This window comes from Rhodovulum sp. P5, from assembly GCF_002079305.1.
In the GTDB taxonomy this organism is placed as follows: Bacteria; Pseudomonadota; Alphaproteobacteria; order Rhodobacterales; family Rhodobacteraceae; genus Rhodovulum.
Genome location: NZ_CP015040.1, coordinates 1 through 57,333 on the forward strand (window position 1 = coordinate 1; position 57,333 = coordinate 57,333).

47 protein-coding genes, 5 pseudogenes and 1 riboswitch (1 of these 53 only partly in view) are annotated in these 57,333 nt (G+C 65.4%); of the genes and pseudogenes, 16 read left to right on the forward strand and 36 right to left on the reverse strand.

Features of this window, described 5'->3' with window-relative positions; genetic code table 11:
* Positions 1-162: 162 nt before the first annotated feature.
* The 4 genes and pseudogenes from RGUI_RS22570 to RGUI_RS22580 all read right to left on the reverse strand — a co-directional run.
* Positions 163-279, reverse strand: a complete 117-nt coding sequence (locus RGUI_RS22570; protein WP_371587469.1) for a TOBE domain-containing protein — start codon at positions 277-279, stop codon at positions 163-165.
* A 160-nt stretch (positions 280-439) separates the two neighbouring features.
* Positions 440-1,285: pseudogene (locus RGUI_RS22575) on the reverse strand (molybdenum-dependent transcriptional regulator); the annotation flags it as partial.
* Between the two features lie 182 nt (positions 1,286-1,467).
* A complete protein-coding gene (locus tag RGUI_RS19690) occupies positions 1,468-1,863 on the reverse strand; it encodes a TetR/AcrR family transcriptional regulator C-terminal domain-containing protein (RefSeq protein ID WP_253799361.1) in 396 nt (131 codons plus the stop codon).
* A 95-nt stretch (positions 1,864-1,958) separates the two neighbouring features.
* Positions 1,959-2,075: pseudogene (locus RGUI_RS22580) on the reverse strand (TetR family transcriptional regulator); the annotation flags it as partial.
* 91 nt (positions 2,076-2,166) lie between these two features.
* Between RGUI_RS22580 and RGUI_RS19695 the strand changes: the two are divergent.
* Positions 2,167-2,640, forward strand: a complete 474-nt coding sequence (locus tag RGUI_RS19695; RefSeq protein WP_081536187.1) for a (2Fe-2S)-binding protein — start codon at positions 2,167-2,169, stop codon at positions 2,638-2,640.
* Positions 2,637-4,745: a molybdopterin cofactor-binding domain-containing protein gene (locus RGUI_RS19700; RefSeq protein WP_156883110.1), complete on the forward strand. Its 2,109-nt coding sequence runs from the start codon at positions 2,637-2,639 to the stop codon at positions 4,743-4,745. Before RGUI_RS19695 ends, RGUI_RS19700 begins: the two co-directional genes overlap by 4 nt.
* A 54-nt stretch (positions 4,746-4,799) precedes the next feature.
* Here the strand turns inward: RGUI_RS19700 and RGUI_RS19705 are convergent, their stop codons facing one another.
* The 5 genes from RGUI_RS19705 to cobO form a co-directional block, all read right to left on the reverse strand.
* Positions 4,800-5,687: a hypothetical protein gene (locus RGUI_RS19705; protein ID WP_081536189.1), complete on the reverse strand. Its 888-nt coding sequence runs from the start codon at positions 5,685-5,687 to the stop codon at positions 4,800-4,802.
* Between the two features lie 87 nt (positions 5,688-5,774).
* Complete coding sequence (locus RGUI_RS19710; RefSeq protein ID WP_081536190.1) at positions 5,775-6,935, reverse strand: lipase family protein; 1,161 nt, start codon at positions 6,933-6,935, stop codon at positions 5,775-5,777.
* A 31-nt stretch (positions 6,936-6,966) separates the two neighbouring features.
* A complete protein-coding gene (locus tag RGUI_RS19715; RefSeq protein ID WP_081536191.1) occupies positions 6,967-7,431 on the reverse strand; it encodes a DUF6795 domain-containing protein in 465 nt (154 codons plus the stop codon).
* Between the two features lie 111 nt (positions 7,432-7,542).
* Positions 7,543-8,553 (reverse strand): hypothetical protein, encoded by a 1,011-nt coding sequence (locus tag RGUI_RS19720; RefSeq protein WP_081536284.1) that lies wholly within the window; start codon positions 8,551-8,553, stop codon positions 7,543-7,545.
* A gap of 253 nt (positions 8,554-8,806) precedes the next feature.
* On the reverse strand, positions 8,807-9,430 hold the full coding sequence (gene cobO / locus RGUI_RS19725; protein ID WP_081536192.1) for a cob(I)yrinic acid a,c-diamide adenosyltransferase: 624 nt from the start codon (positions 9,428-9,430) through the stop codon (positions 8,807-8,809).
* Positions 9,431-9,556: 126 nt separating this feature from the next.
* Positions 9,557-9,765, forward strand: a riboswitch (cobalamin riboswitch).
* 130 nt (positions 9,766-9,895) lie between these two features.
* On the opposite strand from cobO, the gene RGUI_RS19730 reads away from it, so the two are divergent.
* The 10 genes and pseudogenes from RGUI_RS19730 to RGUI_RS19775 all read left to right on the forward strand — a co-directional run bounded on the left by RGUI_RS19730 (position 9,896) and on the right by RGUI_RS19775 (position 19,234).
* Positions 9,896-10,690 carry a DUF4198 domain-containing protein gene (locus RGUI_RS19730; RefSeq protein WP_081536193.1) on the forward strand — a complete coding sequence of 265 codons (795 nt, stop codon included), beginning with the start codon at positions 9,896-9,898 and terminating at the stop codon, positions 10,688-10,690.
* A gap of 11 nt (positions 10,691-10,701) precedes the next feature.
* Positions 10,702-11,319 (forward strand): cobalt transporter CbiM, encoded by a 618-nt coding sequence (cbiM, locus tag RGUI_RS19735; RefSeq protein ID WP_081536194.1) that lies wholly within the window; start codon positions 10,702-10,704, stop codon positions 11,317-11,319.
* Complete coding sequence (locus tag RGUI_RS19740; protein WP_081536195.1) at positions 11,316-11,945, forward strand: cobalt ABC transporter permease; 630 nt, start codon at positions 11,316-11,318, stop codon at positions 11,943-11,945. The genes cbiM and RGUI_RS19740 overlap by 4 nt, the downstream gene beginning before the upstream one ends.
* The gene (cbiQ, locus tag RGUI_RS19745; RefSeq protein WP_081536196.1) at positions 11,945-12,739 is read left to right on the forward strand and encodes a cobalt ECF transporter T component CbiQ; all 795 of its coding nucleotides are present in this window, start codon (positions 11,945-11,947) and stop codon (positions 12,737-12,739) included. The genes RGUI_RS19740 and cbiQ overlap by 1 nt, the downstream gene beginning before the upstream one ends.
* Positions 12,726-13,420, forward strand: a pseudogene (locus RGUI_RS19750) (energy-coupling factor ABC transporter ATP-binding protein). The gene cbiQ and the pseudogene RGUI_RS19750 overlap by 14 nt, the downstream one beginning before the upstream one ends.
* Positions 13,417-13,800 carry a DUF1636 domain-containing protein gene (locus tag RGUI_RS19755; RefSeq protein ID WP_081536197.1) on the forward strand — a complete coding sequence of 128 codons (384 nt, stop codon included), beginning with the start codon at positions 13,417-13,419 and terminating at the stop codon, positions 13,798-13,800. Before RGUI_RS19750 ends, RGUI_RS19755 begins: the two are co-directional and overlap by 4 nt.
* Positions 13,793-14,845, forward strand: a complete 1,053-nt coding sequence (gene cobW, locus RGUI_RS19760) for a cobalamin biosynthesis protein CobW (protein ID WP_081536198.1) — start codon at positions 13,793-13,795, stop codon at positions 14,843-14,845. The genes RGUI_RS19755 and cobW overlap by 8 nt, the downstream gene beginning before the upstream one ends.
* A gap of 15 nt (positions 14,846-14,860) precedes the next feature.
* Positions 14,861-18,175: a cobaltochelatase subunit CobN gene (cobN, locus tag RGUI_RS19765; protein ID WP_081536199.1), complete on the forward strand. Its 3,315-nt coding sequence runs from the start codon at positions 14,861-14,863 to the stop codon at positions 18,173-18,175.
* Between the two features lie 349 nt (positions 18,176-18,524).
* Positions 18,525-18,743 (forward strand): hypothetical protein, encoded by a 219-nt coding sequence (locus tag RGUI_RS19770; protein ID WP_081536200.1) that lies wholly within the window; start codon positions 18,525-18,527, stop codon positions 18,741-18,743.
* Positions 18,740-19,234, forward strand: coding sequence for a hypothetical protein (locus tag RGUI_RS19775; RefSeq protein ID WP_081536201.1), 495 nt, complete (start codon positions 18,740-18,742; stop codon positions 19,232-19,234). The genes RGUI_RS19770 and RGUI_RS19775 overlap by 4 nt, the downstream gene beginning before the upstream one ends.
* Here the strand turns inward: RGUI_RS19775 and RGUI_RS19780 are convergent.
* The 3 genes from RGUI_RS19780 to RGUI_RS19795 form a co-directional block, all read right to left on the reverse strand.
* Entirely contained in the window at positions 19,229-19,789 is a 561-nt protein-coding gene (locus tag RGUI_RS19780) for a recombinase family protein (protein WP_081536202.1), read from the reverse strand. The two genes, RGUI_RS19775 and RGUI_RS19780, sit on opposite strands and share 6 nt — an antisense overlap.
* 112 nt (positions 19,790-19,901) lie before the next feature.
* Positions 19,902-22,832 (reverse strand): Tn3 family transposase, encoded by a 2,931-nt coding sequence (locus RGUI_RS19785; protein WP_081536203.1) that lies wholly within the window; start codon positions 22,830-22,832, stop codon positions 19,902-19,904.
* Positions 22,833-23,202: 370 nt separating this feature from the next.
* Complete coding sequence (locus RGUI_RS19795; protein WP_081536205.1) at positions 23,203-24,087, reverse strand: LysR family transcriptional regulator; 885 nt, start codon at positions 24,085-24,087, stop codon at positions 23,203-23,205.
* A gap of 209 nt (positions 24,088-24,296) precedes the next feature.
* Between RGUI_RS19795 and RGUI_RS19800 the strand changes: the two genes are divergently transcribed.
* The 3 genes from RGUI_RS19800 (at position 24,297) to RGUI_RS19810 (ending at position 28,504) form a co-directional block, all read left to right on the forward strand.
* Entirely contained in the window at positions 24,297-25,250 is a 954-nt protein-coding gene (locus RGUI_RS19800) for an aldo/keto reductase (RefSeq protein WP_081536206.1), read from the forward strand.
* 126 nt (positions 25,251-25,376) lie between these two features.
* Entirely contained in the window at positions 25,377-26,555 is a 1,179-nt protein-coding gene (locus RGUI_RS19805; protein WP_081536207.1) for an efflux RND transporter periplasmic adaptor subunit, read from the forward strand.
* Positions 26,552-28,504 (forward strand): MacB family efflux pump subunit, encoded by a 1,953-nt coding sequence (locus RGUI_RS19810; RefSeq protein ID WP_156883112.1) that lies wholly within the window; start codon positions 26,552-26,554, stop codon positions 28,502-28,504. Before RGUI_RS19805 ends, RGUI_RS19810 begins: the two co-directional genes overlap by 4 nt.
* Positions 28,505-28,549: 45 nt before the next feature.
* Here RGUI_RS19810 and RGUI_RS19815 read toward each other — a convergent pair whose 3' ends face one another.
* The 24 genes and pseudogenes from RGUI_RS19815 to RGUI_RS19930 form a co-directional block, all read right to left on the reverse strand.
* On the reverse strand, positions 28,550-29,053 hold the full coding sequence (locus tag RGUI_RS19815; protein WP_081536209.1) for an acetone carboxylase subunit gamma: 504 nt from the start codon (positions 29,051-29,053) through the stop codon (positions 28,550-28,552).
* A 59-nt stretch (positions 29,054-29,112) separates the two neighbouring features.
* Positions 29,113-31,422: a hydantoinase B/oxoprolinase family protein gene (locus RGUI_RS19820; RefSeq protein ID WP_081536210.1), complete on the reverse strand. Its 2,310-nt coding sequence runs from the start codon at positions 31,420-31,422 to the stop codon at positions 29,113-29,115.
* Positions 31,423-31,436: 14 nt separating this feature from the next.
* The gene (locus tag RGUI_RS19825) at positions 31,437-33,590 is read right to left on the reverse strand and encodes a hydantoinase/oxoprolinase family protein (protein ID WP_081536211.1); all 2,154 of its coding nucleotides are present in this window, start codon (positions 33,588-33,590) and stop codon (positions 31,437-31,439) included.
* Between the two features lie 125 nt (positions 33,591-33,715).
* The gene (locus RGUI_RS19830; protein WP_253799343.1) at positions 33,716-35,299 is read right to left on the reverse strand and encodes a sigma-54-dependent Fis family transcriptional regulator; all 1,584 of its coding nucleotides are present in this window, start codon (positions 35,297-35,299) and stop codon (positions 33,716-33,718) included.
* A 451-nt stretch (positions 35,300-35,750) separates the two neighbouring features.
* Positions 35,751-36,140 carry a DUF934 domain-containing protein gene (locus RGUI_RS19835; protein ID WP_081536212.1) on the reverse strand — a complete coding sequence of 130 codons (390 nt, stop codon included), beginning with the start codon at positions 36,138-36,140 and terminating at the stop codon, positions 35,751-35,753.
* Positions 36,137-36,871, reverse strand: a complete 735-nt coding sequence (locus RGUI_RS19840) for a phosphoadenylyl-sulfate reductase (RefSeq protein WP_081536213.1) — start codon at positions 36,869-36,871, stop codon at positions 36,137-36,139. Before RGUI_RS19840 ends, RGUI_RS19835 begins: the two co-directional genes overlap by 4 nt.
* A complete protein-coding gene (locus RGUI_RS19845) occupies positions 36,861-38,510 on the reverse strand; it encodes a nitrite/sulfite reductase (RefSeq protein ID WP_081536214.1) in 1,650 nt (549 codons plus the stop codon). The genes RGUI_RS19840 and RGUI_RS19845 overlap by 11 nt, the downstream gene beginning before the upstream one ends.
* A gap of 22 nt (positions 38,511-38,532) precedes the next feature.
* Positions 38,533-38,847 (reverse strand): DUF2849 domain-containing protein, encoded by a 315-nt coding sequence (locus RGUI_RS19850; protein ID WP_081536215.1) that lies wholly within the window; start codon positions 38,845-38,847, stop codon positions 38,533-38,535.
* On the reverse strand, positions 38,847-40,238 hold the full coding sequence (gene cysG, locus RGUI_RS19855) for a siroheme synthase CysG (RefSeq protein ID WP_081536216.1): 1,392 nt from the start codon (positions 40,236-40,238) through the stop codon (positions 38,847-38,849). Before cysG ends, RGUI_RS19850 begins: the two co-directional genes overlap by 1 nt.
* Before the next feature lie 344 nt (positions 40,239-40,582).
* The gene (locus RGUI_RS19860; protein WP_081536217.1) at positions 40,583-40,972 is read right to left on the reverse strand and encodes a type II toxin-antitoxin system VapC family toxin; all 390 of its coding nucleotides are present in this window, start codon (positions 40,970-40,972) and stop codon (positions 40,583-40,585) included.
* Positions 40,969-41,199 (reverse strand): type II toxin-antitoxin system Phd/YefM family antitoxin, encoded by a 231-nt coding sequence (locus RGUI_RS19865; RefSeq protein ID WP_081536218.1) that lies wholly within the window; start codon positions 41,197-41,199, stop codon positions 40,969-40,971. The genes RGUI_RS19860 and RGUI_RS19865 overlap by 4 nt, the downstream gene beginning before the upstream one ends.
* A 132-nt stretch (positions 41,200-41,331) precedes the next feature.
* The gene (locus tag RGUI_RS19870; protein ID WP_081536219.1) at positions 41,332-42,240 is read right to left on the reverse strand and encodes a pirin family protein; all 909 of its coding nucleotides are present in this window, start codon (positions 42,238-42,240) and stop codon (positions 41,332-41,334) included.
* A 235-nt stretch (positions 42,241-42,475) separates the two neighbouring features.
* A pseudogene (locus tag RGUI_RS19875) lies at positions 42,476-43,908 on the reverse strand (aldehyde dehydrogenase family protein).
* Between the two features lie 89 nt (positions 43,909-43,997).
* Positions 43,998-44,537 (reverse strand): hypothetical protein, encoded by a 540-nt coding sequence (locus RGUI_RS22270; protein WP_253799346.1) that lies wholly within the window; start codon positions 44,535-44,537, stop codon positions 43,998-44,000.
* 44 nt (positions 44,538-44,581) lie between these two features.
* Positions 44,582-46,228 (reverse strand): hypothetical protein, encoded by a 1,647-nt coding sequence (locus RGUI_RS19885; RefSeq protein WP_253799348.1) that lies wholly within the window; start codon positions 46,226-46,228, stop codon positions 44,582-44,584.
* Positions 46,221-46,487: a hypothetical protein gene (locus tag RGUI_RS19890; protein ID WP_081536220.1), complete on the reverse strand. Its 267-nt coding sequence runs from the start codon at positions 46,485-46,487 to the stop codon at positions 46,221-46,223. Before RGUI_RS19890 ends, RGUI_RS19885 begins: the two co-directional genes overlap by 8 nt.
* Positions 46,488-46,556: 69 nt before the next feature.
* The gene (locus tag RGUI_RS19895) at positions 46,557-47,978 is read right to left on the reverse strand and encodes an aminotransferase (protein WP_081536221.1); all 1,422 of its coding nucleotides are present in this window, start codon (positions 47,976-47,978) and stop codon (positions 46,557-46,559) included.
* A gap of 811 nt (positions 47,979-48,789) precedes the next feature.
* Entirely contained in the window at positions 48,790-49,641 is an 852-nt protein-coding gene (gene nadC, locus RGUI_RS19900; protein WP_081536222.1) for a carboxylating nicotinate-nucleotide diphosphorylase, read from the reverse strand.
* Positions 49,638-51,217, reverse strand: a pseudogene (locus RGUI_RS19905) (L-aspartate oxidase). The gene nadC and the pseudogene RGUI_RS19905 overlap by 4 nt, the downstream one beginning before the upstream one ends.
* Positions 51,214-52,257: a quinolinate synthase NadA gene (nadA, locus tag RGUI_RS19910; protein WP_081536223.1), complete on the reverse strand. Its 1,044-nt coding sequence runs from the start codon at positions 52,255-52,257 to the stop codon at positions 51,214-51,216. The pseudogene RGUI_RS19905 and the gene nadA overlap by 4 nt, the downstream one beginning before the upstream one ends.
* 218 nt (positions 52,258-52,475) lie before the next feature.
* Positions 52,476-52,862: a type II toxin-antitoxin system VapC family toxin gene (locus RGUI_RS19915; RefSeq protein ID WP_081536224.1), complete on the reverse strand. Its 387-nt coding sequence runs from the start codon at positions 52,860-52,862 to the stop codon at positions 52,476-52,478.
* On the reverse strand, positions 52,859-53,104 hold the full coding sequence (locus RGUI_RS19920; protein WP_081536225.1) for a type II toxin-antitoxin system Phd/YefM family antitoxin: 246 nt from the start codon (positions 53,102-53,104) through the stop codon (positions 52,859-52,861). Before RGUI_RS19920 ends, RGUI_RS19915 begins: the two co-directional genes overlap by 4 nt.
* A gap of 401 nt (positions 53,105-53,505) precedes the next feature.
* The gene (locus RGUI_RS19925) at positions 53,506-54,504 is read right to left on the reverse strand and encodes a ParB/RepB/Spo0J family partition protein (RefSeq protein WP_081536226.1); all 999 of its coding nucleotides are present in this window, start codon (positions 54,502-54,504) and stop codon (positions 53,506-53,508) included.
* Positions 54,501-55,703 (reverse strand): AAA family ATPase, encoded by a 1,203-nt coding sequence (locus tag RGUI_RS19930; RefSeq protein WP_081536227.1) that lies wholly within the window; start codon positions 55,701-55,703, stop codon positions 54,501-54,503. The genes RGUI_RS19925 and RGUI_RS19930 overlap by 4 nt, the downstream gene beginning before the upstream one ends.
* A 637-nt stretch (positions 55,704-56,340) precedes the next feature.
* On the opposite strand from RGUI_RS19930, the gene RGUI_RS19935 reads away from it, so the two are divergent.
* Positions 56,341-57,333, forward strand: the 5' portion of a protein-coding gene (locus RGUI_RS19935) for a replication initiation protein (protein WP_081536228.1). It continues 39 nt past the right edge of the window; the window shows 993 of its 1,032 coding nt (coding positions 1-993); its start codon is at positions 56,341-56,343; the stop codon falls past the right edge of the window.

Consider the following 57,333-nt stretch of genomic DNA (forward strand, 5'->3'; position numbering starts at 1 on the left):
CGGGAACCTTTCTGAATTTTATTTTACGACAAGGGGTTAGGCGGCGATCCTTGATGAGCACGCGGATTGACGCGACGGTCGCCGGTTCTGGTGGGGCGGTCAAGCCGACACCGGCCCCTGCGGCGATGTCGCGCCGCAGCCGTTCGCGTGCCGGACACGGGATCAGGGCAGCGCGAGGATGACGTGGCTCGACTTGATCAGCGCCGTCGCCGCGTCGCCCGGTTGCAGGTTCAGCGTCTCCGCGCTGTCGCGGGTGATCGTGGCGGCGGCTCTCCCCAAGGTCGAGGACGATCTCGCTGTTCACAGGCCCGTCGGTGCGGGCGCTCACAGTGCCCGAAAGCCGGTTCCTGACCGATAGCGGCCCAATCTCGGTGCCACCGGCAAGGATCACGAAGCTCGACTTGACCAGCGCAAAGACCTCCACCCCCGGCGCCAGCCCCATCTCGGCCGCGCTTCTGCCGGTGATGACCGAGGCAAGGCTTTGCCCGCCGCCGATATCCATCACCACTTCGGCGCTGACCGTGCTTTCCTTTACCGAGGTCACGGTGGCGCGATACGCATTGCGGGCCGAGGTCTTCATCATCAGGCTCCACAGCAGATCATTGGGGTCAAGGTCGATCCGGGCATCGAGCGCCGCCACCACCCGCGCCAGACCGTCCTGGATGACGGCGTAGGCTGCGATGACGTTCTCGCCCGCGGGCGTCAGTTGTGCACCGCCCCCCGCCCGCCCGCCGGGCGCGGCGGTCACCAGCGGGGTGGCAAAGACGTTGTTCATCGCCTGCACGCCGTCCCAGGCCGCCTTGTAGGACAGACCCACCTCCCGCGCCGCGGCCGAGATCGATCCGGTACGCCCGACCGCGGCAAGCAGAGCCACACGGTCCGCCCCCATCCGGGCCCCGGTGCGTTCCAGCGTCAGGGCGCTGCGCAGGTTCTCTGTCATCCTCGCTCGTCCTTCTTGCCGACGCACCCGAACGTCATAGCCCGAAGGGCGCCGCCCTGCCACTGTTGCGTGCGGCCGCCCCTCACCCGATGCAGGGCGTCGTGCCCGAGGACCACGGCGCATCGCACCAGACGCGCGGGCAGGCGGGAGTGGCGCCGGCATGGCCCGGCACAGGGTGACCCGACCGGGCATCGGCCAGAGGACACAGAAACGCGCTTGCCGCAGTCGGCAAAGCGGCGCCTTGGCGGGCGGCATCGTCTTGCCGGTGCGTGGTCCGCAGGGGCTCGTCATGTGAGGGAGAGCGGGAAGCCGGTCTTTGATGCGGAACCCGTCGCCCGGCACCATCGGAGTGCAGACGTCGTGCGGATTGCAATGGCGTGGCTTTGCGCGATGTCGTCGGCATGGCAGTCTCCCTTCGTTGACAGGGGAAAATCCCTCTGCCGTGAAGGTATCCTGCCAGATCGGTGCTGATGGCCGGCTGACCCCTCGCGTCAGCGCACCATCAGCTTCGCCCCGGACCTGCCGCGTTATGGGTGAACCCCGATATCCGCGCCTGTCTCGATGATCGCATGAAAGATCCGGACGGCCCGTTCGGACCGGGCCTTGCAGTCCCCCAGATCCGGCGCGGGCAAGGTGCCGATCACGCGGCGAAGCTGTTGATCGCCCACCAGCAGGTCGATGAACAGCGCCGCAAGGGCCTCTGGCTGACCGGCATCGGGATAGATGCGGCACAGCAGATCGGTCAGCAGGGGCAAGACGCTCTCCCGCCCCGCGGCCGCAATCGCGCGGCCGGTCTCGCCCCCCATATCGGCGGCGGCCACACGGTTGAGCGCCACGGCGCGGTCCGACAGGATGTCGTGCAGCAGCACCGTTCCGAACTCAACAAGCGCGGCTTCCGGCGCCTCCGCCTCCAGCGCCGACAAAGCCGGTCCCGCGCGGCCTCGGCAGTGCTTGCCACCATGGCGCGAAACAATCCAAGCTTGTCGCCATACCAGGCGTAAAGTGTCTCGTTGAGCGCTTTTGCGCGCTTGGCGATGGCCAGCATCGAGGCACCGGAAAAGCCACGCTCAACCAGGACCTCGTAGGCGGCCTTTTCGATCCGCAAGCGGCGGGCGGCTTTCCGGTCGTCGGTCATCGGCACAATCTCCCTTGACCGGAGCCGTACGCATCATTACGGATTGCCGCAACCGTACACATCATTACGGTTTTTGATTCCGGATTGTGCCATGCGCTACACCCTGAACCTGAATGGCAAGGACACCGCGGTAGAGGCGGACGACCCGGATATGCCGCTGGTCTTCGTCCTGCGCGATCTGCTTGGGCTTCGCGGCACGAAATACACCTGCCTCGAAGGGGCCTGCGGGGCGTGCACGGTTCACATTTACGGGGTCGCGGTACGCGCCTGCCAGATCCCGGTCAGCGATTGCGAGGGCGCGGCCATTGTCACCATCGAAGGGCTCTCGACCGCGGGGGATCACCCGGTGCAGCAGGCATGGCTGGAAGAGCGCGTTCCGCAATGCGGCTGGTGCCAGCCGGGGCAGATCATGCAGGCCGCCGCGCTGATCGCCGAAGACCCCGCGCCCAGCGAAGAGGACATTGCCACCGGGATGAGCGGCAACCTGTGCCGGTGCGGCACCGCGCCCCGCATCCTCAAGGCCGTGGCCCGCGCCGCGGAAATCACGCGGCGAGACGCGCAATGAGCCGTCGGACAAGGCTCAGCCGCCGCCTGTTCCTTGCCTCTGCCGGGGGAATGACCGTGGCCGTCGGGCTCGGGGCGGGCCGGGCGCTCTGGCCGACACCGGGGCCGCGGGCAGGCCAGGCCGTGAATGCCTGGGCGGCACTTCTGGACGACGGCCGGGTCGCCTTCGCTTGCCCGGCACAGGATCTCGGGCAGGGCGCGCCGCTGGCGCTCTCCATGATCCTTGCCGCCGAAATCGGCGCCGACCCGGGCCTTGTGGCCGTTCAGGCCGCACCGCGCGACGCGGGCACCTATGGGAACCCCGATTTCGACGGGCGCATGGTGACCGCCGACAGCAAGACCACGCGCGGCTACTGGCCGCTTCTGCGCCTTGCCGGGGCCGAGATGCGGGCGGCGCTGATCGCCACGGCCGCCCGGATGCAAGGCTGGGCAGAGGCCGACTGTAGCACGGCCGAACATTCCGTCGCGCATCGCCCAAGCGGCGCACGGGTGAGCTTTGCCGAGATCGCCGCGAACGGGCGCCTGCGGATGCCGGGCACCCCCGGCCTGCGCCCCGGGGTCGAGCTGACGCCACTGGGCACCAGCCCCGACGATCCCCGCATGCGCGCCATCGTGACGGGGCAAAAGCGCTTCGGCACCGACCGGCGCGCCACGGATGCATCGGTCGCCGTGCTGGCACGCAGTCAGCATCTGGACGGTCTGCCCCTCACCGTGGACGACACCGCCGCCCGCGCCGTTCCGGGGGTTGAGGCGGTCGTGATCCTCGACGACGCCGTGGCCGTGGTCGCGCGCCACACCTGGGCGGCGCTCAAAGGGCGGGAGGCACTGGTGGTCCGCTGGTCGGACCCAGGCGGTTTCGACTCCGAAACGGAGGCCGAAACGCTCCGCGCCGCGCTCGACGATGACAGCCAAAAGTGCGTGACCCTGCGCGCAACCGGGGTGGCCACAGGGGCCCCGACCCTGACCGCGCGTTTCCACGCGCCGATGCTCAAACACCTTGTCCCAGAACCGTTGAACGCGCAGGCGCGGGGCAAGGATTACGGTCTGGGCGTGACGGTCGAAAGCGCGACCCAATCGCTCGACCTCGACATGCGGTTCGCGGCGCAGACATGGAAAACCGCGCCCTTCATGGTCGAGACCATCGCGCACCCCGCGGGCGGCGCCTATGGCCGGCGGGTTCTCAACGACGTGGTGCGCGACGCCTGCGCCGTGACGAAATCGCTGGGCCGCCCGGTGCAGGTGATCCGCCCGCTGGTCGATGAACTGCAACGCGGGCAGGTGCGGCCCGCCGCCGCGCAGCGCGTCGCGGCCTGGCTGGCCCCCGATGGCACCCTTTCCGGCTGGTCCCACGATTTCGCCTCTGACGGGCCGCTGGCCGCCCAGCTCCCCGCCTCGCTCAAGGGCGCCAATGGCGATGAGGACAACACCGCCACCGACGGGGCCTATCACCCCTACCGTGTGCCCGCCGACCGCATCCGCTGGACCCGCGTCGCAACCCAACCGGTGCCCGGCTTCCTGCGCGGGGTTTCGGCCGGGTACACCGTCTGGGCGGTCGAGACCATGATGGAGCGGCTTGCCCGCACCGCGGGGCAGGATCCGCTGGCCTTCCGCCTGGCCCATATCGACGACCCGCGCCTTGCCACCGTCGCCCGGCGCGCCGCGACGATGGCCGGCTGGGGCGCCCCCGACCGGGCGCTCGGGCTTGGCGTGATGTCCTTCCGCGGCTCGCACGTCGCCTGCGTGGCAGAGGTGCGGGACAACCGCGTCGCCGGCCTGTGGCTCGCGGCCGATGTCGGCCGCATCATTCACCGCGACAACGTGGTCGCGCAGATCATGGGCGGCATGGTCTGGGGCCTGTCCATGGCGTTGGTGGAGGGGCTGGACTTTGCCAATGGGGCCGCCCGCGCGGAAAGCATCTGGGATTACCCCGTGATCGGGGCTGACGCGCTCCCACCCCTCGACATCGCGCTGATCGAACCCGACCCCGAGGCCGCCCCCTGCGGAGTGGGTGAGATCGGCGTGCCCACCGTCATCCCGGCCGTGTGCAACGCCTTCGAATGCGCCACCGGTCGGGTCTTTGACCGCCTGCCGCTTGAGGTGTCCTGAAATCGTCCCGCACGCCGGTTGATGTCCTTGGCCGCAGGCCCACCGGCACGGTTATCATTGCCGGGACAAAAGCGTGACGCCGCCGGGGTCAACCCGAAATGTCAGGGTGCACGCACCCGCACCGCCCGGACGACCACAGGCGTTGCCATGCACCTTTACGCTCAGCAGGCCAGGCGTCGGCACGTCGAACCCGTACATCGTACCGGCGTATATTTGGCGATACCCGCCGCCCGGAACGCCCAGATAGATCTCCTGAGAACAGCCGCCGCTGCCGCAATACATGGACAGCATGCGCGAACACTGCGCCGCGCCGAAATCAATGGCCAGATCGAGGGGGTCGACCCCGTCGATATCGACCTGCCGGGCAAGCGCACCCTGGATTGCGACGGTTTCCCCCATAACGGCACAGTCGCGCTGCACCTTTGCAAGCGCCGCGCTGGCTGGGTCGGCCACGGGGGCGGGCGGCGGCTTTGGACAGACGGACAGCGCATGCGCGATGGCCCGCGACGATCCCCTAAGCGACCCTTCGATGGGCATCGCGTCGGACCCTTCCTGAAACATCAGGGAAAACCGGTTGCCCCGGCGCATCGGTCCAAGAACGATCTCCATGTTCTCTTGGGCGAAATCCACGAAGAACAGGTTGCCGATGTCGTCCTGCTGCTGAACTTCGATTTGCGCGATGGTCTGCCCGTCGACCGACAGCATCGCCGTCCGCAACCCGTTCAGCGCCAGCGAGTCGGACAGGACATAAAACCCCATCGACCGCCCGGGGCTGCATCCGAGGATGAGACAATAGCTTCCGCCCCACGGGTGGTCGCCGCACAAGGTGGCGCCGTTATAGCCCGCCAACGGACCGGAGCCGGTCATCGGCACCCACATCTGCGCGACGGCCGGGGCGCCATTCAGAACGGCCGCTACAAGCAGGATGAAAAGTCGTTTCATGATGCCTTGCCCCCCAAATACATGGAAAGCGTAAGGCCCGGACCGGCCCGGATCAAGCATGCCGACCGGTCTATGGCCCGGGGCGCGTCACAGGAAACGGGTCAGCGCCAGACTGGCCATGTTCGCCAGCGCCCCAAGGAAACGGTCGATCAGATACCGGATCACGGCCTTTCCGATATCCGCCCCAATGGTCAGCGCGAGTCCGAGAAAGCTGGCGATGGTGCGCAGCAGGCGCGCGACCGTCTCGCCAAAGCGCTGGCCGAGGTCGAGGCCGTATTGCAGAAGCGCTGCAAGCCGGTCGACCAGGGTCAGCGGCCCCATGAAGGCAAGCTGGCCAACCCCGACGATGGCGTTGATCAACGCGGATATCGCATTGTTCAACGCCCAGGCGCAAAGCGCCGAGAAGGGCTTTGTCCGGGCGGTTTCGGCGATGTCGAGCCAGTAGTCGGCCGTGAACATCTCCCAGTTGCTGACGCGGGTCGGCCAGTGGCCGGCTTCTGTCAGGCGGGCCTTGTAGTTGTCCACCATGCTGTGCGCCCCGCCATTGATGATGGAAAACCCGTCGATCAGCCGGTCGTCGCAATCGTTGAGATGGGCAAAGGGAAAGATCGGGATCATCGGCACCGGGTCGCAGCGCGAATACACGCGGCGGATGTTGTCGGCCCCAAGTTTCGTCGTCAGGGCCGCATTCGACAAGGTGGTCACCGTGCGCGGCGCACCAAACGTGTAAAGACGCACATCGGGCACACCGGCTGCCTTGTAATGCGCGGCGAAAAGCGTGGCCAGCGCGCCGCCAAGCGAATGGCCGAGCACATGAAGGCTCGTGACCCGGCCGACCTTCTTCATCGCCTCTTCGACATCGGGAAGGATGCTCTCATAGACCTTGGTAAAGCCCATATGGCTGACCAGACCGGCCGGGCCGGGCGACAGGCCCATGGTGGCATTGCTCAGCCAATCCCGGCCGCTGTCGAACCGGGTGCCGCGAAAGACAAGGATATGGTCCTTGACCCCGGCGCCCTCGCGCTGAAGCATCACGCCGAACGCGCTGGTCTCGCGAAACAGCGCCGGGCCGGATTTCCCCGAGAGCAGGCCCGCGGCCCCGCCATCGGACCGACCCACGATGGAGACCCCTGCCCCACCGAGGTTCATCTGCCGTTCCAGTTCGGCAATCGAGATTCCGCCCGGCTGGTTCCGGAGGTAGACAGTGTCTGCCAGATGCGAGGCGACTGGGGCCGAGAGCAATGGCATGGGGAAACCTCCGGGCTGTTGGTCGGACCTGTCAGTCGAGGATGCGGCAGGTACTGCTGAGGATCGGGCCGGGGCCGGGCTCCGGATCGGTGTCCGCGCGGCAGACCAGATTGATCGGCCGTCCGTCCAGTTCCGAATTGGGCCCAAAGCTCCGCTTGCTCATACGCAGGAACATCTTCGGCGTGCCGGTCATGTCATGGGTGAACTGCTGATCGATCAGCGGCGTCCCCGGGTTCAGCCCGCCGAACAGAGAGCGTTGTTCGACTGACCCGAAGGCAAACCGCCCATCGTCATCCGTGGTGGTGCTGTCGCTGCCCGTTTTGGAACTGGTTTGCCAGGTGCGTGTGATCGTGACGCCGGCCGCGGGGCGTCCCGATCCGTCGACCAGTTGCCCGCTCATCGCGGAGGCGTAGATGAGGGTCTTGCCCATGGCCATTCCTGCGCCTCCGATCAACAGCAGCCCCGCGATCGCACCAAGAACGCTTCGACGGAGCATGACGCCTCCAGCAAGTTGCGAAATCTGTCCTGAGCGGAGCTTAGGCACTCGCCCTTAAGGCGACAAGCCCTTTCCAAAAAACCGCTTAAGAATGGGCCGTCGCCTTCCGTGTCATCCCCCCTTGCAGACCGGCAACTCCTGCGGCGGCCGTTTCGGCAGGGACTGGCGCCAGTCGTTGATGATCGGCTGAAGCGTTCGCTTGGGCCAGAACTTCGGGGTTCCGATCGTCTCCAGACAGGCCGTGTTCCAGTAAAGCCCGGCCCGGGACGGAGAGGTTCCCGTCTTGACGGCCCGCGCCACGGCGTCGATGTCGTCGGCCTCGGGGTAGATATAAAGCGTCGTCGGGCGCCCCTCGACCAGCGAAAGGATATCCTCCGACACCGACTGTGACCATGTGGTGCAGCCGTTGCTGCGGCCGCTGGTATAGTTGATAAGCGTTCCAAAGGGCACATAGCCGTCATCGTCGGCATGGGGGCTGCCCGGGTTGCTGAAGCGGCACTGCCACTTCACGAACACCGCCGGATGCCCGCCGATGGCCCTCTCCCGCGCATTTCGTGTGTCGCCCTCCCCATCATAAAGCAGGAAGGTCCGGTAGAACGGACGCCTCGCCCCCGACTGCTGGATATAGCCCTTGAACGAGGTCCGCGTTTCCGCCGTCAGATAGGCCCCGCCCGCGGTCAGCTTGGACCCTTCCGCATTACTGAAATGCCGGGCGCATTGCCGCCCGTTCGAAAAATCCGCCCGCTGCAGTTTGCGCCCGTTTCCATAGCCCGACGACACCGCCCGGAACGATTTGGACCCTTCACAGATGATGTAGAACCGCCGCCCCACCGCGCCATCGCGCGCCGCGCTCGGGCGCGTTGCATCCATGGCAAGATAACAGGGATTGGTGACCGCGCCGTCGCTTCGTTTCTGCTGATAAAGCGCGCGGGCCCGATGTAGCACGACCGGGGCGATCTGCCCTTCGCCCGTCCCCACATGGGCCCGCAGCCAGGTCGGAATATCGACGGCTTGCGCACGCCCTGCGGTTGGCAGCGACACGGACAAGGCAGCACCCAGCAGCGCAGCCGCGACAAGACGTAAGGGAATAAAAGACACTGAGAGCTTCTCCGGCCAGACCATCCACGGCACAACCATAGCACAGCTTGACGATCTGATCCCGGCGGGTGTTCCATATGGCGAGATTGACGATCAGGCGGAGACCTAAGGCGGGGTAATCCCCTCGCGGGGCTTTCAACCCGTGACGGCCTTCACGATCAACAGACGGCCATCAGGACGTCGGCAAAGTCTTCATTAACCAAAGCCAGGCACCGGCGTCGGGCAAACGCCCTTTTCCCCTCATCGCATGTGGGCAGGAAGACCAGCGTTGCACCTGTCAGAATTCCACGCCCGGCTGACCCTTGATGCCGGCACGGAAGGGGTGCTTGACCAACGTCATTTCGGTCACCAGATCGGCGGCCTCGATCAACGGATCAGGCGCATTGCGCCCGGTCAGTACCACATGGGTCAGGGGCGGCTTCTCGGCCGTGAGAAAGGTCAGCACATCCGCCACATCGAGATAGCCATAGCGAAGCGCGATGTTGATTTCATCCAGCAGGACCATGCGGATCGCCGGGTCGCGGATCAGGTCCCGCGCCTTGCGCCAGCCGTTTTCCGCCGCGGCGATGTCGCGGGCCTTGTCCTGCGTTTCCCAGGTAAAGCCCTCGCCCATGGCGTGGAACTGGCACAGATCGCCGAAATTTTCCGTCAGCAGACGCCGCTCGCCGGTATCCCATTTGCCTTTCACGAACTGGACCACGGCACAGGGCATGCCATGGGCAATTGACCGCAGGATCATCCCGAAACCGGCAGACGATTTACCCTTCCCGGCCCCGGTATGGACAAGGATCAACCCCTTCTCGGCAATCTTGTCCTCAAGCGCGCGGTCCTTCGCCGCCTTGCGCTTGGCCATCTTGGCGGCGTGGCGGGCGGTTTCGTCCGTAGTCGGCGTCTCTGGCATGATCGCTCCCTTGTTTTTGGCGGCGCTCACCATACGGCGCGCGATTGCCGCGTCAAACGCACGCCATAAGGGAGCGGCAAGCCCGATGCGCGCTTTTGACGATTGACAGACGCCCGGTCGGTCTGGGATGACGAGCGTGTGATCGGTGTTCCAACCCCACTTGGGGGCGGAACTGAAAAGGGAACGCGGTGCGCCCGATTGGGCAAATCCGCGGCTGCCCCCGCAACTGTAAGCGGCGAGCAAGGCTGATGATGCCACTGGGGCCGACGCCCCGGGAAGGCCAGCCAAGCCCAGACCCGCGAGCCAGGAGACCTGCCGTTCGCCCGCGCCCCAGTTGCGCGGCTTCCACCGGACGCCGGGGTGCGCGTCTGGCCCGGATCGGCCGGTCTGGCCTGTTCGTGCCTCTCCCCGTTCGTCCTTTCCGACCGTGGCCCACGGGCCGCCACTGCTGAAAGGAACCGACAGATGATCTTTCACGGCAACATGCTGAGTGCCGCGCTGGCGCTGACGCTCGCGCCCGTCGCGGGCAATGCCCATTTCCAGTTGAGCTATACCGAACAGACGATGATCGAGCGTCCCGGCGATGTCCCGGTCAAGCTGATCTTCTGGCACCCGTTCGAGAACGGCCATGTCATGGATATGGGCGAACCGCTGGAATTCTACATGGTTCACCGGGGTGAAAAGACCGACCTGAAAGACAGCCTGACCCGGACGGTGTTCAAGGGCATGGGGAATGAGGGGGTGGCCTGGGACGCGATGGTGCCGGTAAAACGTTCCGGCGACTATGTTCTGGTGACGGTCCCCGCCCCCTATTACGAAGGGTCGGAGGATATCTATATCCAGCAGATCACCAAGGCCTATCTGAACCGAAACCAGATGCCCACCGACTGGTCCGACCCGCAGGGTCTGAAGACCGAGATCGTGCCCAAGGTGAAGCCCTATAACGTCATGGTCGGTTCCACCTTTACGGGCCGCGTGCTGTCGGACGGCCAGCCCGTTGCTGGCGCCGAGATCGAGATCGAATACATGGCCGCCGAACCCGACATGGCGACGAACAGCCCGAAGCCGCCAAAGGCCGGGCCGATGCCCGGCGGCGCGGTGATCGCGATTTCCGATGACAACGGCTATTTCACCTTCGGCGTTCCCAAGGCGGGCTATTGGGGGTTTGCCGCGCTCGGCGTGGGACCCGACACCGAATACGACGGCAAGGAGCTTTCCCAGGACGCGGTGATCTGGATCCGCGCCTACGACGTCGAATAGGACGCGCGCACATGCATATCGTGGATGGGGCGCTCGCCAATGAGGTCGTGATCGGCGGGGCCGTCCTGGCTGCCGGCGGCATCGCGCTTGGGCTGCGGCAGTTGCCGCTGGAACGGATTCCGGCGGCGGGGATCTTGTCCGCCAGCTTTTTCGTGGCCTCGCTGATCCATGTGCCGATCGGCCCGTCCTCGGTGCATCTGATCCTGAACGGTCTGGCCGGGATTGTTCTTGGCTGGGCCGCCTTTCCCGCGCTCTTCGTGGGGCTGCTCTTGCAGGCCGTGTTCTTCGGCTTTGGCGGGCTGACGGTTCTGGGGGTGAACACGTTCAACATCGCGATGCCCGCGGTGATCGTTCATGTCCTGTGTCGCCGGGGCATCCTGCGGTGCGGGCCTGCCACCGCTGCGCTTTGGGCCGGGATCGGGGGGGCTTTGGCGATTGCGCTGACCACCGGCTGCGTGGCGCTGGCGCTGATGCTCTCGGGCGATGCGTTCATTCCGGCGACCAAGCTCGTGTTCCTCGCCCATCTCCCCGTGATGGGGATCGAGGGGCTTTTGACCGCGGCGGCGGTGTCGCTTGCCGTGCGGGTCAAACCCGAACTTTTCACCACGCTGAAAGGGGCCCCCGCATGATCCGCGCCGCTTTTCTGGGGCTCTCGCTCATCCTGGCTCCGCTTCCTGCGCTGGCCCACAAGGTCGTGGCCTCCGTCTTCCCGTCGGGTCAGGTGATCGAGGGCGAGGTCGGTTTCTCCAATGGCGACATGGCCGTTGACACGGTTGTGGAGGTGATCGGCGAGGATGGCACCAAGCTGGGCGAGGTCGTCACCGACGGCGACGGGTTCTTCACCTGGCGACCCACCGGGCCGGGGCCGCTGCTGTTCCGGGCCGATCTGGGGGCGGGTCATGTGGCCGAAGTCGTGATGCCGGCCGAGGAGGTGGCGCAGGTGTTGGGACAGGCCTTGGCAGCGGTCACCAATCCCGGCCCGCCAGCGGGGGCAAGCCTGGTCGACGACAGCATCGCGCCGACGGCCGAGGCGCCCGGCACGACCGCAGCCCCCCAGTCCGGTCTCAGCGATACCGACAAAGCCGCCATCGCCGCCATCGTTCGGGATGAGATGCGCCCGCTCCGCCGCGAGATCGCCGCCTATAAGGAGCATCACGATCTGCAGACCATCCTTGGCGGGATCGGGTATATCTTCGGCCTGTTCGGTTTGGGGTTCTACCTTGCCGCGCAGCGCCGGATCGCGGGCAAAGGCTGATGGGCCATATCCTGGCATCCGAGCGCAAAACGCTTCCCGGCGGCAGACGGGGCGATCCGGGCGGTGTGCTGTCCGGCATCGACCCGCGGGCGCGGATCCTTGGGGCCTGTGCCTTTGCCGTCATAACCGTCGGCTGCGGCTGGCTGCCCGTTCTGCTGGCGGCCTGTGCGATGGCCGGCGCACTGATGATGCTGTCACGCCTGCCCGTGCGGCCCACCCTTCGGCGGATGGCGGCAATGGACGGGGTCATCCTGTTCGTCCTCGTGATGCTTCCCTTCACCGTGCCAGGGGATCCGATCCTGACGCTATGGGGGCTGTCTGCCAGTTGGCAGGGCCTGACCCTGGCGGTCGAGATCCTGCTGACCGCCAATGCCGTGGTTCTGGCGCTGATGGCACTGGTCGGCACGATGGAGCCTGTGACGCTGGGCCATGCCCTCCACCGTCTGCGCGCGCCCAAGGCGCTGGTGCATCTGCTGCTCTTCACCATCCGCTATATCGAGGTGCTGCGCGCGGAATATCTGCGCCTGCGGCAGGCGATGCAGGTGCGTGGGTTTCGCCCGCGCACAGACCGGCACAGCTATCGCAGCATGGGCTATCTGGTGGGCATGATGCTGGTGCGCGCACTGGAACGCGCTGAACGGGTCTTGGGCGCGATGAAATGCCGGGGGTTTTCGGGGCGGATCCCGCTGTTGGACGGCCTTGCCTTTGGCCCCCGCGATGCCGTCTTCGCCGCGGTGCTGGGCGCGGCCTTGATCGCGCTGACAGTGGCCGAGATCACCCATGCCGCTGTTTGATCTGACCGATATCCATGTTGCCTATCCCGGCCAGCCGCCGGTGCTGCGGGGGGCGAACCTGACACTTGCCCCCGGCGAAAAGCTGGCCATCGCCGGCCCCAACGGCGCGGGCAAATCCACGCTGCTGCACCTCATGGTCGGGCTGATCCGGCCTGCGGCCGGCCAGATCACCGCCTTTGGACGAATCTGCCGGGCGGAGGCCGATTTCCGCCCCGTCCGCCGCCGGGCGGGCCTCGTCTTTCAGGATCCCGATGATCAGCTTTTCTGCCCCACCGTGGCCGAGGATGTCGCCTTTGGCCCGTTGAACCTTGGCCACAGCCGGGCCGAGGCCGAGGCGATTGTGGATGCGGTGCTTGGCCAACTGCACCTGGCCCATCTGCGCAACCGGATCACCCACCGCCTGTCGGGGGCGAAAAACGGCTGGTAACGCTGGCCACGGTTCTGGCGATGAACCCCGAGGTGCTGCTGCTGGACGAACCGACCAATGCGCTGGACGAGGAAAACGAGGCCCGGCTGATCGCGATCCTGCAAAACCTGCCGCAGGCGATGATCCTGGTCAGCCATGATTCCAGTGTTCGCAACCGGATTGCCACCCGCACCCTGCGGCTGACAGCCGGCCGGCTGGAACCCGGGGAAGATCCACAAACACAACCAAGACAAACGGGAACCGAATACCAATGACATCACCTGCTGACGACGACGTGGAACTTCTGATCTGTGCAAGCTGCCAGGTCGATCCGGACGATGACGACGATGGCCCGCGCCCCGGCGCCCTTTTGGCCGAGGGGCTGGAGGCGAACCTACCCGAGGGCGTTCGCCTGACCCGGGTCGACTGCCTGTCGAACTGCAAACGCGGCTGCACCGTCGAGCTGCGCGGGCCGGGCCGCTGGACCTATGTCTATGGCAATCTCGACCCCGAAACGCATCTGGACACGCTGCGCGAAGGCGTCGCGCGTTATCGCGGCGCCGCGGACGGGATCATCCCCTGGCGCGACCGCCCCGACCATTTCCGCAAGAACTGTATTGTCCGCATCCCGCCGCAAGAGGGTTCCCATGGCTGATCTTGAAAAACTCCCCGTCACCGTCATCACCGGCTTTCTGGGGGCGGGCAAGACGACGCTGATCCGCCACCTGATGCAGAACCCCGGCGGCAAGCGGCTGGCGGTGCTGGTCAATGAATTCGGCGATGTCGGTGTGGATGGCGAGATCCTGAAATCCTGTGCGATCCCCGATTGCCCGGCCGAAAACATCCTGGAACTGGCCAATGGCTGTCTGTGCTGCACCGTGGCCGATGAGTTCATCCCGACCATCGAGTCGCTTTTGGCGATGGAACCGCGGCCCGACCATATCCTGATCGAGACCAGCGGCCTTGCCCTGCCCAAGCCGCTGCTCAAGGCGTTTGACTGGCCCGACATCCGGTCAAAGATCACGGTGGACGGGGTGATCGCGCTCGCCGATGCGGAGGCCGTGGCGACGGGCCGCTTTGCCCCCAATGTCGCGGCGGTCGACGCCCAGCGGGCCGCCGATGACAGCCTCGATCATGAAACGCCCCTGTCAGAGGTGTTCGAGGACCAGATTTCCTGCGCCGACATCGTAGTGTTGACCAAGCCCGACCTTGCCGGACCCGATGGCGTGGCCAAGGCCCGCGCGGTGATCGCGGCAGAGGCGCCGAGGCCCTTGCCCATCGTCGAGGTGGCCGAGGGCGTGGTTGATCCGCGCATCCTGATCGGGCTGGAGGCCGCCGCCGAAGACGATATGGACGCGCGCCCCAGCCATCACGACACGGCCCATGACCACGATCACGACGATTTCGAAAGCGTTGTGGTCGACCTGCCCGAGATCGCCAGCCCCGAGATCCTCGTGAACCGGATCGAGGCGCTGGCCCGCGACCGCGACATCCTGCGGATCAAGGGCCATGTCGCCGTGGCGGGCAAACCGATGCGCCTGCTGGTGCAGGCGGTGGGCGCGCGCGTCCGGCATCAATACGACCGCCCGTGGACGGCAGAAGAAGCCCGGCAGGGCCGGCTTGTGGTGATCGCCGAACACGACCGGATCGACGGGAACGCCATCCGCGCCGCGCTGACCGATCTGGCCGTCCCGGCGTAAGGGGGCCGTCCCGCGATGCATGTCGTCTTTCGCGAAAGTCACGGGCTGGAGGAAACCGAAACGCCCACCGATCTGGGGCAAAGCCCCGCCGACCTAGTGGTGCTGTCCTTTTCCGACAGCGATCTGGGGGCCTTCGCGGCGGGCTGGCATCGCGGGGGCGGACCGGCGGGCGAGATGCCAGGCCTCAGGCTCGCCAATCTTGCCACGCTGAAACATCCGCTGTCCGTCGATACCTATGTCGAACAGACGCTGTCGGGGGCCAAGGGTATCCTGATCCGTCTGATCGGCGGGCGGGCCTATTGGGACTACGGGCTGCAACAGGTGCAGATACTGGCCGAGGCAAAGGGCATCGCGCTGGCCGTCCTGCCGGCCGATGGCCGCCCGGATCCGCGGCTGGACGCGATCTCGAACCTGCCCGGGGCAACGTTGCGGCGGCTGACGTCGCTCTGCGACGCCGGGGGCGAGGTCGCAGCGCAGGCGGCGTTGGCACAGATGGCGCTGGCCTCGGGGCTTTATGGCCCGCCCGTGCACGGCGCCAAGGTGGTGCCGCAGGTCGGCGGCTGGACACCCGAGGACGGTCTATGCTGCCCGCTGGCCCCGCGTCTGGGCAACCGCCCCCTGATTGCCCTGACCTTCTACCGCGCCCATCTGACAGCCGCCGATCTGGCCCCCATCCGGGCGCTCTTTGACGCCCTGCGGGACCGTGGCTTTGACGTGATCGGACTGTTCGCCCCCTCGCTGAAACTGCCCGACGCCGCGGGTTGGCTGGCCCGGCAACTGGCCCGGTTGAAACCGGCCGCGGTGGTCAATGCGACCTCCTTTTCCGGCAAGGCGGCGGGGGGTCCCTCCCCGCTTGATGCCGCGGGGGTGCCGGTCTTTCAACTCGCACTTGCCGCCTCTACCCGCGCGGCATGGGCAGAGGCCGAACGCGGGCTGTCCCCGGCGGATTTGGCCATGCATGTGGTTCTGCCCGAGGTTGACGGGCGCATCTTCGCGGGCGTTGCGTCCTTCAAGGAACCGACGGGGCGCGATCCCGAACTGGAATATGCGCGCCTTGTGCACAGGCCCGACCCCGCGCGCATCGCCGCCATCGCCGACCGGGTCGCGGCCTGGGTGCGGCTGGGACAGCGCCCGCCCGATCAACGCCGCCCGGCGTTGATCCTGTCGACCTATCCGGGCAAGGACTGGAACATGGCCCATGCGGTGGGGCTGGATGCACTGGCCTCGGCCGAAGCGATCCTGTCCGATCTGGCAGGGGCTGGCCATGCGATTGCCCCCGGCACCCCCCTGACAGAGGCCTTGGCGATCCCATCGCTCGCTTGGCCGGTTGCCGACTACGAAACCGCGCTGGCCACCCTGCCCCCGACCCTGCGCAACGATCTGGGCGCCGTCTGGGGTGCACCTGACACCGATCCCGCGGTTCGGGACGGGTCGTTTCACTTTGCCGCCACGCACCGGGGGAATGCGCTGGTCGCGCTGCAACCCGAACGGGGCGATTCCGGGCGGCGCGAGGACGACTATCACGATCTCTCCCGCACGCCGCGGCATGCCTATGTCGCCTTTTACCTGTGGCTGCGGCACGCGTTGGGGACCGACGCGCTGATCCATATCGGCGCCCACGGCACGCTGGAATGGCTGCCGGGCAAGGCGGTGGCGCTGTCGAATGCCTGCTGGCCCGAGGCGTTGATCGGCGATCTGCCGGTGATCTATCCGTTCATCGTCAACGATCCCGGCGAGGCAGCACAGGCCAAGCGGCGGATCGGGGCGGTCACGCTGGGCCATCTGCCACCACCGATGCGGACCAGCGGAACACCCGAACGGCTGACCCGGCTGGAGAGCCTGCTGGACGAGTTTTCCAATGCCGACGGGCTGGACCCCAAACGCCGGGACCGCCTGAAAACCGATATCCGAACCGAGGCGCAGGCGTTGGGGGTGGAGGATGATCTCGGCCTCGACGCTGCAAGCTGCCCGGCAGAGGCGATCACCCGGATCGACCGCTTCGTCTGCGATGTGAAAGACAGCCAGTTTGGCGACGGGCTGCATGTCTGGGGCCGCGCGACGGGCGACCAGACCGGGATTGACACCGCCGGATGCGCCGCGGCCGAACGCGCCGCCCTGATCGACGCGCTGAACGGGCGGCGGATCGCGCCGGGGCCGGCGGGCTCGCCCTATCGCGGGCGGCGCGACGTGTTGCCAACAGGCCGGAACCTGTTTGCCGTCGATCCCCGCGCGGTACCGACCCGATCCGCCCATGCCCAGGGTGTGCGGCTGGCTGGGGAACTGGTGCGGCGGCACCTGCAGGATCACGGCGACTGGCCGCAAGGGCTGGTGGTCGATCTGTGGGGGTCGGCGACGATGCGCACGGCGGGCGAAGAATTCGCCATGGCGCTGCATCTGCTGGGCGTCAAACCGGTCTGGGATACCGGGTCCGAACGTGTCTCGGGCATCGAGGTCTTGCCGATTGCCGATCTGGACCGGCCGCGGATCGATGTGACCTTGCGCGTCTCGGGCCTGTTTCGCGATGTCTTCCCGACCTTGTCTGCCTTGTTTCAACAAGCGGTCCGCGCGCTGGCGCTCCGGGATGAAGCACCGGACTGGAACCCCTATGCCGGAAAGGCGCCCGGCGCGCGTGTCTTTGGCCCGGCACCGGGCCGCTATGGGCTGGCCCTGGGCGGCGCGGTCGAGGACTATACCGACGAGGCCCGCCGCGCCGCGGGCGAAGCCTGGCTTGCCGCCAGCGCCTGGGCGCTGGACGGGGCCGAAATCGCCCGCGATCCGGGGGCCTTGGCCGAACGTGTGGCGGCCGCCGACAGCTTTGTGCATCTGCAGGACCTGACCGAAACCGACCTGCTGATGGCGATGGACTATGCCGGGCACGAGGCCGGCTTTGCCGCGGCCCGGGGGCTGACCGGCGGGGCGGCTGCGCTTTACCATCTGGACAACACCGACCCCACCCGCCCCCGCGTCCGCGACCTGAAGGAAGAGATCGCCCGCGTGGTGCGCGCCCGCGCCGCCAACCCCGCCTGGGTCGACGGCATGCGCCGGCACGGATTCCGCGGCGCCGCCGAAATCGCGGCGACGCTCGACCATCTGGCCGCCTTCGCGCATCTGGCCGGGGTCGTCGAGGCGCATCTCTTCGACCTCTATTACGACGCCACGCTTGGCCGCGACGACGTCACCGACTGGATGCAGGATGCCAACCCCAGGGCTTTGGCCGCGCTGCACGACCGTTTCGCCGCATTGCGCGCGGCCGGGTTGTGGCGAACGCGGCGCAACACCATCGCGGCCGAGATGGCGTTGCACACCGATCCCGAAGGTCCGCAGAGGTGACACAAGGAAAATGGACAGCACCGCCAAGCGCCAGCAGTGCGAGCGCCTTATGCGGACGGCACCGTCTTGGGCCATGACGATCCGCCGCGGCCCGCTTGATGCACGGAGGGCGCAATGTTCCTGCATCAGACGATCTCCTGTTGGGGCTTCTCCCCATGGTCGTTCGCTAACCGCGAAAGATTTCCGCTTGCAAAGGCTGAGTATTTTTGTCAGCTTATACGCAACAGCCAGACGCAGCCGCGCCCAGCCGATCACCGACAACAGGCTTTCGGAGGGGCCCGCGGGGGCCGGGCTGGCACCGTCAGGCGGACCGCCGCCCCTCCGGAAACGAGAGAGGACGACGAAGCCCATGTTCACCTTGCGCAATCTTGACGCCGCCGATGCACCCGTCCGCCCCTTTGAGTCCTGCCTGAATCCCGAACGCCGCACGCGGCTGGAAACCTGCGCGAAGGACTGGCCCTGCATCACCGGGCCGGCGCAAGAGGTCGCCACCAAACGGATCGCGGCCGACCCCAGGCATCTCGTCTTTTCCACCCCCCTGCCCCAGGTGCAGGAGCACCGGGCATGAGCGGGCGCGACTGCGAACGAAGCCTGGAACCGGGCGATGTACCGGTCTCAAACGCGGGCTTCGACACGTTGGAACATGCCGCGCTGACGGTGGCGCGCTATTACTTTCAAAGCTTTGCCTTTCCGAAAAGCGAAGGGTGGGTCAAAGGCTTTGCACTGGCCGAACACAATTTTCATCCCCGCGCCGTACCCGCCAAGGCATCAGAGGTCGCCGTGGCAATCCTCGCAGCGGTGCAAGAGATGCGGGCGGCGCGCAAGTCGGGGTTCCGGTTCTCCAACCCCGACTGTGCAGGATGCGCGCGGGTGCTCTGCGGACCGGAGCGTCATTTCATGGAAGTGCTGACCGCCCTTCGTCGCGGTTCGCGAAGTCATGCACACACTGCCGCGCTGTTGCTGTGCGAGGGCAACCCGACGCAACCCTTCCTGCGGGCGATGGAAGACCTGGTTGGCCCTGTACGCACGAAGGGGGTCAAAAACGGCAAGATTTCATGAAAGTGGTGTTGACCGCTTGATGCGGTCGATTGTTGCGACGCCGACGTTGAAATGGCGCGCAATGGCGCGGATGGACTGTCCCTCCTGAAGCATTGATCTGACTTGATCTTGCTGGTGGGTTGTGAGTTTGAACTTTCGTCCGAATTTCACGCCGCGTTTCTTGGCTGATACCCGGCCTTCTTCGGTTCGTTCATTGATGAGGTTCCTCTCCAATTCGGAAAGTCCAGCAAAAACAGTGAGTAAGAACTTTCCCATAGAGCTCGTGGTGTCGGCCCAGGGTTCGCGAAGTGATCTGAACGATGCCTCTGCGGCCTCTATCTTCTTGGTAATGACAAAGAGATCATGGGTGGATCGGGCAAGGCGATCCAGGCTTGTGACAAGCAGCGTATCGTCTGGCTGCAGTGTGCTGAGCATCTTTTCAAGTTGAGGGCGACGACGGTCAAACCCGGTCAGCTTCTCTTGGAATATCCTGTCACATCCCTCTGCCTGGAGGTGCTCGATCTGGCTTTCCAGGTTCTGTCCGATCGTGGAAACCCGCGCGTAGCCGATCAGCATGGTTTTGCACCTGTTTTTCGGCCTCCAATACGGAACGGAATTACGGATTCTGTAAGGTTTTGTTTTTGCGACCGGAAAAATTCGTTCCGGAATTTATAAGTTTCGGAACGCCTCATGCCGCCACCGACATGTCGTTCAGGGGCAGGCGACTGTTCATATCTAGATCAAATACCCCGTATGGGTTGATGTGACTGTGTGGCAGCGGGTTCAGCGCCGCCATGTCGCGGTCCGTCATTTTCTGGCGCCAGGCTTGATCGGCGAGAATGTCCTGAATCATGAGCGTGTTCACGTAGACCATGGCTCCTTGCAACAGATGCAGCGACAACACCGAGATTTCCTGATCGTCGCGACGGTTGGAGACCAGTTCATTGCCGTTGCCATAGAAGATGAAATTGTTCACGCCGTTCCAGCGCTCGATCACGTTAAGCCCGGAATTGATCTCTCGGCGCAGATCCTTGTCACTGAGATACTTGCACAGGAATAGTGTCTTGGCGGCTTTACCCAGTTCAAGGAGCGCGGCGAAGACGGGATGGCTTTGGCCCCGAATAAACCGGCGCAGGATTGCTTCAGGCTCGGCTGTTCGCTGTTTCAGGGCGACCGCAAGCTTGATCATCTCATCGTAATGCTGGGCGATCAGGTCCCAGTTGATTGGTTTGGGTGCAAACAACGGGTCGAGGTTTTTGTAGGTTTTCTCTACCTTGGGAACTGCGCGCACCAGCTTTTGCCGCGCTATTGCTTTGAACCGTGGCATGAGATCAAATCCCAGCAAATAACAGAAGGCGAAACCGACGACACTCTGGCCGTGGGTGTCAACAAACTGGCGATCAATCTCCAGTTCGGTGCCGTGATGCAAGACACCCTCAATCATCGACGCGACCTCTGACGAAGAGACCTGTTTGAGTTGCGAATGAATACAGGTCGCCTTTGCATCAACATGCCAGTAGATCATGACGCCGCGCCCGCCATAGCGCTGATGCCACTCGGTCATCAGGTTTTGATCCCAGGATGCAAGTTGTGTGGAATCCGACGCGCAACTGCTGCTGCTTTCGCCCCAGATATCTGCAAGACGTGCACGGTTCGTGGCATCGGCAATGGCACGGGTTGCGGCGCGGAGTGCATTTTTGTGAATGAAGCGCTGCCGAATGTAGAGCAGTTCCTTGTACGTCACATTATGCGGTCCGGCCGCGATAGCTTTGAGCCCGATATTGGTGCCGATTCCATAGAGCGCCAGCAGAAGCCTTCGGGAAACCTCACCCTCCGGCAGGGTTTGTCGCGCGGCCGCAGTTGGAAAGGACTTGGTAAACTCAAGCCGTAGATCAACCTCCTTCAGGACATCCAACAAACTGGTCATAGGCCAGCGACGCGCCATTTCCTCTTTCAGCGCTTCCAGCATCGTAGGGTCGTCCTGAGCTTTTAACGGCTTGAGTGAAATCCAGGATTTGCCGCGCCTCAATCTGAGGGTCACGTCCTTATTGGTGGGCAAGCTTCGGTCAAATTGGTCCAGGGCAGCGCTAAGATCGAATTTGAGACGTTGGACAAAGTGATCGGCCTCGACTGGCTGCCCGAGTTCCTGGAAATACCGCTCTTTTCTATCGTCGAAGTCCTGCGGCAAGTCCTGATCCGGATCGCAGTACCGACGGGCCCCCTCGATCCAGAGCTCCTTGGTGCGCAGACGTTCCCGCAAACTTTGAAGAACACAGATCTCATAGTTGAGGCGATTGATGCGGTTCTTCCCACCGGGCCTAGCCTCGATTACGATGTCGCGCCACTTGGGTCTGACGACACCCTCCAATGGCACCTGATCAAGGGAAAAATACTGTGGTTTCTTGCCCGCATCCTCTATCAAAATGGCAATGGCGTCCAAAAGCGGGTGCCATGCCTGATTGTTTGACCGGAAGGTGAGTGTCTTGAGGATCACCGGCAGAATGCGCCGATAGTGCTGCGCGTAGGATCGGCGGACCTTGCGGTGTACGCGGTATGAAAACGACGGGTTCTCCGCATGATACTCAGCGGCCAGGTCGCTGATGGTCTTTTGGCCGACGGCCGGGAATATCACATCCCTGACACGACCATCGGGATCGGCATTGGCCGCAATCGCCATCTTGAACAACAGTGCCGTTTTGCCTTCGACCTTGCGATATTCGGCCACAAGCTCCTTGATGACCTTGGTTTCTGCGCGCGCCGATATCTTGTGTGTGATGCTGATCAGAAGATCGCCAAGTTCATCAGTCAATTCAGCTTCACGGGGAACAAGGAAGCAGAAAAGCAACGCATAACGCGTCTCATCAGGATGCCGCCGCATGTCCCATGCGTCTTCCGAACCAGCGCGTAGGCGAAACCGCTCAACAATATCGGGATGCACATCCTCCAGGATGCTACGGTCGAGGCCAACTGCACGGACAGCTTCCAGACGCTCTACCGTTTTGAGCACATTCTCAACGCTGGCAGCCCCAGAACTGCGCGCAACCTCGGCAAATGGTGAAAAGCCGCCCTCCGTCTCAAGCAACGCGTCAAGGCGGGCACGCTGATCATCGGCAAGGCGCTCCGAAATACGTGCAAACACAATACGCTCGAACCGGCGTTCCGCCCGGGCCAGCAAATTCGCCTCGGCTTTAGCCTTGGGACGGATCATTCGATTGGACAGGAACCGCTCTGTAATCACCGCGTCCAACGTTGCTTGGTTGGGTGCGGTTGGCAAAACGATCTCGATCAGCCAATCCAAGAAAAGCGCGCGGGCTTCCTTGTCAAAAAGTGCGATATCGAGAAACGACATAACCTGACGCCGATAAAAGCGATCGGTCCTCTTCGGAACAATGGCAAGCCCATCATCATCGGCGGCGGCGATCTGCGAAGCCAAAAACTTAAGAACCTGCGGAGAGACCAAATCCAACGATTTGGGAAATCGGGCGTGAAGCTGGAAATATTTGAGATAGTAACAAAGCGTCAGACGGCGCGACTCAGAAGTGCCTTTCAACAACCCCAGCTCAGAAGCGCTCAAAACCCAATGCGCCCGTAACTCTTCATCAGACCAAATCTGTTGCATACATATTCCAATTCTTCTAATTATCGGAATATACTTACGGAACACTCCTACTTGTCAACAGACAAAACCAACCCCTAAAATCTTGCCGTTTTTGACCCCCTTCGTGCGTACAGGGCCTGGTTCAGAAAATGGGCGCAAGAACGCCCCTCCCCATGCGCCCGATCAGCGAAGTCGCATTCTCGGGGCCGGCGCGGCCCTGACGCAATCCCCCCACCGGACGCAAACGGGTGGGCTCGCCATCGCCTGCCGTGCGACCGGGGGCGTCGGTGGGGGTGATCAGGCGCCCCCGGCGCAAGTCGGGGGCGCCCATGTCGTTCTCCGTCCACTCGGTTCGGTGCTCTCCCGAAACCGGAGCCCCGCGGCGCCGCGTTCACCGCATCAGGTTCCGCGCCAGGAAATCGGTGAAGGCCCTGACACGCCGGGAGTCGTACTGGCGCGGTGGTGAGACGGCATAAAGATTGGTGGGTTCCGTCGTGAAATCCTCCAGCGCGGTCGCAAGGCGGCCCTGCCGGATATCCTCGGCAATGTCGAAGCTGGACTTCTGAACCACCCCCGCGCCCGCGATGGCCCACTGCCTCAGCGCCTCGCCATCGTTCACCTGCCGGTCCCCGCTGACCCTGACGCGCAGCCGCTCGTCCCCCTTGCGGAAAACCCAGGAGGCATGGCGCTCTCCGGGTTCCCCAAGCAACAGACAGTTGTGGCGGGCCAGATCCCCGGGATGCTCTGGCTTGCCGTGCCTGTCCCAATAGCCGGGCGCCGCGCAGACATTCTTGTGCCCCCGCAGCAAAAGCCTTGCCTTCAGGTCGGAATCGCCAAGCGGCCCTGTCCGTATGGCAAGGTCGAAGCCCCCCGCGACAAGATCGACAATCCTGTCGCCAAGGAACAGCTCGACCGTCAGCCGGGGATGGTCCCGCATGAACGCGTCAACCAGCGGCGCAATCCGCTGGCGGCCCAGATCGTTCGTGCTGGTGATGCGGATATTGCCCGACAAGGCCCCCTGATCGGCCAGCCCGGTCATCACCTCGTCCACATCCGACAGGATTCGGCGGCATTCCTGCAGGAACTTCTGCCCTTCCTCGGTCAGCGACAGCTTTCGCGTCGTTCGCACGACAAGCTGGGCGCCCAGCTCCTCCTCCAGTTGCTGCAAGCCATAGGTGACCGTCGACGGCGCAACCCCCCAGTCACGCGCAACCGAAGACAGCGTGCCGCCATCCGCAATGGCCACGAACAGCCGCATCGTCTTAAATGCATCCATTCTTCGAACCAGTCGAACAGTTTTTGCGATTTCATATCAATTATCTTCCCTGGGGTGAAGCTTATCTGAGCCACAAGACACGAACGGCCGGCCCTTCGGCCCCAAGCGGGCGCTGCCTGCCCCACCGATGGCTGCCCGAAACAGGCGACATCCGGCACCCGCGCGACAGGTGCCCGTCCCGCAAACCGACACAGCAGAAGGAACACCCAATGCAACGCAAGACCCTCGGCACCACAGGCTTCGAAATCGCCCCAATCGTCTTTGGCGGCAACGTCCTTGGGTGGACCACGGACGAAGCGCAGAGTTTCCGGGTTCTCGATGCCTTCATCGATCATGGCTTCGACACCATCGACACGGCCGATGTCTATTCTGCCTGGGCCGACGGCCATTCCGGCGGCGAGTCCGAGACCGTTCTGGGCAAGTGGTTTGCCGCCCGTCCGGGGATGCGCGACAAGGTGAAACTCTTCACCAAGGTCGGCTCTGACATGGGCGGCCCGGGGGAAAAGGGCCTTTCGAAAGGCTGGATTTCCCAAGCTGTCGAGAAATCCCGTGAGCGCCTTCAAGTCGAGACGATCGACCTCTACTTCTCGCACTGGCCCGATCCGGATGTGGACCATGCCGAGACGCTGGTCGCCTATGACACGCAGCTGAAAGCCGGCAAGATCCGCGCCATCGGGGCGTCGAACTACGATGCCGGTCTGCTTGCCGCGGCATTGGAGACGGCGGAAAACGAAGGTCTGCCTGCCTATCAGGTCGTACAGCCGGAATACAATCTTTACGACCGCGCCGCCTTCGAAGGGCCGCTACAGGACCTGTGCCTGAAAAACGACATCGGCGTGGTGACCTATTTCTCGCTGGCCGCGGGGTTCCTGTCGGGCAAGTACCGCAGCGGCGCGGATCTCTCCGGCCGCAAGCGCGCCGGGATGGTCGAGAAATACATGACCGAGCGCGGCATGCGGCTGCTCGATGCGCTGGAAGACATCGCCTCCGCCCATGCTGCGAAACCGGCCGAGGTGTCGCTTGCGTGGCTCATGGCACAGAAGGGCGTGACCGCCCCGATTGCCTCCGCCACGAGCGTCGCGCAGGTGGAAAGCTTCGCCAGGGCCGCAGACCTCAACCTGTCCGCCGAAGACCTCGCGCGTCTCACGGCGGCGGGGGCCTGATCGCTCCGGAGTGGGCGCCCCCGGCGGGCCGGATGGCGCCGCATCTTGCGCCCGCCCCACCCCGCGACGGAAGTGCCGGCGGCCAGCGTATATACCCCCGTACCCTGTTTTTCCCGGTGAAACCCCATGACATTCAAATCGCTGGCGCGCCTTTCGATCCTCTTTGCCCTCATTGCCCTGGGCCTTTGGGGCTGGAACCTGCAACATCGCGACGGAACCGCCGAGCCGGTGACCGCTCCAGTCGTCCGCGGGCGTGTGGCAGAGACGGTTCTGGCCTCGGGCGTGATCGAGGCCAAGCAACTTGTCAGCGTCGGCGCGCGGGTCTCTGGCCAGATCGAAACGCTGGCGGTGTCGCTGGGCGATGACGTCGCCCAGGGCGACCTGATCGCACAGATCGACTCTCAGGATCAGCAGAACGACGTTTTGCAGGCCGAGGCCGACCTGGCCAATATCGCGGCGCAGATTGCCGCCAAGCAGGCGAGCCTGCGCAAGGCCGAACTGATCGCGGAGAGACAGAAGAAACTGCACGAACAGACCTATGTCTCAGAGGAAGAGGTCGAGGCCGCGATTGCCGATGTGCTGGTCTACAAGGCGGATCTGGACGCCCTTGAAGCACAGAAATCCCGCGCCGAGGTGACGGTTTCGACCGCGAAGATCGCCCTTGCCCGCACCCGGATCACCGCGCCGGTTTCCGGCACAGTGGTCGCCATCGTGGTCGATGAGGGGCAGACGGTGAATGCCACGCAGACCGCGCCGACACTGGTAAAGCTCGCCAATCTCGACAGCATGGTGGTCAAGGCGGAAATATCCGAGGCCGATGTCGTCCATGTTCACCCCGGACAGGAGGTGCGTTTCACCATCCTTGGCGAACCGGAGTCCCCGTTTCGGGCCGTCGTGCGTTATGTCGAACCGGCGCCCTCGGAGATTGAGACGAGCGACACGATCTCGACCGACGAGGCGATCTATTACAACGGGCTGATCGATGTCGAAAACCCCGGCCACAAGCTGCGGATCGGCATGACCGCAGAGGTTTCGGTCGTGCTCGACCGGGCCGAGAACGTGCTGACCGTTCCCGCCTCGGCGCTGCAACGGCAGGCGGACGGCAGCGTCGCGGTGAAGCTTTTCGATCCGGCCACCGGGGCGCAGTCCGTGCGCCGCGTCGAGGTGGGGCTTAACGACAAGGTCACGGCCGAGATCCGCGCCGGGCTTGCCGAAGGCGACCGGGTCGTCACCGGCGCCCGCACGGCCGCGCCAGACCCGTCGACTTCGCGCCAGATGCCGCCACCGCCGCCGATGGGGTTCTGAGGATGGACGCCCCCCTGATATCCGCACAGAACATCACCCGCAGCTTTCAGGCCGGCGACGAGACCATCACCGTTCTGAAGGATGTCTCCATCGAGATCGCACGGGGCGAGATGGTGGCGATCATCGGCACCTCCGGCTCTGGCAAGACGACGCTGATGAACATCCTCGGCTGTCTCGACCGGCCCACAAGCGGCCGCTACCGCTTTGCCGGGCAGGACACGGGCGCATTGGACCCGGACGCTCTGGCCCGTCTCCGGCGCGATCATTTCGGTTTCATCTTTCAGCGCTACCAGCTTTTGCCCGATCTCGACGCGGTGGAAAATGTCGAGGTGCCGGCGATCTATGCCGGCGAACCGCGCGACCCCCGGCGCCTGCGGGCAACCGATCTGCTGACCCGGCTGGGGCTGGGCACGCGGCTCGACCATCGCCCCGGCGCGTTGTCGGGCGGGCAGCAGCAGCGTGTTTCGGTCGCCCGTGCCCTGATGAACGGGGGCGAGGTGATCCTGGCCGATGAGCCCACCGGCGCGCTCGACAGCAAGAGCGGCGCCGAACTGATGGACCTGCTGCTTGAGTTGAACCGACAAGGCCATACGGTCGTGATGGTCACCCACGACCCCGCCGTCGCCCGCCATGCCCGGCGCATCATCGAAATCTCCGACGGGCAGATCGTGTCCGACACCCGCACCGGGGACAGCGCCGCCGCGGCGGAGCGCGTGGCGGGCCCCACCCCCGGCCGCCCGAAATTCGGCGCCACCGCCCGGCGTCTGGGGGAGGCGTTCGACATGTCGGTCAAGGCGCTTCTTGCCCATCGCCTGCGCAGCCTTCTGACCATGCTGGGCATCATCATCGGCATTGCCTCCGTCGTGTTGGTGGTGGCGCTTGGCACCGGCAGTCAGGAAAAGGTGCTGGAAAATATCAGCTCTCTCGGCACCAGCACCATCACCGTGCGGTCGGGCAGCGGCTTTGGCGCCCGGGATGCCCAGCGGATCGAGACGCTGGTGCCCGCCGATGCCGATGCGCTGGCGCTCTCGGACTTCGCGGCGAGCGTTTCGCCGGCCGTGTCGAACACCCGGCAGGTCGTCTATCGCAACGTGGAGGCAGAGGCCGCGATCAAGGGCGTCAGCGGCGACTACTTTCGCGTTCACGCCTATGTCACCGTCACGGGCAGCGCCTTTGACGAGGCCGACGTCGCGGGCCTCAACCAGGTCGCGGTGATCGACGAGGACACGCGCGACACCTTTTTCGAGGACGGGACCGACCCGATTGGCCAGGTGCTTCTTCTGGGGCATGTGCCGGTCAGGGTCATCGGCATCGTCAGGTCCACCGGCGCCACCTTCGGCCCGTCATCGCTGAATGTCTGGGTGCCCTATACCACCGCCATGGCGCGGGTCTCCGGGCAGGATCATCTGGACAGCATCGCGGTGCGCGTCCCCGAAGGTTATGACATGGACAGGGCGCAGCAGGAGATTCAGGCGTTGATGCTGGACCGGCACGGCACCGCGGATTTCTTCCTCGCCAACAGCGACACGATCCGCGAGACGATCACCACCACGACCCGAACGCTCACCGCGCTGGTGGCGATGATCGCCGTGATCTCGCTGATCGTGGGCGGGATCGGGGTGATGAACATCATGCTGGTGTCCGTCACCGAACGAACGCGCGAGATCGGGGTGCGCGTGGCAATCGGGGCACGGCGGGCCGATATCGTCAGCCAGTTCCTGATCGAGGCGGTGCTGGTCTGTATCGTCGGCGGCACATTGGGCATCGTCGGCGCGGTCGCGGGGGGGCAGGTCGTCGGGCTGATCTACGATGAAGTCCGGCTCAGCTTTTCGGGCACGGCCATCATCGTGGCCTTTCTGTCCTCGACGATCATCGGCATCACCTTCGGCTTTCTGCCGGCCCGGGCCGCCGCGCGGCTCGACCCGGTGGTCGCGCTCAGCCGGGAATAGCGGGGTAAGACGCTGCGGCCGATCCCTCGGCCGCAGCACTTGCGATCAGGCCGCCCGCGCCGGGATTTCCAGCCCCAGCCATTCGGTATAGAAGGCGTCGATATCCGGCTCGAAATCATGGATCACCGGATACCAGGGCGTCGGCGCCTCGACATCCAGCAGGTCGCCCGAGAGCGGGCAGTAATATTCGCGGATCACCTGCCACTCGGTCGAGGGCGCCATAAGGCGGGGATAGATCTCCTCCATCTCCTCGGGCGTCTCGCGCACCCGCATCACGGCGTGCAGCTTCCAGTTCTCGCGCCAGTCGCAGAATTCATGGCCCGCATGGGATTTCACGACCCATTTGTGGTCGTCCTTGCGCTGCACGATGTAAAGCTTCGGCCCCAGCGGCAGGATGATCTTGTCCTCCCACGGCACCTGTTCCTGCAACACCTCCAGATACATCACGAAGCGTTCGGCGTCCTTGGGGGTTGCCAGCATCGTGTGCAGCGTGTCGCGGTCGATCTTGCCATCGACCAGGTCCTTGATCTTTGCCTTTGTGTAAGCCATCGGTTTTTCCTCCGGAAAAATTGGGCGGGCGCCGCGCCGGGCACGGCACCCGCGGGGCATCATTCCTCGACGAACTGGACGGTCTTGACGTCCGGCAGTTCGGACAGGTCCATGGAATAGTCGCGCCCGTAGGACGGGATCGGCAGGTCGGCCTCCATCAACTGCCAGTCGATGGGCAGGTCCCAGAACTTGCGGAAGCCTTCCTCCCATTTCGGACCGAGTTTGAAGGAGGCCGCGTACATCTGCTGCACCTGCACGCCGGCCTCTTTCTTGAGGATCCGCTCGCGTTCGCCGGCCATCCAGTCCTTGGTGGGCACGGCCTTGGCCAGGCGGTCCTTCCGAATCTCGGCGCGGCGTGCCGTCGTCGCGTCCGCATCGGCGGTGAACAGACCATCCGCGCCCTTCGCCAGCACCACGCCATAGACGCTGTCCGCAAACCGTTCGACGAGGTAGCCGCCGTTGACATCCGCGGCCACGGCCTCTGGGTCGCGGTCCAGCGGGTCGCCGAAACCGGGGCCGCCGCGCATGTAGTTGAGGTAGAGGTCATAGTCCTCGAACATCGCCTCGGTGGTGATCGCCTGCTTGTCGCGCTTGATCCGGGCGCCGTCCAGCATGCCGTCCCAGGTGGGATTGCCGGGATCGGTATCGCCGCCATGGGGGATGTCCCCACCCTTGGCGATGATCTCCTTCAGGCCGGTCTCATGCGCCTCGAACCGATAGCCGGAGGCCGCCGGATAGCCACCCATCAGCCCCCAGTCGGAACTGATATGGCCATTGCCCATGAAGAACATGGTCCAGTCCTTGGCGTTCCAGACCATGCGCAGGCTTTCGAACCCGCAGCCACCGCGATACTTGCCCGCGCCGCCCGACGATGCCTTGATCTGGCGCCCCAGATAGACCAGCGGCTCGGCCAGTTCCCAGATTTCCATGTCGCCCATGTCGCCTTCGGGGTTCCAGATGGCGGCCGCGTGGCTGATGCCGTCGCCGATGGCACTGGCGCCGACCCCGTTGGCCGCACATTCGAACGAGTTGACGGCGTGGATCTCGTCATACTGGTTGAAGCCGCCACCCTGCAGCCAGTTGGAGGTATTGGCATTGCCCGCGTTCACCTCTTCCAGATACCCCCGCCCGAAATAGCTGCGCGACAGGCCGCGCCACAGCGCCGTCCAGGACGACACCAGGAAGTGCCAGCTATAGGCAAAGGCCACGCGCCGGTCGTCGGGGTTCATCCATGTGCCCTTGGGCAGGCGGAACTCGGTGCCATAGGCCGCACCGTCATTGATCATCTCGGTCGGGATCAGGGTCTGGGTCATCATCACCCAGATGCCAGAAGTGAAGCTGACCGAATGGGCGTTGTAGGTGTGCCAGCCCCACCGGCTCGACCCCTCGAAATCGAGCCGCCATGTCCCGTCCTTGCGGATCGTCATTTCCGACGGCGTGTGCATGATCGTGTCGACCTTGGCAAAGTCCGACGGCACCCGCACGTCCTCGTGGCTATAGGGCACGTCGACGAAGCCCACCTGACGGTACTTGCCGGGAATGGTCATCGCCTTGATCCGGTTTTGCAGCCCGATCCGGCCATGTTCCACCGCCTCGTAGGAGAATTTCCAATAGGCCTCGATCCCCTCTTCGGCGATCACCTCCTCGACCAGCTTGCGGATCATGTGGCAGCCCGCGATCCGGGTGCGTTCGTCCAGCATCCAGTAGCGGGTGGTCCGCACCGAGCGCTGGCTTTCATGCAGCCAGTCGCGGAACAGCGTGTCGTTCTCACCCACCTTGCGGCAGGTCACCGAATAACCGTCGCCAAACCGCTGCACCTGCCCCGTGGTCATCGAGCCCGGGCCAACCGCCCCGGTGTCGATCACGTGGGTCACGCCGCCGACCCAGCCGATCAACTCGCCCTCGTGAAAGATCGGCACGATGGTGTGGATGTCGCAGGGATGGACGTTGCCGATCAGGCTGTCATTGTTGCAGAAGATATCCTTGTCCTTGATGCCGGGGTTACTCTCCCAGTCGTTCTCGATCATGTATTTGATCGCGGCCCCCATGGTGCCGACATGGATGATGATCCCGGTCGAGGTCAGGATGCTGTCGCCCGCCGCGTTATAAAGGGTAAAGCACAGCTCCCCTTCCTGCTCCACGATGGGTGAGGCCGCGATCTTCTTGGCGGTTTCGCGGGCATCGACGACGCCGGCGCGCAGCCGCGAGAACAGCTTGTTATACATGATGGGGTCGCTGTCGCGCAGCTCCATCTTCTTCAACCCGGCATAGTGGCCGGTCTGTTTGGTGGCCTCCATGATGCCGTCGCGGTGCTGTTTCAGCGTATCGCCGCCACGGACGATGCCCTTGAAATTCGTTGGCGCGTTCATGTGCGTTTCCTCCCTCACACTTCTTTCAGGTGGAACAGGCGGTGCCCGTCCAGCCAGGTTTCGAACCCGTCAGGCACGACAAAGGTCGTCGCGTCGGATTCGATGATCGCGGGGCCCGTGATGCGGTTGCCGGGCAACAGCTTTTCCATCTGGTAAAGCTGGGCATCGACCCACCGCTTCTTGCGATAGAACTGCCGCGTGCCAAGGCGCGCATCGGCGGGCGGGGCCGCGTCGCCTTCGGCTTCCTTGGGGATGTTGGGTTTCGGGATCGGGACGGTTCCGCGCATGATCGCGCCAGTCACCGAATAGCCAAGCTCGGGCGAGCGAGCAGAGGCCGCATAGACCCGGCCATAGGTGTCGTTGAACGCCTCGACCAGCTTGTCCCAGTCGGCCGCCGTCCTGGCCGCCTGAATCGGGCTTTCGATCTCCAGATCGTTCAACTGGCCCCGGTACTGCATCCGGAAACCGGGCTGAAGCTGCACCTGATCGCGGGAATAGCCGTTCAGCTCGAATTCTTCGAGAACCCGTTCGGTCAGTTCGTGCCACGCGTCGTTCAGCGTCTTCGCCTCATGGGCCTTCAGGTCGTCCGATCCATCCTCGGCGATGTTCAGGTCCAGCGACTTGTCATAGCGGTATTCGAAATCCGCCGCCGCGCAGCCGAAGGCAGAGAAGCCCGCGGCCCAGGCCGGCACGATCACGTCCTCAAAGCCCAGCCCCTCGGTATAGCCATAGGTGTGCACGGGCCCCGCCCCGCCATAGCTGAAGCAGGTGAAGGAGGACGGCGAATACCCCTTGCCCGAAATCATCGAGCGCAGGTAGTCGCGCAGGTCGCTGTCGAGCAGTTCGATCACCCCGGCGGCCGCGTCCTCGACCGTCAGCCCTAGCGGGTCGGCGATCTGTTCCTTCATCGCGTCCCAGGCGCGCTGGCGGTCCAGCTTGACCTGCCCGCCAAGGAAATTGTCGGGGTTGAGGTAACCGAGGATGACGTGGCAGTCGGAAATCGTCACCGTCTCGATCCCGCTGTCGGCCCAGCAGACGCCCACGCGGTAACCGGCACTGTCCGGTCCCAGCTTGATCGCCTTGGTATAGGGGTCGAGCCGGATGAAGCTGCCGGCGCCTGCCCCGACCGAGTCCATCGCGACCAGCGGCAGCGACAGCACCAGCCGCGCCATGTCGGGGTCGTTGCGGATCGTCAGCTCGTTCTGGGTGATGAGCGCCACGTCAAAGGAGGTGCCGCCGATATCGGAACAGGCGATGTTCTTGTAGCCCAGCACCTCGCCCAGATACTTGGCGCCGATCACACCGCCAATGGGGCCCGACACGATCGTCCGCGCCAGTTCCTTGGCCTTCCACGAGATCGTGCCACCATGGGTCGCCATCACCCGGAAATCGAATTTCGATCCGTTGTCCTTGAACGCGCCCGAGATCTTTTTCAGCGTCTGGCGCGAGGGTTCGGCGGCATAGGCCTCAAGGATCGTGGTGTTGGTGCGGTGGGTTTCCTTGCGCACCGGGTAATAGTCGGTCGAGGCGAAAACCGGGATCTCCTTACCCGCCTTTTCCAGTTCCTCGGCCACGATGTCACGCACCCGGCGTTCGTGACCGGGGTTCTTGTAGCTGTGCAGAAGCGAGATCACGATCCCTTCGACATCTTCGGCGATCAGGTCTTGTGCCGCCTGCCGCGCCGTGTCCTCGCGCAGGGGGATGACCACGTCGCCGAACATGTCGACCCGCTCCATCACACCGCGGGTCAGGTGGCGCGAAACCAGCGGTTCGTCGTAGTAATGGGTGTTCAGGTGAATGCGGTCCTCATAGGCGAAGCCCAGATAGGCCTGGATCGCGCGGCCCATGCGGTGGAAATCCTCCATCCCCGCATTGACGATCAGCCCGCATTTCAGCCCCTTGCGCTGGACCACGCGGTTCAGCATCGCGGTGCCGGAATAGACGCCCGTCTGGATCGAGGACAGCGCCTCCTCAAGGCTCAGCCCCCAGTGCTGCAACCCCTCGCGGCTGGATTCAATCAGGCCAAGCGCCTCGTTCTGCGGCGTCGATTGCGCCTTGCCGACCACGAAATCCCCGTCGGCATCGACGAAGAACGTGTCCGTCATGGTTCCGCCCGCGTCGATGCCAAGCACCTGCACGGATCGGGTGTTTTCCCTGTCCAGTGGCATGGATGTTCCTCCCTCTCTGTCAGCCGCCCCGGAACGGGCGCGGCATGAGGGAAGGCTAGACGGGGCGTTCTGTCCGGGGCTGTCCGATTATCGTCCGGCCCGACGGACATGCCGCGGACGCGCGATCAGGGCTTTCGCACCCGCGGCACACCATAGCTGTCAAGCTTGAGGTAAAGGGTAGACCGGGCGATGCCCAGCCGCCGCGCCGCCTTGGTCAGATTGCCGTTCTCGGCCTCGATCGCGCCAAGGATTTCAAGCCGTTCCTTGTCGCGCAGGGTCTCTTCTCCGCCGCCACGCGGGCTCTGGCGGAATTCGGGCGGCAGGGTCCGTTCGTCGATCAGCCCCGTGGGCGACAGCGCGTCCAGCGCGGCAATCAGGTTGGTCATCTCCAGCAGGTTGCCCGGCCAGGCATAGGACGTCATCGCCGCCATCGCGCCAGAGGTGAATTTCAACTCCCGCCCCTGCCCCTCGGCCGCATGGCGCAGCACAAGTTCCCTCAGCAGCGGCGCGATCTCGTCGGGCCGGTCCCGCAGGGGCTGGATTTCCAGCTTGGCCCCGGCCAGCCGGTAATACAGGTCGCCGCGAAACGCGCCCTTCTGCATCTCCTTGTAAAGCGGCCGCGTGGCCAGCGCCATGATCCGCATGCCCGCGCGAGAGACATCTTCGACGAGGTTCAGCAACAGCTTCTGCACCTCGGGCGTCGCCTCGCACGGGCCGTTCAGGCACAGCACGCCATCAGTCGCCCCGATCCCGCCCGTGGCCACATCCTCGCGCAGCCGGTCGGGCGTCAGGCGGGAACAGTCGATCAGTTCGAACGGCCCGTCGGCATGGGCGCTTGCCCGGTGAATGGCCCGCGCCAGATAGGTCTTGCCGGTGCCGGTCTCGCCCTCGATCAACAGCGGGATGGCGGTCTGGGCCAGCCGCTGGGCCTGCGAACTCAGATGCGAACTGGCCACCCCCGCCGCACCGATCTTGACCAGATCGGGACAGGACTCGCCCCCATGCAGGCGCGTGCGGCGCAAGGAAATCAAAACGCCGATGGCGTTCTGTTCCGACTCGATGACCTCCATGTCGGTGCCGGGCAGGCAATCGGCCAGCGCCTCGGCAATGGTGTCGGGGGTCTGGTCGATCAGGTTCGGGATGCGGTCTCTCAGGGCGCTCATGGCGCGGTCATCTTCGCAGAACCGCAGAAAGTTCTCGGTCGCGAAGACATCGGCGCCGCTGCGGTCCATGATCAGCATCGGCTCGTTCCCGCGGCGCAGGCGGCGCAGATGCAACTGCTCCATCAACAGTTCCCGCTCCCGGGCCAGAAGCCGCGTCAATTCGGACTCGACCTGCAGTGCCAGCGCCGCCGACAGCGCCATCGCATTAGCCTGCGGCAGCGCACTGGGCCAAGAGATATCCATCACCCCAAGCAACAGGCCCGTGCCCGGATCGGTGATCGGCGTGGCGGCACAGTTCCAACGCTGGATTTCCTCGCAGAAATGCTCGGCCCCGCGCACCTCGACCGGGCGTTCCAGCGCGATGGCCGTGCCGATCGCATTGGTCCCGATGGCATCCTCCGTCCAGTGGCCGCCAAGATGCAGGTGGTTTTCGCGCCCGCGGGCAAGCGTCGCCTCATCCCCGACGGCATCCAGCACCACGCCAGAGCGGTCACACAGCAGCAAGATGTTGTCGGTGTTGCCCAAAAGGCTCCCGGCCTGATCCAATGCGGCCCGCGCCCCACTACACAGGCGCCGCGCCAGCGCCCGTTGGTCAACAACTCTTCTTCCGTCAGCAGCGGCGCGTGCTTGAGCTTTTCGATCCGCCGCCCTGCCGAGCGTTGCCAGCTTTGCAGGACCTCATGACGAATATTCGGGGGAACACGGCCGACGGCCATGAACTCCTCCCAATCGCATTTCCTGATGCGGTGTGCCATCTGCTCCTCCCCGAACGAATGGCCGATCTCTGTCGGAAAGCCGTTTTCCCCAGGCTGGCGGAACTCCCTTCCACAAGAAAGCCTGCGCGGGCTGTAAACAGCGCGCGCAATCCAAGTATCATAGCGAACTGCCGAACGGCAAAGTGTCCGATTTTCGGACGCCGGCGGGCTTTCGCGGCCACGGGGGTGACATGCCCTGTCGGAAAGGCCCGTTGACCCGCACTTGCCCGCGGACGCCGCCCTTAGCGAAAACCAAGCCGCTCCCGGTACCCGCCCTGCCCGGCACCGTCCACGGGTCGGACATGGACGTCCCCTGCCCCATCGGCAAGCTCCACCTCGTCGAACCCGGTGCGCCAGGCGTGGCGAACCTGGTCGGGCAGAACATGGCCCGAGGCCCGCAACCGCCCGGCAAACCCCAACTGCCGCAGGCGCCGGGCCAGCGTGAACCCGCGCCCATCCGCGAAATGGGGAAAGACGATCCGCACGACGCCCGCATCCTGTACCCTGTCCAGCACAGCGGCGGCATCGGCGCTGTGTGGCACGTCCACCCCGCCCTGCCCGTCCCAGCTGTCAAGCGGGGCGAAGCCCGTGTCATCGGTCGAAAGACCCTCCGCAGTCAGTATCGCTGTCATGCCGCATTCTCCCTGCCGGGGTCGCGCACGACCCGCCCGTCGATAAAGTGGATTCCGCATTCGACCTTGTCGACCCCCCGCCAGCGTCCGGCACGTGGGTCCTCCCCCTCTCCCACCGGCGTGGTGCAGGGCGCGCAGCCAAGCGAGTGGAACCCGCGCGCCACAAGCGGATGGCGCGGCAGCGCGTGATCGTCCATGTAGCTCAGCGTGCGGTCCCGCGACCAGTCGGCCAGCGGATTGACCTTCAGCCGCCCCTCTCCGTCCTGCTCGAACAGATCCAGACCCGCACGAGTGTCTGATTGGTAGCGCTTGCGCCCCGAAACCAGCACATCCCACCCGGTCAGCGCCCGGGCCAGCGGCCGGACCTTGCGCAGACCGCAACAGGCGTCATGGTCCGCCCGGTGCAGCGCGCCGTCCGGGTCTTCGGCGGCCAGGTCTGCCGGGTCGGGCGTGATGCGCACGATGTTGGACAGGCCCAGCCGGGCGGCGATCTCCTGCTGATAGGCCAGCGTTTCGGCAAACAGCATCTCGGTATCGACGAACAGCACCGGCGCCTCGGGGTCGGCCACCGCCCACATGTGCAACAAGACAACGGACTCCGCCCCGAAGCTGGACACAAGGGCAGAGCGTCCGCCAAACAGCCCCGTGGCCGCATGGGCGACGATTTCCGTGGCCTCCCGCCCGGCGTAAAAGGCGTTGAGCGCGCGCAGGCGCCGGCGATCAGGCTGCATTGCGGCGCCCCTCCCCATAGACGGCGGCGCGGAACGGCGCGGCGCCAAGCCTGCGGCAGGTCATCAGGAACGTCTCGTCCGCGCCCAGGCGCAGGTCGAGATAGGCGCCGATCAGACGCTCCACCGCCGGGACGATCTCGTCATGGGCAAAACCGGGGCCAAGCCGTTCGCCGATGGCGGCATTTTCGGTGCCGTCACCGCCAAGGGTGATCTGATAGCTTTCAACCCCCGCCTTTTCGAGCCCGAGAATCCCGATATGGCCGACATGGTGATGCCCGCAGGCATTGATGCAGCCCGAGATCTTGATCTTCAGCGGCCCGATATTCCGTTGCGCGTCCAGATCGGCAAAGGCTTGCCCGATCGCCTGGGCCACCGGGATCGACCGGGCGGTGGCCAGCGCGCAGTAATCCATCCCCGGGCAGGCGATGATGTCGGAAATCAAACCCGCATTGGCGGTGGCAAGCCCGGCCTTGTGCAGGGCCCCATGCACCGCGGCCAGATCCGCGCGCCGAACATGGGGCAGGATGATGTTCTGCTCATGGCTGATGCGCAACTCGTCATGGCTGTAGGTCTCTGCCAGACCGGCCAGCACCCGCATCTGCTCCGCGGTTGCATCGCCCGGCGTCGCGCCAATGCCCTTCAGACTGACCGTGACGATGGCGTGATCGTCCCGCCGATGCGCGGTGACATTGCTGTCGATGAAGGCCCGCAGCACCGGGTCGCGCACCTCCGGCACCGGGCCGGGGCGGAAGGCAGGCGGGCGAAACCCATCGGCGATGCGCCCGGCAATCGCGGGCGGGACACCGGCAAACTGCGCCTTGCGATGCAGGAACTCGGCCGCGACGCGGTCGCGCAAACTGTCAAGCCCCTCTTCGTGGACAAGGATCTTGATGCGCGCCTTGTACTTGTTGTCCCGCCGGCCATGCTGGTTATAGACCGCAAGGATCGCTTCGAGATAGGGCAGCAGATCGTCCTCGGGCACATATTCTGCCAGCACCTTGCCGATCATCGGGGTCCGGCCCAGCCCGCCGCCGACGACGACCTCGAACCCCGGTTGGCCGTCGCGCAGCACCATCCGCAGGCCGATATCATGGGCCCTTGTCACGGCGCGGTCATTGGGGCTGCCGGTCACGGCGATCTTGAACTTCCGCGGCAGGAACTGAAATTCGGGGTGATCGGTCGACCATTGCCGCAAAAGCTCTGCCACCGGGCGCGGATCGGCTATCTCATCCGCCGCGGCCCCGGCGAAATGGTCGGCGGTGACGTTGCGGATGCAGTTCCCGCTGGTCTGGATCGCGTGCATCCCCACATCGGCCAGCGCGTCCAGCATATCCGGCACATCCATCAGCCGGGGCCAGTTGAACTGGACGTTCTGGCGGGTGGTGAAATGGCCATAGCCCTTGTCCCACCGATCGGCGATATAGGCCAGTTGCCGCATCTGGCGCGCGTTCAGCGTGCCATAGGGGATCGCCACCCGCAGCATGTAGGCATGCAGTTGCAGGTAAAGCCCGTTCATCAGGCGCAGGGGCTTGAACTCCTCCTCGCTCAGGCGGCCGTCCAGACGGCGCGCCACCTGATCGCGGAATTCGCCCACGCGCGCCCGCACGAAGGCCGCGTCGAAATCGGAATAGCTGTACATGATGCAATATCCTTTTCGCGGGTCAGGCGCGTGCTGCGCCGTCTTCCTGTTTGCCGTGGGGATAGTTGGACGGGCCGCGGCTGCGGAACGCCTCGCGGAAATGAACGGGCACGGGGCGGCCGTCTGCATCCAGCTCCGCCCCGGCCAGATAGGGGCCGACGACCTTTGCCGCCTGCGCCTCTGCCTGTCGCAGCATCTGCCGCGCCTCGGCCGCGTCCCGGGCGACATGGGCATCGCCATGCCACCGCGACCACCCGCCATTCTCGGTCAGGTAGACCGCGTCGCCCATCAACAGGTCATTCGCCGTCACGATCTCGGGCCGGGTCGGTTTCGCCATCACAGGACCTCCTTCATCTTCTGAACCGGGGCCGCTAGCGCGGCGGCATCCCGCGGGGCAAGCCCCAGCATCAAGACCGCCGGCCCCTCGACCCCCGCCAGCGCGTCGGGCAACTCGATCAGCCGCGTTGCAATCAACCGCTGGTCGGGGCGAGAGGCGTTTTCGATCACCGTCACCGGGGTGTCCTCCGCCGCGCCATGCATCATCAGGCGCCCGCGCAGAAAGGCCGCCGCGCGCTTGCCCATATAGATGCCGGCCACCGCACCGGGCCGGGCCAGGCTGCGCCAGTCCTGTTCGGCAAAGCCGGCCATGTCATGGCCGGTCAGCAGGCGCACATCCTTGTTGCGCCCCCGCCGCGTCAACGACCGGCCAAGCGCGGCCGACGCGGCCGAGGCCGCGGTGATGCCGGGCACCACCTCCCACCCGATGCCCGCCGCCGCGCAGGCGTCGATTTCTTCTTCCACCCGTCCGAAGACCGCCGGATCGCCCCCTTTCAGCCGGGCGACCTTCAGCCCCTGCCCGGCCCTCTCGACGATCAGGGCGTTGATGTCGTCCTGCCGCCAGGACGGGCCGAAACCGGTCTTTCCGACGTCGATGAACTCCGCCTCCCGCCGCGCAAGCTCCAGGATTCCGGGGCCCACAAGCCGGTCATGGATCACCACATCGGCCTCGTGCAGCAGGCGCCGCGCCTTCAGCGTCAACAGCTCTGGGTCGCCCGGCCCCGCACCGATCAGGGCGACATGGCCTTGCGGGGTCTCGCCCCCCGCCTGCGCGAGCAGATCCTGCAACAGGCGCTGCGCCCCGGTCTCTCCGCCTTCGGCCAGCGCGCGGGGACCGGCCCCGAAGAAGAACCGTCCCCAGAACCGGCGGCGCACCGCACCGGCAGGCAGGTGATCCACCGCCGGGCGGAACCCCTGCGCGACCCGGGCCAGACGCCCAAGGGACGCCGGCAACATTTCCTCGATCCGCCGCTTGATGTCCCGGGCCAGAACCGGGGCGGCCCCCTCGGTCCCGATGGCGATGGTCACGGGGTCACGATCGACAATGGCGGGGGTGATGAACTGGCTGTCGGCAAGGTTGTCGACGATATTGGTCAGAACACCGGCGCGATGGCCCATTTCGGCGGCACGGGCATCCTCTGCCGCCTCGGCATTCGCCGCATAAAGCAGAGCGGCGCCCGGCAGGTCGCGCTCCTCGACCCTCCTCGGCAACAGGCGCAGGCGCCCCGCCGCTGCCCAACCCACGACAGTCGGGTCCGGGGCCGTTCCGCAGACAAGGATATCGGCCTGCGTCTTCAACAGCAGGCGCAGCTTCGCGACCGCGCATTCCCCCGCGCCAGAGACGACAACCGTCCGGCCGGCGAGATCCAGATAGATCGGAAAGTGGCGCATATCCTTGACCCCTGCATGGTGGTGATGCCTGGGGTCAGTATAGAATATTGTTCCTATATGATGCTATATGACGAACCACAAAGGAATGACGTACCGACCAATGGCGGCCATAAAGGCATTTTTGTTCTGCTTTGCCGGTATCACGGAATGACAGGCGCACGGGCCGCCGCATCGCGGCACAGGGTCATCCGCGCCCGAACCCCGCCTGCCCCGGAAACCCGGCCATCCACGCCGCACGGCACAGGCACCGGGGCTGGTCCGCCCCCATTTGCGAATTCGGAATCTTCAGGAAACGCAGCGGCCACGCCCCTGTTTCGCGCCGTTTGGTATGCTCTTCACCCGGTTCAGCCCCAAACCCGCGCCAACCCCAGCACGTCGAACGCGGCGTCGGCAGAGACGAGCGCCAACCCCTCCTGCCGCGCCACAACGGCGATCATCCGGTCGAACGGGTCGCGGTGATCCCAGTCCAGCAGCGCAGCCTCCAGCGCCGCGGCGGGCGACAGCGGGATCAGGTCGAACCCGTCGGCAAGCGCACGATCCACAAGCCCCAATGCATGGGGCGCCATTTCGGGCCATTTGCCCAGCCGCACCTTCTGGCCGATTTCGTAGAAAGACATGACGCTGACCGCCGCCCGCATGCTTGCCCCGATGCGGTCGCGGGCCGTCCCCGGCAGGCGGGGATCGTCGGTCAGGACCATGGCAAAGGCGTTGGTGTCAAGCAGCAGCGCCGTCAAAGCGCGCCCCAGTCGCGCAACTCATCCTCTGACAGCGGCGCGAGGAAGGCCTCGGGCGGCGGGGCGACCTCTCCCTTCAGGCTGCCGATCCGCACGGCTGACGCGCGCACGGGCACAAGCTCTGCCGCCGGGCGCCCATGCCGGGTGATCACCACCCGCTCGCCCCGCGCCACCGCTTCAAGCAGCTTCGACAGGTTGGTCTTGGCTTCGTGCACGGAGGCCTGCATGGGGCGACCCTTTTCTGACTTGGCTATAGTCTGGTCATATTTCAGGCGCGTTTCAAGCATCCCCGCCCCGGGACACCGGAAAAAAACGTGCGGCGCGAGACCGCGCCCCACCGCCGGCCGCAAAAGGCGCCCTCAGGCCTGCTTGATGAACGTGCCGTTGTTAAGCTCCTCGAACGCCTTCTTCAGTTCGGCGCGCGTGTTCATCACGATGGGGCCATGCCAGGCCACGGGTTCCTTGATCGGCCGGCCGGTCATCAGCAGAAACCGGATCCCCTCATCCCCGGCCTGAACCGTGATTTCATCGCCCGCGCCAAACCGGACCAGCGTGCGGTTCCCGGTCAGGTCGCGGAGTTTCAGTTCGGCCCCGCGATACTCCTTCTCGACCATGATGCCCACCGGATCGCTTGCATCGCGGAAGGTGCCCGACCCCGCGAAGACATAGGCCAGCGCATTGGCCCGCGTGTCCACCGGCAGAACCTTGCGCCGCCCGGCGGGCACCGAAATATCAAGCAGCATCGGATTGGCGGCGATCCCGTCCACCGGGCCGGTCTTGCCCCAGAACGACCCGATGATCACCTTGACCACCGTGCCGTCATCGTCGCCCTCGACCGGAATGTCGTTGGCGGTGATGTCCTGATAGCGCGGGTTCGTCATCTTGAGCGCGGCGGGCAGGTTCGCCCAAAGCTGGAACCCGTGCATCTGCCCCTTGGCATTCCCGGACGGCATTTCCTGATGCACGATCCCCGACCCGGCGGTCATCCACTGAACCCCGCCGGGGCCCAGCACACCGCGATTACCCAGCGAATCCGCGTGTTCCACAGTTCCGTCGAGCACATAGGTGATGGTCTCGATCCCGCGATGGGGATGCCAGGGGAAGCCCTTGGAATAAAGGCTGGGATCGTCGTTCCGGAAATCGTCCATCATCAGGAACGGGTCGGTCAGCGACGGATCGTCGAACCCGAACACCCGTTGCAGATGAACACCCGCACCTTCCAGCGTGGGCCGGGCCGTGCTGGTGGCGGCGACCGGTCTGAACGTCATTGAACCCTCCTGTGTCTGTCTCGACCTCAAGATGGGGCCGTTGCGGAGAGATTCATATCGGCGAAGATTCGGCAGCAGATGTGCGATGGCGCGCACTGCCCAGGGTGGCGACCCTCTCCATCTGCTCGGCGGACATCGGCATGGCCCATGCCAAGGGACATCTGGGCAAGGATCGCCAAGCGGCTTGGTCACGGACCGCCTGCGAATATCCGATGCGCTAAGGGAATTGGGCCTGTCAGCTTCCGCCGAAATGCAGGCTCTTGATCTCCTGATAGTCCTCGATCCCCGGCAACCCGCCTTCGCGACCGTTGCCGGACGCCTTGTAGCCGCCGAAGGGCGTGCCCCATCCCAGGCCGCCCCCATTCACATGCACCGCGCCCGCGCGCAGGCGTCGGGCCACGCGCTCTGCCCGGTCGGGGTCGCCGGTCTGGATATAGGCGGCAAGACCGTAGTCGGTCGCGTTGGCAATGCGGATCGCGTCGGCCTCATCCTCGGCGGGCAGGATCGAAAGGACCGGGCCGAAAATTTCCTGCCGGGCGATGGTCATGTCGTTGGTGACATCGGCAAAGACCGTGGGCCGGGCATACCAGCCGCGCGCGCAGTCGGGCGGACGGCCCGGCCCGCCAGCCACCAGGCGCGCGCCCTCGGCCATGCCGGCCTCGATCAGCGCCTGCACGCGGTCCCACTGGATCCGGTCGTAAAGCGGGCCCAGATGGTCGCCCTCCTGTTTGGGGTCGCCGACCGTCGTCGCCTCGGCGGCGCTTTGCGCGATCTCGACCACCTCGTCATAGCAGGCGCGCTCGACGATCAGCCGGGTCGGTGCATCGCAGGACTGGCCGGTGTTGAGGAAACATTCGGCCACGGCATAGCGCACCCTGTCCTCCAGGTCGGCGCCACAATCGGCAAAGACAAGGTTGGGCGACTTGCCGCCCAGTTCCAGCGTCACGCGCTTGACCGTGTCGGCGGCCGACTTCGTGACCGATATCCCGGCGCGGGTCGATCCGGTGAACGAAACCATGGCGAGTGCCGGGTGCCGCGCCAGCGCATCGCCCACCTCCGGCCCCGTGCCGAAGATCAGGGCGAAGGCGCCGGGGGGCACGCCCGCCTCGTGCAGGATTTCGGCATATATCAGGGCTGACAGCGGCGTGTATTCCGACGGTTTCAAGACGGCCGGGCAGCCCGTGGCAAGGGCCGGCAGCACCTTCAGCGCGATCTGGTTGACCGGCCAGTTCCACGGCGTGATCAGACCCGCCGGACCGATCGGTTCGCGTGTCAGCGTGTCGCCATTGGGCAACTGCCAACGCTCTTCCTGCGCTTCCAGTGCCTCGATAAAGCCGTCCGCATGGCCGATGCCCGCCTCGGCCTGCATGTCGCGCGACATGGTGATCGGCGCGCCCATTTCGCGCGTCATCGCCTGGGCCAAGTCTTCCTTGCGCGCCGCGGTCAACTCGCGGATGCGGCGCAGCAGGGCAAGCCGGTCGGCCTTGCTCCAGAACCCGAACGCCTCGAAGGCGCGCGTGGCGGCCTCTACCGCGCGATCGACATCCCCGCGGTTCCAAGGGTGACGGTGCCGATTTCGCTGTCCTCGGCCGGGTCCGTGATCGGCATGGTGTCACGGCCCATCGGTTCGACCCACGCACCGTCAATGTAAAAGCGGTCGGCGTTCATCGCCCCTCCCTCGTGTCTTGCGCCCCGCTCGGCACGCTGTGCCGAGGGTCGATCTGTTTTTGAAATCTCGTTTGCAGACAGGCCCCTGTCTAGATCGGGCATCCACGGATCGTGCAGACTTCGTGGAAGATCGCGGCCTCGCTGTCTGCATCGATCATCGCTTGCGCTTCGGTCGCCGAGATATGGCAGGTGCCGCCCGCATCGGAATAGAAGGCACAGGTGAAATCCTTGTCGAACCCGGTCCCGCCAAGGGACCGCTCCAGCGCCACGAAGAAGGAAATGTCGGTTCCGGCATGTTGCCGGACGATCTGCGCTTGCAGTTTCTCGGGCTTGTATCCGTTGGCCTCGAACAGGTCGAACAGCACCGGCACACCGACCCGGGCGCCGAAATTCAGGATCACCTCGGCCCCGGGCGCGCAGGAGCGCAGGCGCCGCAACAGCGCCTCGTTCAGCCCAAGGCCCACGGCGTTGAACGGGAAGTCGTCGAAATCGGTCCACGGATAATAATGCGCGATGTGGTCGTCGTCGCGCTCCTCCGCGCCGTCGCCCAGTTTCGTGCGGCTGGAGCGTCGGAAGGCATCGAACCTTTCATCGCCCGGGCAGGCCACCTGCGGCAGGCACCCGATCACCGCATCGGCCTGCTCGACCTCGGCCAGCGCGTCCGGCGTATCGATCAGGCTGACGGCCCGTTGATCGGGTGGAACCGGTGCGCCTGCGCGGGGGCAAGACTGCGCACATTGCGCTCGGCCAGATCGGCCATACGCGGGTCAAGATCGCTGCCCGAGACGCGCGCAGCCCCACACATCTGCAACAGAAAGGCCGCGTTCACCCCGGTGCCGATCCCGACCTCGTAGACACGCTTGCCCGACAACTCTGCCTTTTCAAGCGCCATCTGGAAGGTCTGTGTCCACGGATCGCTCGGGTCGAAGGCGAAATCTGGCGAGTGCGGGGTCACGCCGGTTTCCGTCTCGCGGGAAAGGGTGTCGGTCGCATCTGGATTGGTCATGGGTCTTCCGTGGCAGGGGGGCAAGACAGCGCCGGGAGCGGCGCCGCCATCGTCAGTCAAGCAGCAGGACGGTTCGCGCCGCGCGCGCAAACAGTGATCGGACCGCATCGAGGCCGCATAGCCGCCGGCATTGATCAGGGCGATCACGTCGCCGTCGTCCGGGGCGGGCATCGGGTGGTCTTCGGCCCATTTGTCCAGCGCCTCGTTCACGTTGCCGACGATGGTAAAGCGCGCTGGCGGCGCATCGCGCGGCACCGCCGGCACCGGCTCGCAGGGCAGGTCGTAAAAGGCCGGCTCCATCGCCAGGTTGAACCCCGCGTCGAGCCCGAGAAACTCGACCTCTTTCCGGCGTTCGCGGTAGGTGACGCTGGCCAGCAGCACGCCAGCATCCTTGACCAGGAAATCGCCCGGCTCGACGGCAACGGTCAGCTTTCGCCCACCAAAGGCCGCGGCGATGACAGAGGCCCAGCGGGTCAGGTCAAGCGGGCGGTCCCCGGCGCGGTGCGGCACGCCCAGCCCGCCGCCGATATTCACCTCGGTCAGGTGCGGCAGCCGGTCGGTGAAGGCGCGGCTGGCCGTCAGAACGGCGGCGAACTGCTCCATCTCCCGGTCGAGATAGCCGCAGCCGGCATGGAAATGGATGCGTGCGATCTCCAGCCCGTGCTTTTCGGCGATCTCGATAGCCTCGGACAACCGGTCAAGATAGATGCCGAATTTCGTGGCATTGGCCCCGCTATATTGCAGCATCTCGCTGTCGCCATAGCCGATGCCCCGGTCGGGGTTGATCCGTATTCCGACCTTGCGGCCGGGGCAAAGGCGCCCGTACCGCTCCAGCGCGGCGAGCGAGTCGAAGTTGATGGCGATCCCGTCGAAACGTGCCAAAGCCTCGATATCGGCGGGGCTAAGCGACGTGCCGGTGAACGAAATGTCCTCTTCCCGGAATCCGCAGGCCAGCGCGTGCAGCAATTCCTCGGGCGAACAGACATCTGCCCCGCACAGTCCCCGGCCGGCAAGGTATGACAGCAATTGCGGCGTCCGGTTCGCCTTGATCGCGTAATGGATGCGGTGATCCAGCCCGGCCCCGTCAAGCGCCCTGTGCAACTGGCGCAGCTTTTCTGCCACCCGCGGGGCGCGAACCACATAGGCGGGCGTGCCGACCTTTCTGGCCAGCGCATCCAGATCGGCGGTGCCAAGGTGAAGGCGGCCGCGCCGAAAGGTCAGGTCGTCCCGCTGCCACCAGGGGGCCGTCTTCCCGGGATCTGTCGTATCCGGTTTCCTGCCGAGCGTCGGCGCCGCAACACCGGCCTCAGACATGCCGGATTTCGGCGGCTGCCCCGGCCTGCGCTTTCGGCACCGCCACGCCGGACGTGTCTGCCGAATAGAGCAGCCTGACATCCGTGCTCTCGCCCGTCAGGCTGGCCGAGATGCGATCGGGCTCGCAGCAGGCGCCGTCGACGAGCACGTCAAGCGGCAGGCCGCAATCGCGCCGGCCCACAACCGCCTGTTTGATCCGCAGCACAGTCAGGGGTGCAGACAGCCCGCGGCAATCGATGAAGCTTGTCGGTTGGCTCATATCGCGTCTCCTTTGCGTGTGGTGCGGCCCGTGCCGCCGTTCGGTCGTCTTCGGGGGTCCGCGCGCGGGCTAGACCTTTCCGGCCTTCAGGTCGGCTTCGGCCCGGCTCAGCGCATCGCCGAGAATGCTGACGATGCGATCGATATCCGCCCGGTCGATGATCAGCGGCGGCGACAGGATGCACAGGTTTTCATAGGGCCGGACCAAGAGCCCCGCCTCCTGGCAATAGGCATCGACGCGCGCGGCCAGCGCCATGTTGGCGGCATTCGGCCCCGGCTCTGCGCCCGTCCAGCATTCGACACAGGCCATCAGGTGATCGCCGCGCACGGTGTAGACGATGTCGGAGCCGCGCAAGGCGCGCAGACGGTCGATGAAATAGGGGCCGACATCGCGCACATGGCCACAGATGTCCTCCTGTTCCATGATCTCGATATTGGCCAGTGCCACGGCACAGGCGACGGGATGGCCCGAATAGGTGAACCCGTTGGAAAAGACCGGTTTGTCGGCGGGCGCAGACTCGGCCATCGACGCCGCGATCCGGTCGGAAATCAGCACCGCGCCAAGCGGCTGATAGCCCGAGGTCAGCCCCTTGGCGGTGATCAGCATGTCGGGTTGAATCCCGAAGCGCACGTCCGACGCGAAGAAATGGCCAAGCCGGCCAAAGCCCGTCACGACCTCGTCGGAAATATACAGAATGCCATGCTTGCGGCAGAGATCGAAGGTCGCCTTCTGATAACCTTCGGGCGGGGTCAGCACGCCCCCCGAGGCAAGGATCGGTTCGGCGATGAAACAGGCGATGTTCTCGGCCCCGATCCGGGCGATCTCGGCCTCCATCTCGTCGAGCAACGCACCCAGCTTTTCGGGCGCGGACAGGGGCGACCGGTCCGGGTCGTAGCCCGGGCTCGACAGGTGGTGAACGAAATCGCTTTCATACTGAAACAGCGTCCGGTCGGCCGATTTGCCGGACAGCGACTGCGTCAGATAGGTGCCGCCGTGATAGGCATTGATGCGGGACAGCACATGCCGTTTTTCAGGCTGCCCGAGGGCCGCGAAATGATAATGGGCAATCCGGATGGCCGACTCCACCGCCGTGGACCCGCAGGTGGTGAAATGCACCCGGTTCAGATCGCCCGGCGCAAGCGTGGCAAGACGTTCGGCCAGCCGTGCCGCCGGTTCGCTGGAGACATCCCCGAAGGGCGTGTAATAGGCCATCTGCCGGGCCTGGTCGGCCATCGCCTCGGCCAGTTCCTCGCGCCCGTAGCCCAGTGTCATGCACCACATGCCGCCAATGGCATCAAGGTAAGTTTTGCCGTCGCTGTCTTTGACCCGCACACCCTTGGCCGAACTGATCACCAGTGCGTGCTGGTCCCCCAGACTGCTGAGATCGGCCCATGGATGCAGGACATGGCGCGCATCCGCCTGCGGGGCCGGGCGCGCCGCCGCACCCTTCAGGTTGACGGGTTCAGGGGCTGTTTCAACCACTAACGCCATTTAGCTCATGCCTTCCGGTTTCGCGCCGCGCGCGATTTCCTGATTTTCCGGCCTCCCCGAGGCCTGCCATGATCAATGCGACCGCAAAGGCGCCTGACGCGCCGAGTGTGATACGACCGGCGGGCCCGGGGGCTCTCCACCTGAAATCACGAGGCCGCTGTCGAGGAGTCCGCCGCGCGTGCCTTTCGGCAACTTCGCCTGGGCGATCTCCTCGAAGTTCTCGTCCTCACCATACAGGCTCGCCCGCCTGACTGAAGCTGCGGCCCCAAAGATTTCTCATCTGCGGCAGCACAAACCACAAAATCGGCACATTTGCCCAATTTGCGAGCGGGATGCGAGGATTTCAGGCCGGTCCGGGGTTCGTCTTCGGCAGCCGCGCAGCGCAAAGCGCTCTACAACGATCAGCAGCGGTCGGACAACGGCCCGGAAAGCCCCGGCAGTCCGGGAAATTGTTCTTCGCGTTCCAACAGGGCCGCTGGCATGCCACGGATTGGCGTCGGGCCTGCTTACGCCTTCATGATCACGACCCCGATGGCGATGAGCGCCGCCGAGGTCCACCGCCACCGGCCGTGAACCCGGCCCTCTTCCGAAGCAAATCCAGATCGCACCCGACATCCTGGTCCGCGATGACCTGACCGCGGGGCGGCTTGTAGCCCCATTCGGTTTCGTGCCGTCGGGCATGTCCTATGTCGCGCTACGGCCGGCGGGGCGAAACGCGGATGCGGAAACGTTTGTCGACTGGCTCTGCAAGGCCGACTGACAGAAGCGGCCGCCTTGGCGCCTCCGTTCGGGTGAAGGCCCCCTTCCCCGCTCAGCCGTCGATGTCGAGGCCGAGATCCAGCACCGGGGCCGAATGGGTCAGCGCGCCGGCCGAGATATAATCCACCCCCGTCGCGGCGACTTCGGCGATCCGCGCCAGCCGCATGTTGCCGGAAGCTTCGGTGACCATCCGCCCGTTCACGCGCTTCACCGCCTCGGCCAACTGTTCCGTCGACATGTTGTCCAGCAACACCACATCGGCCCCGCCCAGCCGCAAGACGGTGTCCAGTTGGTCGAGCGTATCGACCTCCACCTCGATCTTCATCATGTGGGACGCCGCGGCGCGGGCGGCGGGCAGCACGCGCTCCAGACCGCCGCCCGCGGCGATGTGGTTGTCCTTGATCAGGATCGCGTCGGACAGATCGAACCGGTGGTTCGCGCCCCCGCCATGCAGCACCGCCTGCTTTTCGACCGTTCGCAGGCCCGGCGTGGTCTTGCGCGAACAGGTGATACGCGTTTGCGTGCCCTTGGTCTCGGCCACGAAACCCGCCGTCATCGTGGCAATGCCCGAAAGCCGCCCGGCAAAGTTCAGCGCCACCCGCTCTGCCGCTAGGATCGCCGCGGTATCGCCGGAAATGGTCATCAATGTCTCGCCCGCGGCGCAATCCGCCCCGTCGGCCCCCGTTATCCCGATCTTCAGGCCGGGATCGATCAGGCGAAAGGCCAGCGCCGCGATGCGCAAGCCCGACACGCGGCCGGGCGTGCGGGCACGCAGATGCACCGCACAGGTGGCCGCGGCGGGAATGACGGCGCGGCTGGTCACATCGCCCTGCCGGCCGAGATCTTCCAGCAGCGCGGCGCGCACAAGGGGTTCCAGAACCAGATCGGGCAGGGGCGGGATCATGCGACACTCCTCGGGCATGGCGAGGGCCAGGCGCGGGCCTCGGCAAGGGTCAGCTGTCTGCGCAGGGCCTGTTTCGGATCCGTTTCGGGGAAATCGCGGCGGAAATGCCCGCCGCGGGACTCTTCGCGCCGAAGCGCCGCCACGGTGATCAGGGTTGCGGCCGCCGCCATGTTCTGCATCCGGTCGCAATCGGGATGCTGCGCCGCAAGGCGGGCAATCTGCGCCAGCGCATGGCAAAGCCCCCGGCCTCGCGAAGAACGCCGACATGGTCGGTCATCACCCGGCGCAGGGCCTGCACGGTTTCGGGGTCCGGCGCCGGCGGGCCGCCGGCCTGCCAATGCAGGGCAATCTGCGGCGCGTCGGCGGCCATGCACGCCCCAAGCTCTGCCGCCAGATCGGCCGCGGCGGCGCGGCCCATCGCCAGCGCCTCCAGCAACCCGTTCGACGCCAGACGGTTCGCCCCGTGCAACCCCGTGGCCGCGGCCTCGCCACAGACCCACAGGCCGGGAAGCGAGCAGCGCCCGCGCAAATCCGTGGCCACCCCGCCCATATGGTAATGCGCCGCCGGGGCAACCGGGATCGGCTGGGTCACCGGGTCGACCCCTGCCCTGTGACAGCCCGCATAAACGGCGGGAAAGTCATCGCGGATGCGGGCGCCCAGAGCGCTGCGCGTGTCCAGCAGCGGGCGGTTGCCCGCCTGGACCTGGGCAAAGACCGCACGGGCCACCACGTCGCGCGGGGCAAGCTCGGCATCGGGATGCGCGTCACGCATGAACCGGCGGCCGGCCCGGTCGATCAGGGTTGCCCCGGCGCCGCGCAGGGCCTCGGTCGCCAACGGCGCATATTCTCCGCCGATATCGAGTGCGGTCGGATGGAACTGCACGAATTCCGCATCGGCGACCACGGCACCGGCACGGGCAGCCATGCCCAATGCCTCGCCCCGGATCGCGGGCGGGTTGGTCGTGACCGCGAAAAGACCCGCCGCCCCGCCGCCGGCCAGCAGAACCGCAGGACAGGCGATCAGAACGGGCTGCACCGGGGCGTCTTCGGCACGGTTGACCCAGACACCGGCCACACGGCCGCCGACCTTGTGCAGGCGGAGGACGCGAACGCCTTCCACCACCTGTACCGAGGGCGCGGCGCGCACGGCCGCAACCAGCCCTGCCATGACTTCACGCCCGGACTGATCGCCCTTGACCTTGACGATCCGCGCCGTGCTGTGGGCCGCTTCCAGCCCCAGCAGATACGCCCCGCTCCCATCCCGGTCGAAGGGGATGCCCAGCCGGCCCAGATCCTCGATCCGCGCGCGGGCGCTGGCGGTGATCCGGTGCGCCACCTCGGGATCGACCGTGCCGGCCCCGGCCCGAACCGTATCCGCGGCATGGGCTTCGGGGCTGTCATCGGCGGCCATCGCAGCGGCGATCCCGCCCTGTGCCCAGGCCGAACTGCAGCCTTCCCCCAGCGGTGCCGGGGACAGCACCAGAACCGGGCGCGGCGCAAGCGCCAGTGCGGCCGAAAGCGCGGCAATCCCCGCCCCCACGATCACCACGCGGGGCGTTTCGACCGCCGCGGTCATTTCGCCTTGCCGATGTCGATCATTCGTTCGACGGCGCGGCGGGCCGGCGCGACCAGTTCGGGCGCAACCGTCACTTCGCCGCGCAGGTCATGCAGGCAGGCGAGGATCTTTTCCAGCGTGATCTTCTGCATGTGGGGGCACAGGTTGCAGGGCTTGGTCAGGGCCACCTCGGGCAGCTCTGCCGCCACATTTGCCGCCATCGAGCATTCGGTGATCAAAAGCGCGCTGTCGGGCCGGCGGCTGCGCAACCAGTCGATCATCGCGGCGGTCGAGCCCGCGAAATCGGCCTCGTCCACCACTTCGGGCGGGCATTCGGGATGGGCAATCAGCGTCGCGCCGGGGTTGGCGGCACGCCATGCGCGCAACTCTTCTGGGGTAAAGCGTTCATGCACCTCGCACGACCCACCGGCCGGGATGACCCGCTTGGAGCTCTGCCGGGCGATATTGGCGGCAAGATAGCGGTCGGGCGTCATGATGACGGTGTCGCCCGGCATCGCCTCGACCACCTGCAGCGCGTTGGCCGAGGTACAGCACACATCCGACGCCGCCTTGATCGCCGCGGGGGTGTTGACATAGCACACCACCGCCGCGCCGGGATGCGCCGCGCGCAGCGCCGCAATCTCGTCAAGGCTGGCCGCCTCGGCCAGAGAGCAGCCGGCCGTCGCATCGGGGATCAGCACCGTCTTGTCGGGGTTCAGAACCTTGGAGGTTTCGGCCATGAAATGCACCCCGGCCTGCACGATCACCTCAGCCTCGGTGCACGTTGCCGCCAGCGCCAGTTGCAGACTGTCGCCAACAATATCGGAAACGCCATGATAGATTTCGGGCGGCATATAGCTGTGGCCCAGGATCACCGCGTTCCTTTCGACCTTCAGCCGGTCAATCGCCACGATATAGGGGGCATGACGCGCCCAGTCTTCCGGCGGGATGACATGGGCCACACGGGCATAACGGTCGCGCGTGGCCTCGAACGCTTCGGCAGAGGGCCGAAGGTCATAGGCATCGGTCAGCATCCCCGAAGTGAGGCTGGTGTCGAACATTGCTGAATCCTCCCGATTTGAACCGGCATCGCTAATGCGCCTTAAGCGTGCAGTCCACAGCCACGGGGTGCGACGCTGCGGCGCAGGGCGGCATAGTGCCCGCAGGCGCGGCCTTCAGAATCCAATCCCCATGGATCGCTGCATCGACGAAAACTGGGCCTGAGGGTCAGAACGCATTGAGTTCGGCTGCGTCCCTGAGAATGGCGGGCAACCGCAGTTCACAGAGCCAGAACCGGCCCGCCATAGGCGGCAAGCCGCGTGTCGGCTGTCAGCAGACGCATCCCCTCGGCCGCGGCCTGCGCAACCAGCATCCGGTCGAACGGGTCGCGATGCAGGGCCGGCAACGTGGCAAGGCCCAGAACATGCCGTCCCTCCACCGGCAGTTCACGATACCCGCTGGCGATCAGTCCCGCGCGCAGCGTTCCGGGATCGGTCCGAAAATCGGGCCGGTCGAGGGCACGCTTGATCGCCACCTCCCACAGGCTCGCCACGCTGAACCACAGCGAATTGGCCGGGTCCTTGATCAGCGCGTCGGCCGCGGGGTTCGGCACGGAATCGCGCCCCGCCACCCACAGCAGGTAATGCGTATCAAGCAGCAGGTTCACCGGGCTCCGTCCGATCCCTCGAACAGCGCGGCGATCTCATCCTCGCCCAGGCGGTCGAAATCCTCGGGGCAGTCGACCTGCCCTTTTAGAAAGCCGGTACGCTGCGGCGGCACCTCTTCGATCATCGTGACCTTGACCAGCGGCTTGCCCGCGCGCGCGATCACGAAGGGTTCGCCCTGCAGCGCGCCTTCGATGAGACGCGACAGATGCGTCTTGGCCTCGTGCATGTTGACGGTCTTCATCGCGCCCTCCGGACTTGGTCCACTCAACTTAGTTTGCCGGGGCCGCTGGCGCAATCCTCGCCCGCGCCTGCGCGCCTTGGCGACGCGGGCGAAGAACGGATCGCGCCAGCGCCCCGGTCGGTCGCCAAATGCAACGATGTCTGAGTGCTGAAAAAAGGAATGGCGCTGGCTAGGGAGGAGAGCAGCCAGCGCCATTTGACCACGGGTCTATCAGGGAGGAGATAAAACCCTTGGGTGGTTCATGCCGGGTTCTGCGCGTGCACACAACGCCCGAACGCCCATGCCCGCCATGCGTCTGGCGCAACCCTTGGGCGAAGACGCGCTATTGGTGCATGACAGCGGGATAATATTCGGCAACCCATTGGGATTGTTTCACTTTCCGCACTATTGCCAATTGGCAATCAGCCTTTCGCCCGGCTTTCCAGAAACTGTTCAAACGCGGCCCGCAGCGCCCGGTCGGACAGGTTGCGGTCGAATTCAAGCTGGATTCGGTTGCCCTTGCGCCGCATCTGCACACCGCTTTCCCCCGGCGCGCGGCGAAAGACCCGCTCCGCCGCCTTGCGCTCTTTCGGGGGCTGCGCCGCCGCCTTCAGCCGTGCAACGACCTTCGGCGCGGGGATCGCGGCCCCCTGCCCTGCCCGCGCCGCCGCCTGTTCCTGCGCCAGACGGTCGGCTTCGGCGATGATCGCCGCCCGGCCCTCTTCCGTGGCCATCAGCGGTTTAAGCTGCCGGGCATGCAGTTCCTTCACCTCCCGGATCGAGGCAAAGGCTGCCACGAGCTCGGGTTCCAGCCGCGCAAGGCCCAGATAGCGCGACAGCCATGCGGGCGATACCTGCAGCCGTTCCGCCATCAGCTTTTGCTGGCCGCCATAGAACCGCTCCAGCGCGCCGGCATAATCCCGCGCGCGTTCGAGATCCGAGATATCTTCGCGGTCCCGGTTCTCGATATCGGCGAGGCGGAACGCCTCTTCATCGGTCAGCTCCCGTTCCTCGATCAGGTAGCGGAACTGGGGATAGTGGTTGGCGCGAAGCCAGGTGATCGCGAAATGCCGCCGGGCCCCGCAGATCACCTCGAACTCAGGGCCTTCCCCTTCATGGGCCGGGCGCAGCCGCCGGACGACGGCGGGAAATTCCTGCTGGCCCTGGGCGATGATCCCGTCGATCAGGTCGCGGCAGTTGGCCTCGGTCAGCAGGTCATAGGCGCGGTTGTGCCCCTCCCACATCACGCAGGTCGCCGGGTCGACCAGTCGCAGCACCTTTTCCTGCCGCCCGCCCCCGGCCTGTTCGGCCAGCGCGGACGAACGTTTGAGAAACCGCGCCGGCCCCTTGTCCCGGGCGGGGGCGTCCGCCTCGATCCCTTTCAGCACATCGTCGAAAATGGCGTCATGGCGTTTGCTCACAGGATGCCCTCCTTTCTCAGTGCCGCGTGATGGCTGGGCCATGTCTTGCGGATCAGCGTCTCGATCTCGCGGCCCACCGCATCCAGATAGGCGCGGCAGCGCTTGTGCGTGTCGGTGCGGGTGGCCGGCCCGGTCAGTTCGTAAACGCTCATCAAATTGGCCGACGCGTTGTCGATTTCCGCGGAATCCTTCAGCACCGCCTGAAGGATGTCTTGCGGGAACACCGCCTCCATCACCCGCTTGATGGCCTGATGCGCGCCCTTCTGGTCGTTCATCTTGGTCGCAAGGATCTTGACGAAGTGATACCCCCGCGCGCCCCCATGTTCGGCCAGTTCGTTCAACGTCGCGCCCATCATCTTGAGGAAATGCGCGGTCGATCCGAAATCGATGTTGTTCGGCGGCGCCGGGATGATCAGCGCATTGGCCGCCCGCAGCACCGACAGGGAAATCATCCCCAGCGCCGGCGGCGGGTCCAGCAGGATCACGTCGAACTGGTCGGCGATGGTGGCGATGCCGTCGCGCAGCCGGTCCAGCACGAAGGTCTGTTCGCGCATCATCCGCGCGGCGAATTCGTATTCCGCATCGTACAGCCCAAGGTTGGACGGGATCAGCGCGATCCCCGGCCAATAGGTGGCGCGCAACGCGTAATGCAGGGTCTGCGGCCCACCGTGGCGGAAGAAGGGGTAAAGCGTGTCCTCGTCTTCATCCACATCCACGTCGGGGTTCAGACCGAAGACCGAGGTGGTCGACCCCTGGCTGTCGCAATCGATGACGCAGACGCGATAGCCCTTCAGCGCCAGGTATTGCGCCAGGTGGATCACCACCGTCGACTTGCCCACGCCGCCCTTGAAGTTCTGCACCGCCAGCACCGTGGCCGGGTCCCCGTCCCCGCGGCGCGGCAAGGTTCCGAAAACCTCGCGCATGCGGTTGACCTCGGCCAGGCTATAGCCAAGCCGCCGCCCGGTATCGGGGTCCTTTTCCGGTTGCGGCAGACGGCCGTCGTTTTCCGCATCGCGGATCGCCTTTTCCGTGCGCCCCACCATCTCGGCGGCGGAGCGGACGTTGAACCGCAAATCCAGCCGCTTTTCGCGGCCCGGCGCAAAGACCCGTTCGCGAAGCCGGGTGATCACCGTATCCGCGCGCGATGCCAGCGCATCGATCTCGTCAAGGGTGACGGGAAAATCCGTGTGCTCCGTCATGCCTGCCTCGTGTTGTTTTGGATCAAGCATGCGCCGAAGTGGCTTTGCACTCAAGTGCGGAATTTTCGCGACTTCGGCCGGAAAACCGAACCTTTGGGTGCCGGGTGTCAGATTTCGAACGTCTTGGGGTGGGGGTCCGGGGTTCGGAAATGAGCTTTGAATGCCTTGTGTGATTCACCCCAACCGTAAGCGTTGGGGCTGGGCAAGGGATTTCCGGCGCCATCTTGCCCCGAACCAAACCCCCGAAAATGACAAACCCAAAGGATTCTTGATTCAGGGATTCAAGTGTTCGGCCCTGAAAAGGTGCCGGAGTCCAAGGGCTTGCCCCATCTGGCCCTACATATCGGGTGCCTGCGCCTACATTCGGGGATTGCTGGCCCTACATCCCGGGATCGCTGGGCTTACAGGACGGGTGCGGGAACTCTTACGTTTCGGGACAGGCCCCCTGCCGATTCGCAACCCTCCGAAATTCCCCTTGAAAACCAGAGTCCTATGATTCGCCGCCCTCCCTCCTGCCCGGCCCATGACTTACAAATCGGGTGGGCGGTGGTCCCCCCTGCCCCGACACCGGGCTTGTCCGCTTACGTCGCATGGGTTACAAATGTAAGAAAAAGACGTAACGGAATCGAGCAGTCCGATGGCGAAACCCGCCAGAGAATACCGTACGGTCGACGCGCGGCCAAGCCGCGAGAGCCTTGTGAAACCGGGCGAGCTGGTGGACCTGATCGAGGTCACGCCACTGACGCTGAACGACCGGCGGATCTATAACCAGCTTCTGGAAAATGCGTGGGACGCCATCGACAAGCCCGTTGTCCATGTCATCTCGAAATCGGCGCTGCGGGGGTCGCACAATTCCAACGACCGAGTCGGTGAATCGATCGAGCGTCTGATGGCCGCCATCGTCAAGGTCGAGGCCGTGTGGGATGGCAAGCCCGCCGTCGAACGGGTGCAGCTTCTGGGGGGCAACCTTGAAATGACGCGGGGCGACGGGCTGCTGGAATATGAAATCCCGCCGCGGCTGCGCAAGATTATCTCCAACTCCACCGTCTTTGCCCGGCTGCAACGGGAGGTGATGTTCGCGCTCAGTTCGAAATACGCCCTGACGCTGTACGAGATGGTGCAAAAGCGCGGGAACCTGCGCTGGCGCTCGTCCGAGAAATTCACGGTAGAGGCGATCCGCGGCGTGCTGGGCGTGCCCAAGGGCAAGCTCAGTTCATGGTCGAACCTGCGGATGCGGGCGCTGGAACCCGCGGCGGCCGAGGTGTCGGCGCTGTCGGACTACATGGTCGAGATCGTGCCGATCAAGACCGGGCGCAGCGTGACCCATGTGGAACTGCGCTGGTGGCGCAAGGATGGGGAGGCGACGGGCAAGGCGGAACGTGCGCTGCAATTCGCCTCGACCGGGCGGCGGGCGCGGGCGGACGGCACGGCCGAGGAAATCGTGGGGCAGGGCGCCGCCCCGCGCCCCCGGCCCGCATGGCTTGACCGGCAGGGGGCGGCGCTGCGCAGCGAAACCTATGAAACCGCGCGGCTGCGTTTTCCGGGATACGACATCTATTTCGTCGAAGGCGAATGGCGCGCATGGGCCGCCGGAAAGGAACCGCCCGCCGATCCAGACCGGGCCTTCCTT

What these genes read in the sequence shown, in the direction of transcription:
- RGUI_RS19715 (WP_081536191.1), bottom strand. Translation starts at nt 7,431, where the DNA reads ATGCTCCGTCGAAGCGTTCTTGGTGCGATCGCGGGGCTGCTGTTGATC.
- cobW (WP_081536198.1), top strand. Translation starts at nt 13,793, where the DNA reads ATGGCTGATCTTGAAAAACTCCCCGTCACCGTCATCACCGGCTTTCTG.
- RGUI_RS19885 (WP_253799348.1), bottom strand. Translation starts at nt 46,228, where the DNA reads ATGTCTGAGGCCGGTGTTGCGGCGCCGACGCTCGGCAGGAAACCGGAT.
- nadC (WP_081536222.1), bottom strand. Translation starts at nt 49,641, where the DNA reads ATGATCCCGCCCCTGCCCGATCTGGTTCTGGAACCCCTTGTGCGCGCC.
- RGUI_RS19800 (WP_081536206.1), top strand. Translation starts at nt 24,297, where the DNA reads ATGCAACGCAAGACCCTCGGCACCACAGGCTTCGAAATCGCCCCAATC.
- RGUI_RS19870 (WP_081536219.1), bottom strand. Translation starts at nt 42,240, where the DNA reads ATGACGTTCAGACCGGTCGCCGCCACCAGCACGGCCCGGCCCACGCTG.
- cbiM (WP_081536194.1), top strand. Translation starts at nt 10,702, where the DNA reads ATGCATATCGTGGATGGGGCGCTCGCCAATGAGGTCGTGATCGGCGGG.
- RGUI_RS19820 (WP_081536210.1), bottom strand. Translation starts at nt 31,422, where the DNA reads ATGAACGCGCCAACGAATTTCAAGGGCATCGTCCGTGGCGGCGATACG.
- RGUI_RS19845 (WP_081536214.1), bottom strand. Translation starts at nt 38,510, where the DNA reads ATGTACAGCTATTCCGATTTCGACGCGGCCTTCGTGCGGGCGCGCGTG.
- RGUI_RS19805 (WP_081536207.1), top strand. Translation starts at nt 25,377, where the DNA reads ATGACATTCAAATCGCTGGCGCGCCTTTCGATCCTCTTTGCCCTCATT.
- RGUI_RS19695 (WP_081536187.1), top strand. Translation starts at nt 2,167, where the DNA reads ATGCGCTACACCCTGAACCTGAATGGCAAGGACACCGCGGTAGAGGCG.
- RGUI_RS19780 (WP_081536202.1), bottom strand. Translation starts at nt 19,789, where the DNA reads ATGCTGATCGGCTACGCGCGGGTTTCCACGATCGGACAGAACCTGGAA.
- cobN (WP_081536199.1), top strand. Translation starts at nt 14,861, where the DNA reads ATGCATGTCGTCTTTCGCGAAAGTCACGGGCTGGAGGAAACCGAAACG.
- RGUI_RS19895 (WP_081536221.1), bottom strand. Translation starts at nt 47,978, where the DNA reads ATGGCGTTAGTGGTTGAAACAGCCCCTGAACCCGTCAACCTGAAGGGT.
- RGUI_RS19710 (WP_081536190.1), bottom strand. Translation starts at nt 6,935, where the DNA reads ATGCCATTGCTCTCGGCCCCAGTCGCCTCGCATCTGGCAGACACTGTC.
- RGUI_RS19795 (WP_081536205.1), bottom strand. Translation starts at nt 24,087, where the DNA reads ATGGATGCATTTAAGACGATGCGGCTGTTCGTGGCCATTGCGGATGGC.
- RGUI_RS19775 (WP_081536201.1), top strand. Translation starts at nt 18,740, where the DNA reads ATGAGCGGGCGCGACTGCGAACGAAGCCTGGAACCGGGCGATGTACCG.
- RGUI_RS19705 (WP_081536189.1), bottom strand. Translation starts at nt 5,687, where the DNA reads ATGAAACGACTTTTCATCCTGCTTGTAGCGGCCGTTCTGAATGGCGCC.
- cysG (WP_081536216.1), bottom strand. Translation starts at nt 40,238, where the DNA reads ATGCGCCACTTTCCGATCTATCTGGATCTCGCCGGCCGGACGGTTGTC.
- RGUI_RS19700 (WP_156883110.1), top strand. Translation starts at nt 2,637, where the DNA reads ATGAGCCGTCGGACAAGGCTCAGCCGCCGCCTGTTCCTTGCCTCTGCC.
- RGUI_RS19930 (WP_081536227.1), bottom strand. Translation starts at nt 55,703, where the DNA reads ATGACGGAGCACACGGATTTTCCCGTCACCCTTGACGAGATCGATGCG.
- RGUI_RS19835 (WP_081536212.1), bottom strand. Translation starts at nt 36,140, where the DNA reads ATGACAGCGATACTGACTGCGGAGGGTCTTTCGACCGATGACACGGGC.
- RGUI_RS19770 (WP_081536200.1), top strand. Translation starts at nt 18,525, where the DNA reads ATGTTCACCTTGCGCAATCTTGACGCCGCCGATGCACCCGTCCGCCCC.
- RGUI_RS19740 (WP_081536195.1), top strand. Translation starts at nt 11,316, where the DNA reads ATGATCCGCGCCGCTTTTCTGGGGCTCTCGCTCATCCTGGCTCCGCTT.
- RGUI_RS19865 (WP_081536218.1), bottom strand. Translation starts at nt 41,199, where the DNA reads ATGCAGGCCTCCGTGCACGAAGCCAAGACCAACCTGTCGAAGCTGCTT.
- RGUI_RS19890 (WP_081536220.1), bottom strand. Translation starts at nt 46,487, where the DNA reads ATGAGCCAACCGACAAGCTTCATCGATTGCCGCGGGCTGTCTGCACCC.
- RGUI_RS19920 (WP_081536225.1), bottom strand. Translation starts at nt 53,104, where the DNA reads ATGAAGACCGTCAACATGCACGAGGCCAAGACGCATCTGTCGCGTCTC.
- nadA (WP_081536223.1), bottom strand. Translation starts at nt 52,257, where the DNA reads ATGTTCGACACCAGCCTCACTTCGGGGATGCTGACCGATGCCTATGAC.
- RGUI_RS19755 (WP_081536197.1), top strand. Translation starts at nt 13,417, where the DNA reads ATGACATCACCTGCTGACGACGACGTGGAACTTCTGATCTGTGCAAGC.
- RGUI_RS19785 (WP_081536203.1), bottom strand. Translation starts at nt 22,832, where the DNA reads ATGCAACAGATTTGGTCTGATGAAGAGTTACGGGCGCATTGGGTTTTG.
- RGUI_RS19840 (WP_081536213.1), bottom strand. Translation starts at nt 36,871, where the DNA reads ATGCAGCCTGATCGCCGGCGCCTGCGCGCGCTCAACGCCTTTTACGCC.
- RGUI_RS19815 (WP_081536209.1), bottom strand. Translation starts at nt 29,053, where the DNA reads ATGGCTTACACAAAGGCAAAGATCAAGGACCTGGTCGATGGCAAGATC.
- cobO (WP_081536192.1), bottom strand. Translation starts at nt 9,430, where the DNA reads ATGCCAGAGACGCCGACTACGGACGAAACCGCCCGCCACGCCGCCAAG.
- RGUI_RS19825 (WP_081536211.1), bottom strand. Translation starts at nt 33,590, where the DNA reads ATGCCACTGGACAGGGAAAACACCCGATCCGTGCAGGTGCTTGGCATC.
- RGUI_RS19850 (WP_081536215.1), bottom strand. Translation starts at nt 38,847, where the DNA reads ATGGCGAAACCGACCCGGCCCGAGATCGTGACGGCGAATGACCTGTTG.
- RGUI_RS19730 (WP_081536193.1), top strand. Translation starts at nt 9,896, where the DNA reads ATGATCTTTCACGGCAACATGCTGAGTGCCGCGCTGGCGCTGACGCTC.
- cbiQ (WP_081536196.1), top strand. Translation starts at nt 11,945, where the DNA reads ATGGGCCATATCCTGGCATCCGAGCGCAAAACGCTTCCCGGCGGCAGA.
- RGUI_RS19720 (WP_081536284.1), bottom strand. Translation starts at nt 8,553, where the DNA reads ATGGTCTGGCCGGAGAAGCTCTCAGTGTCTTTTATTCCCTTACGTCTT.